The 57,671-nt window shown below is 72.6% G+C and carries 38 protein-coding genes (1 of these 38 running past the window's edge); 22 read left to right on the top strand and 16 right to left on the bottom strand.

Annotated elements, in window-relative coordinates:
* A protein-coding gene (locus tag ACIA6B_RS29900) for a hypothetical protein (protein WP_396778463.1) crosses the window boundary here: on the bottom strand, nucleotides 1–515 show its 5' portion. The gene continues 334 nt to the left of window position 1, outside the view; the window shows 515 of its 849 coding nt (coding positions 1–515); the start codon lies at nucleotides 513–515; its stop codon lies beyond the left edge, outside the window.
* Nucleotides 516–679: 164 nt separating this feature from the next.
* Here ACIA6B_RS29900 and ACIA6B_RS29895 point away from each other — a divergent pair, with 164 nt between their 5' ends.
* The gene (locus ACIA6B_RS29895; protein ID WP_396778461.1) at nucleotides 680–1,129 is read left to right on the top strand and encodes an OsmC family protein; all 450 of its coding nucleotides are present in this window, start codon (nucleotides 680–682) and stop codon (nucleotides 1,127–1,129) included.
* Between the two features lie 123 nt (nucleotides 1,130–1,252).
* On the opposite strand, the gene ACIA6B_RS29890 is transcribed toward ACIA6B_RS29895, so the two are convergent.
* The 3 genes from ACIA6B_RS29890 to ACIA6B_RS29880 form a co-directional block, all read right to left on the bottom strand.
* Nucleotides 1,253–2,140 (bottom strand): hypothetical protein, encoded by an 888-nt coding sequence (locus ACIA6B_RS29890; RefSeq protein WP_396778459.1) that lies wholly within the window; start codon nucleotides 2,138–2,140, stop codon nucleotides 1,253–1,255.
* 13 nt (nucleotides 2,141–2,153) lie between these two features.
* Nucleotides 2,154–3,713, bottom strand: coding sequence for a SulP family inorganic anion transporter (locus tag ACIA6B_RS29885; protein ID WP_396778457.1), 1,560 nt, complete (start codon nucleotides 3,711–3,713; stop codon nucleotides 2,154–2,156).
* Between the two features lie 469 nt (nucleotides 3,714–4,182).
* Complete coding sequence (locus ACIA6B_RS29880; RefSeq protein WP_396778455.1) at nucleotides 4,183–6,138, bottom strand: GTP-binding protein; 1,956 nt, start codon at nucleotides 6,136–6,138, stop codon at nucleotides 4,183–4,185.
* A 324-nt stretch (nucleotides 6,139–6,462) separates the two neighbouring features.
* Here ACIA6B_RS29880 and ACIA6B_RS29875 point away from each other — a divergent pair, with 324 nt between their 5' ends.
* Nucleotides 6,463–6,777 carry a hypothetical protein gene (locus tag ACIA6B_RS29875; RefSeq protein ID WP_396778454.1) on the top strand — a complete coding sequence of 105 codons (315 nt, stop codon included), beginning with the start codon at nucleotides 6,463–6,465 and terminating at the stop codon, nucleotides 6,775–6,777.
* Nucleotides 6,778–6,861: 84 nt separating this feature from the next.
* On the opposite strand, the gene ACIA6B_RS29870 is transcribed toward ACIA6B_RS29875, so the two are convergent.
* From ACIA6B_RS29870 to ACIA6B_RS29855, 4 genes are all read right to left on the bottom strand, one after another.
* A complete protein-coding gene (locus ACIA6B_RS29870) occupies nucleotides 6,862–7,635 on the bottom strand; it encodes a hypothetical protein (RefSeq protein ID WP_396778452.1) in 774 nt (257 codons plus the stop codon).
* Nucleotides 7,636–7,658: 23 nt separating this feature from the next.
* Nucleotides 7,659–9,122 carry an endo-1,4-beta-xylanase gene (locus ACIA6B_RS29865; protein ID WP_396778450.1) on the bottom strand — a complete coding sequence of 488 codons (1,464 nt, stop codon included), beginning with the start codon at nucleotides 9,120–9,122 and terminating at the stop codon, nucleotides 7,659–7,661.
* A gap of 295 nt (nucleotides 9,123–9,417) precedes the next feature.
* On the bottom strand, nucleotides 9,418–14,430 hold the full coding sequence (locus ACIA6B_RS29860; RefSeq protein WP_396778448.1) for a type IV secretory system conjugative DNA transfer family protein: 5,013 nt from the start codon (nucleotides 14,428–14,430) through the stop codon (nucleotides 9,418–9,420).
* Nucleotides 14,427–15,020, bottom strand: coding sequence for a hypothetical protein (locus tag ACIA6B_RS29855; RefSeq protein WP_396778446.1), 594 nt, complete (start codon nucleotides 15,018–15,020; stop codon nucleotides 14,427–14,429). The genes ACIA6B_RS29860 and ACIA6B_RS29855 overlap by 4 nt, the downstream gene beginning before the upstream one ends.
* Nucleotides 15,021–15,310: 290 nt before the next feature.
* On the opposite strand from ACIA6B_RS29855, the gene ACIA6B_RS29850 reads away from it, so the two are divergent.
* The 11 genes from ACIA6B_RS29850 to ACIA6B_RS29800 all read left to right on the top strand — a co-directional run bounded on the left by ACIA6B_RS29850 (nucleotide 15,311) and on the right by ACIA6B_RS29800 (nucleotide 26,463).
* A complete protein-coding gene (locus ACIA6B_RS29850) occupies nucleotides 15,311–16,981 on the top strand; it encodes a hypothetical protein (protein WP_396778444.1) in 1,671 nt (556 codons plus the stop codon).
* A 27-nt stretch (nucleotides 16,982–17,008) separates the two neighbouring features.
* Nucleotides 17,009–17,353 carry a trypco2 family protein gene (locus ACIA6B_RS29845; protein ID WP_396778442.1) on the top strand — a complete coding sequence of 115 codons (345 nt, stop codon included), beginning with the start codon at nucleotides 17,009–17,011 and terminating at the stop codon, nucleotides 17,351–17,353.
* A gap of 142 nt (nucleotides 17,354–17,495) precedes the next feature.
* Entirely contained in the window at nucleotides 17,496–18,107 is a 612-nt protein-coding gene (locus ACIA6B_RS29840) for a DedA family protein (RefSeq protein WP_396778441.1), read from the top strand.
* Nucleotides 18,108–18,317: 210 nt separating this feature from the next.
* A complete protein-coding gene (locus ACIA6B_RS29835) occupies nucleotides 18,318–18,596 on the top strand; it encodes an HAD family hydrolase (protein ID WP_396778505.1) in 279 nt (92 codons plus the stop codon).
* 100 nt (nucleotides 18,597–18,696) lie between these two features.
* Complete coding sequence (locus ACIA6B_RS29830) at nucleotides 18,697–18,852, top strand: LacI family DNA-binding transcriptional regulator (protein WP_396778439.1); 156 nt, start codon at nucleotides 18,697–18,699, stop codon at nucleotides 18,850–18,852.
* Nucleotides 18,831–19,520 carry a substrate-binding domain-containing protein gene (locus ACIA6B_RS29825; protein ID WP_396778437.1) on the top strand — a complete coding sequence of 230 codons (690 nt, stop codon included), beginning with the start codon at nucleotides 18,831–18,833 and terminating at the stop codon, nucleotides 19,518–19,520. Before ACIA6B_RS29830 ends, ACIA6B_RS29825 begins: the two co-directional genes overlap by 22 nt.
* Before the next feature lie 85 nt (nucleotides 19,521–19,605).
* Entirely contained in the window at nucleotides 19,606–20,910 is a 1,305-nt protein-coding gene (locus ACIA6B_RS29820; RefSeq protein ID WP_396778435.1) for an ABC transporter substrate-binding protein, read from the top strand.
* A 67-nt stretch (nucleotides 20,911–20,977) separates the two neighbouring features.
* Nucleotides 20,978–21,949, top strand: a complete 972-nt coding sequence (locus ACIA6B_RS29815) for a carbohydrate ABC transporter permease (protein WP_396778433.1) — start codon at nucleotides 20,978–20,980, stop codon at nucleotides 21,947–21,949.
* A 1-nt stretch (nucleotide 21,950) separates the two neighbouring features.
* On the top strand, nucleotides 21,951–22,826 hold the full coding sequence (locus ACIA6B_RS29810) for a carbohydrate ABC transporter permease (protein ID WP_396778431.1): 876 nt from the start codon (nucleotides 21,951–21,953) through the stop codon (nucleotides 22,824–22,826).
* Nucleotides 22,823–25,066, top strand: a complete 2,244-nt coding sequence (yicI, locus tag ACIA6B_RS29805) for an alpha-xylosidase (RefSeq protein ID WP_396778429.1) — start codon at nucleotides 22,823–22,825, stop codon at nucleotides 25,064–25,066. The genes ACIA6B_RS29810 and yicI overlap by 4 nt, the downstream gene beginning before the upstream one ends.
* Nucleotides 25,063–26,463, top strand: coding sequence for a GH1 family beta-glucosidase (locus ACIA6B_RS29800; RefSeq protein ID WP_396778427.1), 1,401 nt, complete (start codon nucleotides 25,063–25,065; stop codon nucleotides 26,461–26,463). The genes yicI and ACIA6B_RS29800 overlap by 4 nt, the downstream gene beginning before the upstream one ends.
* A 12-nt stretch (nucleotides 26,464–26,475) precedes the next feature.
* Here the strand turns inward: ACIA6B_RS29800 and ACIA6B_RS29795 are convergent, their stop codons facing one another.
* Nucleotides 26,476–27,315: an SAM-dependent methyltransferase gene (locus tag ACIA6B_RS29795; protein WP_396778425.1), complete on the bottom strand. Its 840-nt coding sequence runs from the start codon at nucleotides 27,313–27,315 to the stop codon at nucleotides 26,476–26,478.
* 329 nt (nucleotides 27,316–27,644) lie between these two features.
* Here ACIA6B_RS29795 and ACIA6B_RS29790 point away from each other — a divergent pair, with 329 nt between their 5' ends.
* The 4 genes from ACIA6B_RS29790 to ACIA6B_RS29775 all read left to right on the top strand — a co-directional run bounded on the left by ACIA6B_RS29790 (nucleotide 27,645) and on the right by ACIA6B_RS29775 (nucleotide 34,000).
* Nucleotides 27,645–29,051 (top strand): protein kinase, encoded by a 1,407-nt coding sequence (locus ACIA6B_RS29790; RefSeq protein ID WP_396778423.1) that lies wholly within the window; start codon nucleotides 27,645–27,647, stop codon nucleotides 29,049–29,051.
* An 85-nt stretch (nucleotides 29,052–29,136) separates the two neighbouring features.
* Nucleotides 29,137–30,927, top strand: coding sequence for an extracellular solute-binding protein (locus ACIA6B_RS29785; RefSeq protein WP_396778421.1), 1,791 nt, complete (start codon nucleotides 29,137–29,139; stop codon nucleotides 30,925–30,927).
* A 240-nt stretch (nucleotides 30,928–31,167) separates the two neighbouring features.
* A complete protein-coding gene (locus ACIA6B_RS29780) occupies nucleotides 31,168–31,560 on the top strand; it encodes a hypothetical protein (protein WP_281940212.1) in 393 nt (130 codons plus the stop codon).
* On the top strand, nucleotides 31,553–34,000 hold the full coding sequence (locus ACIA6B_RS29775) for a DUF4132 domain-containing protein (RefSeq protein WP_396778419.1): 2,448 nt from the start codon (nucleotides 31,553–31,555) through the stop codon (nucleotides 33,998–34,000). Before ACIA6B_RS29780 ends, ACIA6B_RS29775 begins: the two co-directional genes overlap by 8 nt.
* 78 nt (nucleotides 34,001–34,078) lie before the next feature.
* Here the strand turns inward: ACIA6B_RS29775 and ACIA6B_RS29770 are convergent, their stop codons facing one another.
* Nucleotides 34,079–36,688, bottom strand: a complete 2,610-nt coding sequence (locus ACIA6B_RS29770; RefSeq protein ID WP_396778417.1) for a CHAT domain-containing protein — start codon at nucleotides 36,686–36,688, stop codon at nucleotides 34,079–34,081.
* Nucleotides 36,689–36,867: 179 nt separating this feature from the next.
* On the opposite strand from ACIA6B_RS29770, the gene ACIA6B_RS29765 reads away from it, so the two are divergent.
* From ACIA6B_RS29765 to ACIA6B_RS29755, 3 genes are all read left to right on the top strand, one after another.
* The gene (locus ACIA6B_RS29765; protein WP_396778415.1) at nucleotides 36,868–38,178 is read left to right on the top strand and encodes a S8 family serine peptidase; all 1,311 of its coding nucleotides are present in this window, start codon (nucleotides 36,868–36,870) and stop codon (nucleotides 38,176–38,178) included.
* Nucleotides 38,179–38,308: 130 nt separating this feature from the next.
* Nucleotides 38,309–38,944: an RNA polymerase sigma factor gene (locus ACIA6B_RS29760; RefSeq protein WP_396778414.1), complete on the top strand. Its 636-nt coding sequence runs from the start codon at nucleotides 38,309–38,311 to the stop codon at nucleotides 38,942–38,944.
* Complete coding sequence (locus ACIA6B_RS29755; RefSeq protein WP_396778412.1) at nucleotides 38,919–39,380, top strand: hypothetical protein; 462 nt, start codon at nucleotides 38,919–38,921, stop codon at nucleotides 39,378–39,380. Before ACIA6B_RS29760 ends, ACIA6B_RS29755 begins: the two co-directional genes overlap by 26 nt.
* 158 nt (nucleotides 39,381–39,538) lie before the next feature.
* Here ACIA6B_RS29755 and ACIA6B_RS29750 read toward each other — a convergent pair whose 3' ends face one another.
* On the bottom strand, nucleotides 39,539–40,567 hold the full coding sequence (locus tag ACIA6B_RS29750; protein ID WP_396778410.1) for a hypothetical protein: 1,029 nt from the start codon (nucleotides 40,565–40,567) through the stop codon (nucleotides 39,539–39,541).
* A 438-nt stretch (nucleotides 40,568–41,005) separates the two neighbouring features.
* Here ACIA6B_RS29750 and ACIA6B_RS29745 point away from each other — a divergent pair, with 438 nt between their 5' ends.
* Both ACIA6B_RS29745 and ACIA6B_RS29740 read left to right on the top strand, forming a co-directional pair.
* Nucleotides 41,006–41,395, top strand: coding sequence for a peptidase inhibitor family I36 protein (locus ACIA6B_RS29745; protein ID WP_396778409.1), 390 nt, complete (start codon nucleotides 41,006–41,008; stop codon nucleotides 41,393–41,395).
* Between the two features lie 30 nt (nucleotides 41,396–41,425).
* Entirely contained in the window at nucleotides 41,426–42,382 is a 957-nt protein-coding gene (locus ACIA6B_RS29740; RefSeq protein ID WP_396778407.1) for a hypothetical protein, read from the top strand.
* Between the two features lie 41 nt (nucleotides 42,383–42,423).
* On the opposite strand, the gene ACIA6B_RS29735 is transcribed toward ACIA6B_RS29740, so the two are convergent.
* The 5 genes from ACIA6B_RS29735 to ACIA6B_RS29715 all read right to left on the bottom strand — a co-directional run bounded on the left by ACIA6B_RS29735 (nucleotide 42,424) and on the right by ACIA6B_RS29715 (nucleotide 57,530).
* Nucleotides 42,424–45,309 (bottom strand): AfsR/SARP family transcriptional regulator, encoded by a 2,886-nt coding sequence (locus ACIA6B_RS29735; RefSeq protein ID WP_396778405.1) that lies wholly within the window; start codon nucleotides 45,307–45,309, stop codon nucleotides 42,424–42,426.
* An 89-nt stretch (nucleotides 45,310–45,398) separates the two neighbouring features.
* A complete protein-coding gene (locus ACIA6B_RS29730; protein WP_396778403.1) occupies nucleotides 45,399–46,139 on the bottom strand; it encodes a DUF899 domain-containing protein in 741 nt (246 codons plus the stop codon).
* Nucleotides 46,140–46,684: 545 nt separating this feature from the next.
* Nucleotides 46,685–47,950 carry a hypothetical protein gene (locus ACIA6B_RS29725; RefSeq protein WP_396778401.1) on the bottom strand — a complete coding sequence of 422 codons (1,266 nt, stop codon included), beginning with the start codon at nucleotides 47,948–47,950 and terminating at the stop codon, nucleotides 46,685–46,687.
* A 335-nt stretch (nucleotides 47,951–48,285) separates the two neighbouring features.
* Nucleotides 48,286–49,563 (bottom strand): LysR family transcriptional regulator, encoded by a 1,278-nt coding sequence (locus tag ACIA6B_RS29720; protein WP_396778399.1) that lies wholly within the window; start codon nucleotides 49,561–49,563, stop codon nucleotides 48,286–48,288.
* Nucleotides 49,564–49,670: 107 nt separating this feature from the next.
* Nucleotides 49,671–57,530 carry an SDR family NAD(P)-dependent oxidoreductase gene (locus ACIA6B_RS29715; RefSeq protein WP_396778397.1) on the bottom strand — a complete coding sequence of 2,620 codons (7,860 nt, stop codon included), beginning with the start codon at nucleotides 57,528–57,530 and terminating at the stop codon, nucleotides 49,671–49,673.
* Between the last annotated feature and the right edge of the window lie 141 nt (nucleotides 57,531–57,671).

The following is a 57,671-nucleotide window of genomic DNA, read 5'->3' as shown; positions in this document are numbered from 1 at the left end:
CGGCGAGGACTGGTGGTCTCCTCGCCGACGACGGTCCGTACCGGCGTGGGACCGGCGTGCGCCACCGGCAGCCGCGTCCGCGCCCACGCCGACAGTCGCGGGTCGTTGGTGGCCGCCTGGAGGAGCCGCGCCGACACCGCGGCGGTGCCGGTGCCGTCGGCCACCCCGAACGGGTCCCCCGCGGACTGCTCCCACAGCACTTCCGTGCTGGTGAGCGGCGGGTCACCGGAACTGTCGACCGTGTACACCATGGTGTGGAACCACACCGCCTCGACGCCGGACAGCGGCGCGACCACCAGCCCGGCGGGTCCCGGCGCGGTCTCGCCGTAGACGGCCATCCGCCCGGGCAGTCGGGTCCCCGGGCGCAGCGCGGCACACGGGGAGACCGGATGCCGGCGGACCCAACGGTGCTGGCGACCCTCCGACACCGCCAGGGCCAGCAACACCGGCGCCAGAACCAGCATGGCGTATCCGAGGACTCCCAGGATGGCGACGACAACCGTCAGGAAGGTCACGCGGCCAGGGTAGACATCGACCGCCACCGCCGTGTCGCGCCGGGGGTGGGGGCCAACCCCCGGTCCGACAACGGGTGCCAACGTCCTCGTCCCGGCCCTCCGCCGGGTTTCCGGACGTCACGTTCGTGCGCTGACGGCGCCGGCCGCCGGGTAGGTTCGCGGGCATGAGTGACGACACCTTCCGCTCGGTGGAGATCGAGCGCACCGCCCTCGGCACCTACACCGTGCGCAACCCCCGTGGTGGATCGATCTCCATCGGCTCCGGCCAGAACGACACGTTCACGCCGGTGGAACTGCTGCTGGCCGCCATCGGCGGGTGCACCGCCGTCGACGTCGACCACATCACCAGCCGCCGCGCCGAGCCGGACCGGTTCACCGTCGAGGTCACCGGCGAGAAGATCCGCGACGAGGCCGGCGGCAACCGGATGCGCGACCTGCGGGTGGAGTTCACCGTGACCTTCCCGGAGGGCGCGGACGGCGACCGGGCGCGCGAGGCGCTGCCCCGGTCACTGCGTCAGTCGCACGACCGGCTCTGCACCGTCTCCCGTACCGTCCAGCTCGGCACGCCCGTCACGATCGTCGATGTCGCCGGGACGGGCGCGGCCGGGGAGTGACCGGGCCGGCCCCGGTCGTCATCGGGTGTCACGGCGGCGACCCGGCTCGCGACGCGCCCCCGCCGGTCGAGGCCATCGGTCACCGCGAGTGACGTGGCCGGACCGACCGTCCGGTTACCGGCCTCAGCGCCGCGCGCCACCCGGTCGGCCCCGGCCGGCCCCGGAGGACCGGGGACCGCCGCGCGCGGCGCGCACCACCGGGGCCGCGCCCGCGCCGGGGCGGAAGTCCCGCGCGACGCCGGCCACCATCTCGTCGGGATCGCGACCGAGCGCCCGACGGATGTCTGCCGGGATCAGCTCCGACCTCGCCATCGCCATCCGCACCTGCACGGCGCGATCGTCGAGCAGGGGTCGCAGGTCCGCCTCGTCCAACTCCACGGCGAGCACCAGCGCGGCGCGGACGTCCGCCACCGGGTCCTGCGCGAGCGCGCGGCGCTGGGTCGCGGTGGTCCGCGGGTTCCGGGCCAGCCCCTTGCGCACGCGTGCGGTGCGGTCGGCCATCAGGGCCGTGATCGTGTCGGGGTCGTGGGTGTGGGTGGCGAGTCGTTCCCGTACCTCGGGTGAGACGTCGTCGACCAGCCGCGCGGCCAGCTCGGGCTCCAGCTCGCGGCGCTCCGCGAGGAGACCGCGCAGCTCCTTGTCGGGGGCGTCCGCCATCGCCCGGCGGACCGACTCGTCGCAGGCCGGATTGCCGGCGACCGCCCAGCGGACCCAACGGTCGGTGTCCTTCACGAGTCGCAGGAGGTTGCCCACCGAGGTCGAGGGGTTCCGTGCCACCGCCTCCCGGACGTGCCGGTCGTGGTCGCGGGCCAGCGGTCGCAGGGCCTGGGCCGGCGCGTCGGGGCGGGTCGCGACCGCCTTGCGGACGGCGGCGGACGGGTCGGACGCCAGGTCGATGAGGGTCATCTGGGAGGTGGCCGGGTCCTGCGCGAGGGCGAGCCGTGCGTCGACACCCGCCCCGGTCGCGTCCTTGACGCCGTGGTGTCCGCCTACGTCCCGCTGCTCGCTCATGGGCGTCATCATGTCACGGCCCGGTTTCCGCTCCGCGCGCCCTGACCAGCGCCTCGACGACGCCGGCGCCGGTGGAGTCCCGGTGGTCGGGCGGGCCGTCCGGGGTCCCGTCCGCGGCGGCGACCCGCACCAGGACGCCCGCGCTACGGTTGTGCGTCTCGATCCAGGTGGTCAGCGCCGCCCGGCAGGCGAGGTCGACGTGCCGCAGACCGCCCAGGTCGAGGTGTACGGGCCGGCTGGTCGGCAGGGCGTTGAGCGCGGTGAGGATCGTGGGCAGTCGCAGGAAGGTGGCGTTGCCGGTGAGCGTGACGTCGATCGGGCCGGTCCCCCCGTCGGCCACCGCCACCCGTACGTGGGAGGTCTCCCAGGCGGTCTTGACGATGGCCAGGCCGAGGCCGACGAGCACCCCGACGAACAGGTCGGTCAGGAGGATGACGAGTGCGGTCGCGAGCAGCACCAGCGCCTCCCCCCGGTGCCCGCGCCACAGCTCCGGCATCGACCGCACCGGCAGCAGTTTCGTCCCGGCGTGGATGAGCACGGCGGCCAGGGCGGGCAACGGGATCAGCTCGATCAGGCCGGGTGCGGCGGCGGCGAACAGCAGCAGCCACACCCCGTGCAGGACACGGGACGCCTTGGTTCGCGCGCCGGCCCGTACGTTGGCGGAGCTACGCACGATGACCGCGGTCATCGGCAGCGCGCCGAGCATCCCGCAGACCGCGTTGCCGGCGCCCTGCGCCACCAGCTCCTTGTCGAAGTCGGTACGCGGTCCGTGGTGGAGCCGGTCCACCGCCGCGGCGCTGAACAGGCTCTCCGCCGACGCGATCAGGGTGAACGTGGCGACGCTGGCCAGCACGCTCAGCTCCGTCAGCATGGTCCAGTGCCCGAGCGACGGCTGCACGGCCGGGAGCAGCCCCTCCACCGTGATCGTCGCCACCGGCAGACGCAGGACGCCGGCCGTCGCGGCGGCCACCATGACCGCGACAAGCGCGCCGGGCACCTTTCGCAGCCGGTCCGGCAGCCGGTCCCAGGAGAGCATGACCAGGAGCGTGACCACGCCGACGGCCAGTGACGTCCGCACCGTGGCGGAACCGAGGATGTCGCTCCACAGCGCGGGCAGGCCGGTGAACTTCCCGACCCCGGACCGGGGCGCCTCCCGGCCGGACAGCACGTAGAGCTGGCCGACGACGAGCAGCAGGCCGATGCCGGCGAGCATGCCCTGCACCACGGCCACGGAGATGGCTCGGAACCAGCGGCCGAGTCGGAGGAACCCCAGGATCACCTGGATCAGGCCGGCGACCAGGACGACCGTGCCGAGGCCACCGAGACCGTGCCGGCTCACCGCGTCGGCGACCAGCACGGTCAGGCCGGCGGCGGGGCCGCTGACCTGCATGCTGCTGCCGGGCAGGCAGCCGACGACGAGCCCGCCGACGATGCCGGTGACCAGGCCCAGTTCGGCGGGTACGCCGGAGGCGACGGCGATGCCCACGCAGAGCGGGAGCGCGACGAGGAAGACGACGACGGAGGCGGACAGGTCGGCGCCCATGGTGCGCCAGGACAGGATCGGAGACGGCATCGTTCACATCCGGAGAGAGTGGACGGGCAACTGGTGGTCCCCGGGACGCAGGGCGGCGGAACGGCGTCACCGGCGGGTACGGACCGCCGTTCGGCCGCCCCCGCAGAAACAACGTTGCGCCGATGACGAATACGCCGGAGGCGGCGCGACAGCGCGCCAAAAAAGAAATTCACTCGCCTCCGTCGGGCGGGGTCGGGCGGGCCATCAACCCGGGTCGACGATTCATGGGTCCATGCGGCTCGTTCTCCTCCCGTCGTCGCGTCGGCGCTGGTGAGGGCCGGTGCCGGCGCGACGACAGAACGATCAGAAAACCGCCTTCGGCCTTTCCACGACGCCCCCTCCGGCAACCCCGGACAATATATCGAGATAAATATTATTCGCACAGCACGCAGCCGCTCGAATCACCATTCAGGACCCGACCCGAGCGCGTCGGACCCGAGGGGAACGCGGCACGTCACCTGCCCGGGGGCTACCGGGGCACGGCACGGAACCACTCGTCCCGGACGGCCGGGTCGGGTCCACGCCGGGGCAACCCCGGTGGCTCCGTACCGGTGACCGGCGCGTAGTGGTCGAAGGTGGTGGTCGGCACCGCCTCGCCACCGGTGAGGTCGGGAAGGGCCGCCACGACCTGCGGCACCCGCGCCGTCGGCAGGGTGCCGCTCACCTCGAGGTACCCGCCGGTGACGGCGGTGTCGTGGACGATCGCGCCGAGCCGACCGAGCAGCGCCAGCACCGTCTCCACCGCCTGCTGCGGAAGGTTGACGTCGAAGCGCTCGATCGGCTGGCACACCCGGGTGCCGGCCCGGCGCAGCGCCGCGGCGACCACCACCGGGGCGAGGTTGCGGAAGTCCGCCGCCACCGTCGAGATGGACTTGTCGAACTTCTGGTGCGGCCGGCTCTGCCGCGGCCAGTACCGGGACGCCGTCATGGTGACCGTGCAGTCGGTGACCGGCCAGCCGTGCCGACCCTGCCGCAGCCCGGCCCGCACGCCCTCCTCCGTGGCGGCGACGAACGCCGGTGGAAGCCGGCCGGGCTCGACGCCGGGGCGGAACTCGACGCCGTGCCCCACCGGCGCGGCGTCGATGCGCAACCCCAACCCGGCCAGGTACGGGTTGCCACGCTCCCGCACCCGCTCCTCGGCGGCGCCGGTGCCGACGACCCGTTCGATGCAGGCCGTCAGCGTGCCGGAGAACCGCACCCGGACGCCGTACCGGTCCGCCATGAGCGCGGCCAGCACCTCCTTCTGGACCTCGCCGTGCAGGCGGATCACCGCCTCCGCCTGCTGCTCGTCGAGGCGCAGGTCCACCAACGGGTCCTCGTCGGCCAGCTCGGCCAGGCCGGCGAACATCGCCAGGCGCTGGGCCTGGTCGACCGGCTCGACGACCGCCTGCCGGGTCGGTGGCGGGAACCGGTAGGCGTGCCGCCGCGGCGGGTCCCCGATGTGCTGGCCGATCCGGGCCGACAGGCCGCGCACCGCGGCGATCTGCCCGGCGGACACCGAGGGGCGCACCAGGACACCGTCGGGCTCGGTGACGGCGATCTGGGTGACCGTCTGCGGTGACGCCCCGGCGAGCCGCACCCGGTCCCGGACCCGGAGCTGCCCGGACCACAACCGCAGCCAGGTCCGCCGGCCCTGACCGTCCCGGTCGACGGCGAAGACCGTGCCCGCCGGCGGGCCGTCCCGCTGCTCGTCGCGCGGCAGCAGGTCGGCCACCAGGCGGCACAACTGCCGTACCCCGGCTCCGGTGATCGCCGAGCCGCACGTCAACGGGCTGAGCCCGCCCCGGCGCACCGCGTTCCGGATCGCGCGCCGGACGTCGCGGACGCGTACCGGCTCGTCCGTCAGCCAGCGCGCCGCCACCGCGTCGTCGACCTCCGCCACGGCCGCCACCACCGGTTCGGCGTCGAGGCCCACGGCCCGCACCCGGGCGTCGCGCGTGCCCTGGTCGGCGACAGCGGTGAGCGTGACCGGGCACGCGCCGAGCCGCTGGCGCACCTGGGCCGTCACCCGGTCGACGTCGGCGCCGCGACGGTCCACCTTGTTGAGGAAGAACACCGTCGGCACGCCGATACGCCGCAGCGCCCGCCAGATGGCGACGGTCTGCGGCTGGACCCCCTCCACGCTCGACACCACGAGCACGGCGGCGTCCAGGACGGCGAGCGAGCGCTCGACCTCCGCGATGAAGTCGGGGTGACCGGGGGTGTCCACCAGGTTGACGCTCAGATCGCCGATCGCGATCGAGGTGACCGCCGCCCGGATGGTGATGCCGCGTCGGCGCTCCAACTCCATCGAGTCGGTCCGCGTCGTGCCGGCGTCGACACTGCCCGGGCGGGAGACCGCACCGGCCTCGTAGAGCAGGCGTTCGGTCAGGCTGGTCTTTCCGGCGTCAACATGGGCGACGATTCCGAGGTTCAACAAGGCCACGGCAGAACTCCACGGTAGGACGGTCCAGGGTCCGGAGCGTGGAATCTGCTCGCATCGTCACTCCTCGTCGTCGTGGTGGCCGGTGCCCGCCGGGTGCGGTGGGGGCCGTCACCAGGTTCGCAGGCCCGAGACGACCGCCACAACCGAATTCGCCGGCAGGCCGGCCCAGCTCGCGATCACCGGCCGGCGACGGACCGCCGTCCGGCCGGCCCGGTTGTCGACGATGTCGTCTCACCGGCGGGGATCGGCGCCGGCCAATATAATTCGGCGGGTGGGTGTCCCCGGGAGGCACATCCTGTGCACCACGATCGAGTGGAGGAACTGATGACCGTTCGACGACTGCTGTCGCGCACCATGGCGGCCTGCCTCGTGGCGTCGACGCTGACGGCCCTGGCGCCGGCCGGGACGGCGCAGGCGGCGTGCACGACGAGCAGCTTCACCGTCGTCTGGGACTACGCGGGCATGTACACCGAGCCCAACGAGTCCACGTTGTACGGCACCCGCCGCTACGGCCAGGTCGTCACCGGCCCGACCGGCAACACCGCCAACGGCTGGACGCTCACCTACGACTACTGGAACGGCCTGGCGCTGTGGGCGTACATGAAGGACGCCGCGTTGCAGTACCGCGGCTGCGCCTGAGCGGCGTCCGGCCGCGTCCCCGACCGCGGTGAGCGGAACGCCTGGCCGGTGGGCACCGGCCAGGCGTCCGCCAGCGGGGTCCGGTCAGCAGCCGAGCCGCTTGCCGGACAGGGCGACGTCGTCGATCCAGAGGTCGAACTCGCCCGGCGTGGTGCCGCCCTGGTAGAGCTGCCAGCCGATCTTCACGGTGTCGACCGTCGGCAGGACGAAGGGCACGTCGTTGCCGCCGTGTTCGGTGGTGGACGCGGTCAGCTCCGGGTTTGCCACGCCGTCGATCCACACCGCGACCCGGTTGTCCGTCGCGTCCAGCCGCCACTCGACGCACTGCCAGGTGTCCTCGGTGACCGGGGCGGACTCCCGCCAGTTGGTCCAGTCGCCGGTCGGGCCGCCGTCCGCACCGATCCCCCAGAAGGTGCCGGGGACCGTGGGCGCGTACTGGCCGCCGACCGGGCGGACGACCTCCGCGCTGCCGGTGCCGGTCACCTCCACCAACGTGAAGTGCGCCCAGTCCGGGGCGGTGGGGAACGCGTCGACGCGCAGCCGCATCCGACCGTAGAGGCGGTCACCCGGCGCGGCGACGTCGTCCACACGCAGGAAGGCGCGCCCGTTGTCGACCGTGTGGACGTGCAGCACCTGGTTGCCCCGGCGGGCCCGCTCGACGGTGAGCGTGCCGTGGCGGGTGTCGACGCCCCACTTCAGCGTGCTGGGCCCGCCCGGGGGCAGCCGCTCGAAGTCCTCGCAGAAGAGCAGGCCGCGGGGGCAGGAACGCGGGGCGGCGGTCGACGCGCCGGCCAGCCCGCTGCCGGCGACGGTGCCGAGCGTCAGGGCGGCGGCGAACACCGCGAGGAGCCTACGCATGATCATCCTCCTCGTGTCGTCGGTCAGGGGCTGGTGCAGGAGAGGCCACCGGGGGCGGCGTTGCTGCTGCCGTTGACCAGGAATCCGAAGGTGGTCGAGGCGTTCGCGCCGAGGGAGCCGTTGTAGTCGGCGTTGCGGACGCCGACCGTGCCGCTGGTGCCGGTGTTGACGCCGTTCCAGACGTTGGCGATCGTCTGCCCGCCGGCCAGCGTCAGCCGCACGGTCCAGCCGGTGAGCGTGGTGGAGCCGTTGTTGGTCACGGTGACCTCGCCCTGGAAGCCGCCGCTCCAGCTGTTGACCATGCGGTACGTCGCGGTGCACGCGCCGGGCTGCCCGGTGGCGGGCGGCGTGGTCGGCGGGGTGGTGGTCGGTGGCACGGTGGTCGGCGGGGTCGTGGTCGGCGGCGCGGTGGTCGGCGGCGCGGTCGTGCCCGGCACCGTGGTGGAGGCGGCGTTGAGAGCGTCGCGCACGGCGCCGTACGCCGCCTTGGGGTTGCTGTTGCGGTCGAACAGCAGCGGGTTCTCGCTGCCACGCCAGGAGTCGCTGTCCCGGATGCCCCACGTCGTGATGCCGACGCAGCGGGGCACGTTCATGCAGGCCTGGGTGAGGCCCTGGTACTGGCTGGTCGAGGCGTTGGTGACGTCGGCCTCGGTCAGCGCCACGTCGACGCCGAGCGCGGCGAAGCTCGACAGCGTGGTCTGGAAGTTGGACGGCAGCGAACTGCCCCCGGTGAAGTGGGTCTGTAGACCGACGCAGTCGACCGGGACGCCCCGGGCCCGGAAGTCCTTGATCATGTTGTAGACGCCCTGCGTCTTGGCGTACGTCCAGTTCTCGATGTTGTAGTCGTTGTAGCAGAGCTTGACGCCCGGGTCGGCGGCGCGCGCGGTCCGGAACGCCACCTCGATCCAGTCGTTGCCGGTGGACTGCAGGTTCGACGACCGGCGGCTGCCGTTCTCGGCGAACGCCTCGTTCACCACGTCCCAGTAGGCCAGCTTGCCCCGGTAGTGGGCCATCACGCCGTTGATGTGGTCGATCATCGCCTGCCGCAGCGCGCTGCCGCTGAGACTTCCCCAGAACCTCGGCTGCTGGGCGTGCCAGGCCAACGTGTGCCCACGGACCCGCATGCCGTGCTGGGTGGCCCAGTTGTAGATCGCGTCACCGGCCCGGAAGTCGAACTGGCCCGGGTTGGGCTCGGTCGCGTCGGGCTTCATCTCGTTGACGGCCGTCATCATGTCGAACTCGCGGTTCGCGATGGTCAGGAAGCCCGAGTCGGAGAGCCGGTCACCGCCCATCGCGGCGCCGAAGTACCGGCCGCTGCGCTCGGCCGCGGCCTTCAGGGTGGTTCCGGGCGGCCCGCTGAGATCGGCGCGGGCGAAGGTGGCCCCGGCCATCGAGGACACCGTGACCGCCAGGGCGCAGGCGCCGCCCAGGAGCAGCCGGACGGCGCTCCTGCTCCGGCGTCGCGGTCGATCGGGTACGTCGTTCATCTGTGCCTACTCCTCGGTGTGCGGTCTGGTCCGGTGCCGCGCACGGCACGGGGTCCGGCCGGTCGACGGTCGGCGTGCCGCGCTCGCGGCGGGACCAGCACGCGGCAGGTGACGCCGTCGTGGCGTCCACCCGGCCGCGTTCGAGTCGGTGACCACCGGCCGGCTACCCGGTCCGCCCGGTGGATGGCGAACACTCCGCGTCGTACGCCCGGTCGGAGTGACGCTGCCCTGCCGCGATGCTATATCGAATCAATTCGATGCGCGACGACTGCACCGAGCCTTCCGGGCGGAATTCTCAGGACGCGCCCCGACCGAACGTGAGCACGTCGCGGAACGCCGGATCGTCCTCGACGGGGTCGCCAGCGATCCGGCGTAGATCGGCGTCGTGGTCCGACGACCGCAGCACGATCGTGTCGGCCGTGAGGTTCTCGTACACGCACAGCGCGGTGCCGGCGGCCATCCGACGCAACGAGCGTTGCCCCGCCGTCGACCGGTCATCGAGCATGATGTCCCGCACGAGCCGGGTGGTCTGCGGATCCCGGTTGTTCGGCAGCAACAGCATCGCCGAGTGGTTGTTGACGATGCTGCGCGCCCGCGACTCCCCGTAGACCCCCTCGATCTGGGAGATGTCGTGGAAGACGGTCACCAGTTGGATCCGGGTGCCGGCCGCGGTGGTGGCCAACCCGTCGAGGCTCTCGATGGTGGCGATGTTGCCCGCCTCGTCCAGGAGCAGCAGCAGCGGCAGGACGGTCTCGCCGACAGCCTGCCGACGGTACGCCTCCGCGATGACCCGCCGGATGAGCGCCGTGAAGATGGGGGCCAGCAACTCCTGGTCCTCCGGTGGGGCGCACAGGTAGAGCGTGTTGGCGCGCCCGTCGAAGAAGTCCGCGACGACGAAGTCCGTCTCGGAGTTTCGCTGCACGGCCACCGAGTCGTACGCCGACAGCAACGTCGCCGCCACGCCGTAGACGCTGGCCATCGTCACGTCGGCCAGCGACTGGATGCCGGTGAACGCGGCCAGCGGCTCGACCGGCTCCGGGGCGACGTGCAGCCGCGCCGTGACCTCGGCCCGCTCCATGGACCGCACCCACCGGACGACGTCCGCCATGCCCTTGCCGGTGGCCGCCGCGGCGTACATGAGGGACTGCAACAACTGGGTGGCCGAGGTGTACCAGTACTGGCCGTCCCGCACACCGCTACGCCCACTCACCCGACTGGACTCGGTCAGCGACCGAGCCGCGACGATCGCGCCCTCCCAGGTGCGGCAGTCGTCCAGCGGATTCCACTTCTTCACCGCGCTGCCGCGCACCAACCGTTCGGCGGGCTCGAACACCGACACCTCACCCATCGCGCGACGCTTGCGGATGGTGGCGCTGAGCACGTCGGTGCGGACGGACGTCACCAGCGCGGGCCCGTCCCACTCCAGCAGGGTCGGGGTGACCAGGCTGGTCGTCTTGCGGCTGCGCTGCGGCCCCAGCACCAGCACCGGGCGGTAGCGACCGGCGGCAACCGGTACGCCTCGGTAGGTGCCGAGGACCACCCGGTGCCGCCACGGCAGCGGGTCGGCGTCGGTGGGCTCACCGACCACCAGCGCGGAGAGGCTGTCGTCGCCGGTGTCGGGCGCGGCCACCGGTGGCGGCGTCGTGCCGTCGTCGAGGGCGGCGGCGCAGTCCCGCATCCGACCGTCGAGGAAGACCAGGTCGTCGTGGTCACCCGGGAGTGGCGTGACCACATTGAGCTGGTGGTAGGCGGCCCGGTAGTCCTTGACCGCCTCCGCGTACCGGTCGCTGTCGTGGTGCAGATCGCCCCGCAGCGCCAGCACCAGCGCGTACTGGCGGCGGCCGAGGTCGACGTGGGTCTCGTCGGCCACCTGGCGGGCCAGCTCCACCGCCTCGTCACCGGCCGCCAGGGCCTGCTCGGGCCGGTCCGCGCCGACCGCGGCCAGCATGGCGAGGATCAGGCAGGAGATCAGCAGACCCCGATGCTCCTCCGCCCCGGGACGACCGACCAGTCCACGGACGATCCGGACGGCGTCGGTGGCGGCGGCGAGCGCGCCGGCCGGATCGTCGAGGTGTTCCAGCAGCAGCAGCGCCTGGGCCACGAGGAGCGTCGCCTGGAGCTGCGGCCGGCCGGGCAGGTCGAGCCGGCCCAACCTGGTGAGGGTGTCGGTCAGGGCGGCGCCCGCCTCGGCGGCACGATCGGCCGCGGTCAGGGTGGTCGCCCGGGCCATGGCCGCCGGAGCCAGCAGCCCGTAGACGACCTGCGGGTGACGTTCGTACAGCTCCTCCACCGTGGCGTACGCCAGGGCCGCCTCCCGGACGCCGCGGTCCGCGTGGCCGAGCGTCGCCAGGAGTTCGGCGTGGCTCAGCCAACTCACCGCGAACATCGCGCCGTACAGGGTGGGTGCCTCCTCGTACAGCGACCGCAGCAGGTCGCGCGCCTCGCCGGTCAGGCGTAGCGCCTCCGCGTCGTCGTGGTCCGCGAAGACGGCTGCGGCGGTGAGCCGGATCTGGGCGCGGGTGGCCCGGGCGAGCTGGCTGAGCGGATCGGGCAACCGGTCGGCGGCGGCCACGGACTCGGCGGCCAGAAGCAGAGCCTCCTCCAGTTCGCCGTTCGCCTCGCGCAGCCCGGCCAGGGTGCCGGTGAGCATGACGTGGGAGGGGCTGTCCAGGCTGACCAGATCGCGAGCCTGGCTCAGGGCGAGCATCGCGCTCTCGACCTCTCCGGCGTGCATCAACGACGTGCTGTACTGCGCGAGGATCGTCATGGCGAGCTGCGGCGGAAGGCCCTCGACGTCCCGCGACGCCTGCTCCGCGACCGCACGCGCCTGGGCCAGTTCCATCGCGGCGACGTGGACGGTCCAGAGGCCGGCACGGGCCTCGGCGAGCTGCGCGCCGTACCGACCCGGCTCCGCCGCCTCGGCCCGCTCGGCGATCTCGACGGCCTCGCGGGCGGCATCGACCGCTGCGGCCGGGTTGCCGGTCCCGGCGCGTACCAGCGAATGGGAGGTCAGCACCTTGCCGAGCCTGCTGTTCTGGCTGAGCCCCGGAAACCGGGAGACGTAGGCCAGCGCCTCGGTCGACCAGGGCAGCGCCGCGTCGGCCTGACCGGCGTTGAGATACGCCTGGACGGTCCGCTGCCGCAACTCGATCGACCGTTCCAGGTCGCCGGCGCCCTGCCAGTGGGCGACCGCCTGCCCGTAGATGACCGCCGAGAGGTGCTGGAGCCGGGAGTCGGGCGGAAACGTGCGCTCCGCCACCTGGGCAGCCGTTTCGGGACGGTCGACCAGGCCGAGAGCCGCGGCCAGCCGTTCGGGCAGCGCCCCCGCCACCGGGTCGTCCGTCTCGTCCACGATCTGGATCGCCTGGTCCACCAGCTCCGGCAGCCGCCGGCTGATGACCGTGCGCAGCGTCTCCAGCGCGCCCGAGGCCGTCTCCGGGTACGGCGACGCGCACATGCGCAACAGAATCTCCAGCATCCCCGAGCGCTGCTCCGCCGCGGTGGCCAGGTCGAACAGCCGCTCGACCCGGTCGGTGCCGAACAGCAGGTGGGTGATCAGGTGCTCGCCGAGCAGGTCGGGCTGCACCGCCGGCAGATGGCCGTCGCCGTTCAGCTCGGGCAACCGGGCCGCCACGTCGGCGCCGCGCCCGGGCGCGGCGCCGAGACCGTCGACGACGGTGAGCAGCTTCCCGGCCTCGTCCGTCGACGGGGCGTCGACCAAGCTGGCCACCGCCATGACCTGTCGGCGCGCCGGGGAACCCGCCACCACGTCGGCGAGGGCGGGCTCCCAGAACAGGGCGTCCTCCCGGTCCACCAGGGTGGCGAGCAGTGTCGGGACGGACGCGTCGGCCGGCCCCGGGACGTCCGCGCTGCCCTCCCGGGCGTCGAGCAGGGCGCGGGCGTGCACCAGCAGGGGGGTGGACAGGTTCGTGAGCCGGTCGGTCAGCTCGGCGGCGGCGGGTGCCGGGCCCGGCTCCCGGTCGTGCAGGCGACTGAACGCCGCGTGCGCGGCCCGGTAGTGGGCGATCCGCTCGTCGGTGGCGAACGACTCCCGCGTCAGGCGCAGGTCGACCGCGGGTGGTTGGTGGTCCAGGCCGACGACCGCCCCCAACCGGCGCAGGAACTGTTCGGCGACCCGCACGACGAGGACCACCCGTACCTGGTCGTCACCGGTGTTGCGGAGGTGGCTCAGCAACTTCCCCGCCTGGTCGGCCCGGCCGTCCATGTAGTCGAGCACCAGCAGAACCGGCCGGCGTACGTCGGCCCGGGCGGGACGGGTGTCCGTGGTGACGATCTCGGCCGGTCCGGCGACCCACCCGGCCTCGACCGCCCAGCGGCACAGCTCACGGGCCAGGCGGCTCTTGCCGCTGCCACCGATGCCGGAGATCACCGCATAGTTGGCCGTCGGCTCGGGCGCCCGGAGCCAGTCGGTCAGCTCGTTCAGTGCGGACTGCCGGCCGGTGAAGTCGACCACCTGGTGGGCGGCGCGCAGCGGGGCCAGCCAGGACTGCCGCAGGAGCGTCCGGACCACCTCGTCGGGCGGGGGCTGCGGCGAGGTGATCCGCACCCGGAGCCCGGACCCCATGGCGAGGGTGAGTTCGTTGCTCAGCCGGCGGCGACCGGTCCCCTCCCACCGCTCGGGCAGGTGCCTACGCAGCTTCGGGTCGGCGGCGAGGCGGGCAGCGGGCACCGCTTCGAGCCGCCGGCCGCCGAACTCGCCGTGGTCGTCCGTGACCATCCCGAGCAGCAGACCACCGACCGTGAACACGGCCGCCCCCGACAGGCCCGACCAGCCGGAGCGGACGGCCTGCGGCGCGGCGGAGGCTCCGGCCTGCCCGGCTCCGGTCGTCCGGTCGGGTTCCGGCTGCGGCGCGGCGGACTCGACGTGCAGCGAGATCACCGTGGGTGGGCCGGAGAACTGCTCGGTCACCCCGCGGGCGGACTCCGGGTGCCGTCGTTTTCCCTGCCGCTGCACGCGGGGAAAGCCGGTGGCGTGGAACGGCAACGCCTGGTCGACGTCGACGACCGCGAGATCCGGGGGTTCGTCGGTGGCGTCGGCGGCCGGACCGAACAGCAACACCATGGCGTCGAGGGCGTCGTCGGCGGCCGGCACGATCTCGGAGACGTCGAGCCAGTCGGGGTCGGTGGCACGCCGGATCCGCACCGGCGTCGGCCCGCCGGGCCGGTCGGCGACGACATGCCGGGCAGTCAGCACGACGCCCGGCGCGACGACGTACCCGGAGCCCTGGCCCCGCAGCCGCTCGCTCTCCCACGCGATCTCGACCACCTGGTGCGGGTGGGCGGTCACGTCGTCTCCTGCGGCGGCACGGCCCCGATCCACCGGGGATCGGCGGACGGGGCGCCGGCGAACCGGCGCCAGGTCCTGCCCCTGCTGTCGGTGTAGATCATGGACACCTCCTCGTCCCACACGCGGGCGGACACCAGCCGGAACGACAGATCGACGGAACTCTGCGGGGCGAGCTGCGAAACCAGCCTGACCTGCCGCTCGGCCGGATCGTCCGGCTCGTAGACGACCCTCACCGCGTACAGGAAGTCGGGGCTGGTGTTGAACACCTGCACCACCACCGCACCCGGCAGTCCCTCCGCCGGCGCGCCCGCGTACGCCTGGCCGACGTGGAGCGCCACCCGCCGGCTCTGCGCCTCCTGCCGCTCGACGGTCGCGTCCTCGACGTACCGCGCGACCGAGCGCGCCAGCAGGGGCAGCGACCGCAGCGCCTCGCTCGCCTCACGCCGCGCGACCCGGCTCTCCTCGAGCGCCGCCGAGGTGGCCCGGGTCAGCCGGGTCAGCAGGACGCAGGCCCAGGCCAGTGCGCCGGTCACCACCACGACGCAGGACAGCACCACGGCGGCGACCAGGTCGTCCGGGAGCAGACCCACGCAGCGACCTCCAGACTCCGCACCGCGATGGAACAGGCACCGATGGTAAGCGGCGACGTCGACGGTGATCGTCCCCCGAACACCCGGTCCGTCGTGACCGATGACCCGCGTTCCGCTACGGTCGCCTCGCCGGAACGGACCGTCCGTCATGGACGCCAGCCGTCGCGCCGGTGTCCGGGAGCCGTCCCGTGGAGGAAAATCGGGCCGTGACGGTCACTGACGTCCTACCCCCCGGGCCGGGACCCCTGCCGGACTGGGCGCTCGCCAGACTCGCGCGCCGGTGGCGGCCGATGTCGGCGACACGGTGGCTGCGGACGGTCGCGATGGTGCTCGCCCGCCGGGGGCGGCGGCACTTCCGGTGGTGGCAGTTCGCCGGTACGCCCGACGCCGTCCCCTACGGCCCGCCGGAGGCCGCGCCGCTGGCCTGGCGACGGGTCGGACCCGCGAGCCGGGCCAGGGAGGCGGTGGGCGCCTGGATGGGCATGGTGCTGGCCCTCGCGACCGTCTGGTTCGCCGGCCCACGAGTGTGGCGGTGGTGGCTCGGGGTGCTGCCGGTCGAGGCACGGCAGCCGTCGGCCCGTTTCGGACACCAGGCCGCCCTCCTGGTGGACGTGCCGATCCACGCGCTCGGTGGGCCGGTCGTCGGGCTCCCGGTGCTGGCCCTGGTGCCGGCGCTGCTCATCTTCGCCGTGACGCTTGTCGAACGGCGGCCGGTGCCGTCGGACCCGGACGGACCGCCGGCCACGGCCCGGCGGTCGCACCGGCGGGCCGCCCTGCAACACGTCGGCGGCTACCTCGGCGGCTACGCAGCGCTCGTCATGGCCTGGCAGCTCGCCGGCGCGGGCGACGGACGGAACTGGGTGGTGGCGGAGCCGATCGAACCGCGGCCCTGGCAGATCGTCGTCTCCGTGCTGCTCTGCGCCGCCCTGCTGGGGTACGTCGTCCGGGCGGTCGCCCACCAGCCGTGGCTGCGCTTCCAGGTGGTCCGCGCGGCGTACGCGACTGTCGGCCGGCTGCCGTGGCGTACCCACCGGTTCCTCGACGACGCCGTCGCCGCGGGCGTTCTCGTCGTCGACGCGGGCGGGTACCGCTTCCGTGACCCGCGTGTCGCCGAGGCGCTGTGGCCGCCGGATCGGCGGGCGCCGAGGAGCACCGGCCACACACCGGGCGCCTGGCAGACGGCGATGGGCACGACTCTCGCCGCCTCCGGACGCGGCGCCGCCGCCGTCCGGTGCTGGCGCGAGGCGGCGAGTCTCGGTGACCCGGACGCCGCCGTGCGGGTCGCCCTGCATTACGTCGAGCGGATCCGCGACGTCCGGGCCCGACAGGTGGTCCGGAGTTTGCGAACCTGGCAGGCGGCGCTCTACGACGCGGCCGACCGGACGGCCGTGACCGACCGGCTCCGGGAGCTGCTGAGCCGGTGGCAGGAGGAGGAGGGCCGGCGGGGCAGAGCCGGCGAGGTTTTCATCCAGCAGGCCGCGCTGCTGCTGCCCCGGACGGATGCCGTGGCACAGCCCCGGCTACCCGACCTGGGAGAGTTCGACGACAACGCCCGCGCCGCCCTGCGCGCCGCCCTCGACGAGCCGACCGGGACCGCGGTCACCACCGGCCGGGTGCTGAGTTCGCTCATCCAGGCGGACCCGTACGGCGAGTGGCAGCGGATCTGGCCCTTCGACCCGCGGTCCCGTCGGCTGCTCGACGCCCCCGAGGACGTGCCTGCGGCGGGAGCGAGGCTCACCGGGAGCCTTTGGCACGCCCTGGTGTGGGTGGACGACTTCACCCGCACCTTCCGGATGCGGCCGATACCCGCGGCGGCACTGGCCCTGGCGCTGCTGCGCCACCCCGACAGCGGCGCCGCCCGGGTGGTCATGCGGCTGAACGGGATCGACCACGACGAACTGCTCGCCCGGGTGCACCAGGACCTACTGCGGTCCGCCGTCCCCGGGGTGCAGGAGCGCTGATCGCCCCGACGACAACCGAGGAGCCCGATGCCATCCTTCTCCGCCCGTGACGGCCTCACCATTCCCGAGGCCCTGCACGATCTACGCACGCAACTGCTGGCCGCCGTGGAATGGGCCGACGACGAGCAGCTCACCTTCGCCATCGACGCCGTCGAGGTGGAACTACAGATGACCGTCTCCCTGGTCACCAAGGGCGACGCCAAGGTGAGCCTGTGGACGGTCGTCACCGCCGGGGGCGGCGCGGACCACACCGACAGCCAGGTGCATCGGGTGAAGTTGACGTTGCAGCCCGGCATGCGCTCCGACAACGGAAACACGTCGCCGGTCGACGATCCGCGGCTGCGTGTCACGGACGTCGAGCGACGACCCTGAGCGCGGCGGTGGGCACCCTCGCCGTGGTCGTCGAGGTCCGCGCCGTCCCCCCGAGGGGGTGAGCCGGCCGCCGGCACCACCGGCCGACGCTCGCGCCGGCTAGGCTCGTCGACGTGGTGGGCCGCCTTCCCGGGACCGGCCGGTGAGCCCGTTCCGGCTGCTCACCGACCTGGTGAGCCACTACGGCTACCCGGGGCTCGCCCTGCTCGTCGGCGTGGAGGGCTTCGGGGTCCCGGCGCCGGGCCAGACCGCGATCGTCCTGGCCGCCGGGTACGCGTCCCACGGCCGGCTGAGCGTCGTCGCCGTGGCGGCCACCGCGTTCCTGGCCGCGGTGGCCGGGGACAGCATCGGCTACCTGATCGGCCGCCACGGTGGCCGCCGGCTCGTCCTGCGTCACGGCCGCCGCCTGCGTCTGGACCCGGACCGGTTCGCCCGGCTGGAGGCGGTGATGAGCCGCCACGGCCCGAAGCTCGTCGCCGCCGCCCGTTTCGTCGACGGTCTGCGGCAGTTCAACGGGGTGGTCGCCGGCACCACCGGCATGCCGTGGCGGCGCTTCGTGACCTACAACGCGCTCGGCGCCGCCGCCTGGGTGGGGCTGTGGACGACGGCCGGCTACCTGACCGGCGACCACCTGCGGGCCGTCCTCGTGGACCTGCACCGGTTCGGGTGGTACCTGATCGCCGGCGCGGTCGTTCTCACGCTCGCCTACGTCGGCTGGCGACTGGCCCGCCGCCGGGGCGGCGACGTCTCGTAGGTCATCCGCCCCGGCGCCCGGGGCGACGACCAGCACGACGAGGTTCCGGGGGCCGGGTACCCCCTCGACCCGGTTCGGTTCGATGTCGCTCGTGGCGGACGGGCCACTGATCCACGTCAACGGACGCGCGCCGTCCAGCCGGGCGACGGCCTCGGACACGGTGCCGATGTCCTGCCACGGTGAGAGCAGCGCCCGCGCGATGGTGACGAACTGCTTCTCGTCCGCGCTGAGAACCGGCCCCTGGTCGTCCCACGTCCGATCGTCGAGGAGTACCTGCACCAGGTCGGCCTGCTCGACGCCTTCGATGCCGTGGTCGGGTGCGACGACGTGCCGGCGCCGAAGCCCGCACCGGAGATGTACCTCGCCGCCTGCGCGCGGCTGGCGGGACCTCGGGCTGCCGCTCGCCCACCCGACGGCGCGACGGGAGCCCGACCCGGCTTCGTGAGGCGGCCTCGCGGCCACGGGACGTGTTTCGACATCGGCTATTGACGTCGCCGTAACAGCGGCCTAGCGTCTGTCGAACCGCTTCGTCGAAGCGCTTCGACGATCATTCGCACGCGGTGCCCCGCCCGTCCGGAGGAGGTGCGCGATGGCCACCATGCACGACGTCGCCCGCCTGGCCCAGGTCTCGGTCAGCACCGTGTCCTACGTGCTCACCGGCACCCGTCGCCCGTCGGGGGTGGCGGCGACCTCGACGACCTGCGCCGGCTGGCCAGCCAGCGGATGTTCGACGGCGTCGTGCTGATGGAGGTGAAGCTCGCCGACGAGCGGGTCGCCGCGCTCCAGGAGGCCGGTGTGCCGCTGGTGCTGATCGGGCGCACCGGGGACACCGACGGGCTCTCCTACGTCGACATCGACTTCGGGCAGACCGTGCGGGAGGCGGTGGCGCACCTGGTCGGGCTGGGGCACCGGCAAATCGTCTACGTCAACCACTCGGCGCAGACCCTGGCCCGCGGTTACGGCCCGGCGCTGCGTACCCGGGACGCCTTTGTCACGGCCATGACCGGCCACGGCCTGGAACCGGTCATGATCCCGGCGGAGGACAGCGCCGCCGGCGGCCGGGCGGCGCTGGCCGCCGCCCTCGCGCGGGCGCCGGGCCTGACGGCCGTGCTGGCCATGAACGAGACGGCAATCTTCGGCATCCTCGGCGAACTGACCGCGCGAGGGCTGTCCGTGCCCGGCGATGTCTCGGTCGTCTCGATGGTCACCTCGCCGCAGGTCGCCGAGTTGGCCACCCCGGCGCTGACCGCGATGACGTCGCCCGGATCGGCGATGGGCCGGATCGCGATCGAGGCGCTGGCGCGTCACCTGGACGGGGTCGGCGACGAGCGCCACCAGCAACTGCTGCCGTGCGCGTTGGAGATCCGGGGCTCGACCGCAGCCCCAGGAAGCCGCCAACGCATGGGGGGTTGACCAGGAGAAACGGCCCGTCGCCGCGCGGCAACGCGACGACGGACCCAGTGAAGTACCGGCTCGATACTCAACGAGGAGGATAGCAATGCAGCGATTCCGCCGGATCGTCGCGGCGCTCGCCCTGGCGGCGACCGCGACGACCACCGTGGCCGCGTGCGGGGGCGACGACAGCGGTGACGACAGCGGGGCCAAGACCCTCAAGCTCTGGCACTACGAGGGCGAGAACAGCGCGATGGGGGTCGGCTGGGACCGGGCCATCGAGATCTTCAAGACCGAACATCCGGGCGTGGAGGTGCGCTTCGAGCGCAAGGCGTTCGAGCAGATCCAGCAGAACGCCGGCATGATCATCAACTCGACCGAGGGCCCGGACATCATGGAGTACAACAAGGGCAACGCGACGGCCGGCCTGCTGTCCTCCCAGGGCCTGCTCACCGACCTCAGCGACGAGGCGGAGAAGCGCGGCTGGGCCGGCAAGCTCAGCCCCAGCCTCCAGACCACCGCCCGCTACACGGACAAGGGCGTGATGGGGTCGGGCAACTGGTTCGGCGTGCCGAACTACGGCGAGTACGTCACGGTCTACTACAACAAGGACCTGTTCGACCGCAACGGCGTCGCGGTGCCCACCACCCTGGCCGAGATGACCGCCGCGATGGACACCTTCGTCAGCAGGAAGATCACCCCACTGGGCATGGCCGGCGCCGAGTACCCGGCCGGGCAGCTCTTCTACCAGCTGGCCCTGTCGAAGGCCGACCGGACGTTCGTCGACGACTACCAGCTCTACAAGAACCCGGTCGACTTCACGGCCGACCCGCTGAAGTACGGCGCGGACACCTTCGCCGACTGGGTGCGGAAGGGCTACGTGGCCAAGAACTCGGCGAGCCTCAAGGCCGAGGACATGGGCACCGCGTTCATCGCCGGCAAGACGCCGATGATCGTCTCGGGGAGCTGGTGGTACGGCCGGTTCAAGGCCGAGATGAAGGCCAACTGGGACACGTTCCTGTTCCCGGGCAACAGGCTCAACGCCGGCTCGTCCGGCAACCTCTGGGTCGTCCCGACGAACAGCAGGGCCAAGAGCCTGGCGTACGACTTCATCGACATCACCCTGCGTCCGGAGATCCAGGACCTGATCGGCAACAACGGTGGCGTCCCGGTGGCCGGTGACCCCGCCAGGATCACCGACCCGAAGGACCGCAAGCTCATCGAGGACTTCAACACGGTCAGCAAGCAGGACGGTCTGGCCTTCTACCCGGACTGGCCGGTGCCCGGCTACTACGACGTGCTGGTCGGCGGGTTCCAGGCCCTGATCAACGGGTCCAGGTCCCCCGACCAGGTGCTCGACACGATCGCCAAGCCGTACGCCGACGGCGTCAAGGAGATCACCGGCAAGTGACACGGCGAGCGGCGGGCGCGACCGGCACGACCGGTGCGCCCGGCCGCCCCGCCGGGAAGGATCCGCCATGGCAGTCTCCGACACCGTCGCCGCCGCGCCGTCCGCGGCGACCCCCGCCCCCGCTCCCCCGTCCCGCCGCCGAAAGCGGGGCCGCGACGCGGCGTACTGGCTCTACCTGCTCCCCGGAGCGGCGCTGTTCGTCCTGGTCATCGGCGCGCCGCTGGTCGGCACCGGCTACCTGTCGCTGACCCGGTGGTCGGGGGTCGGTGACCCCACGTTCGTCGGGTTGGACAACTACCGGCGGTTGCTGGACGACGAGGTGTTCTGGGCGTCGTTCCGCAACACCGTGGCGATGATCGTCGCGATGGTGGTGGTGCCGACAGTGCTCGGGCTGCTGCTCGCCTCGGTGCTCTTCGACGTCGTCGGGCGTCGGTTCAGGCCGCGGACGGCGGCGGCGTTGCGGGCCGCGTTCTACCTGCCGCAGGTGCTGCCCGTGGTGGTCGCCGGCATCGTCTGGGGCTGGATCCTGCGCCCCGACGGCGCGTTCAACAGCCTGCTCGACGCGGTCGGTCTCGGGGCGCTGCGCCACGACTGGCTGGGCGACCCGGACACCGCGCTGCCGGTGGTGATGGCGGTGATGATCTGGGTGCAGATCGGCTACCCGGTGGTCGTGTTCATGGCGGCGTTGCAGCGGGTCGATCCGGAGCTGTACGAGGCGGCCGAGGTCGACGGGGCGAACTGGCTGCGCCGGTTCCGGGCGATCACGCTGCCGCAGATCCGGCCGGAGACGTTCGTGGTGGCGCTGACCTGCACCATCGCCGCGTTGAAGGTGTTCGGGCCGATCTTCGCGCTGACCCGGGGCGGCCCGGAGAACGCCACCAACGTGCCGTCGTACTTCGCGTACTACACGTTCTTCAAAAAGCTCCAGGTCGGGTACGGCTCGGCGATCTCCACCGTGCTCACGGTGGTCATCGTGGTGGTGGCCGTGGTCTTCATCGTGGTGCAGGCCCGCAGCGAGCGCCGGGACCGGGGGATCTGACATGGCCATCACGATCACCGAGGCCCCGGTACGCCGGCCGGTGCGCGACCGGCACCACCGGGGCGTCAGCCGGTGGGTGGTGCTCGCCGGCGTCACCATCGGCGCGCTCGTCATGCTGGTGCCGCTCGCGTTCATGCTGCTCAACGCGTTCAAGTCGCCCGGTGACTACTCGTCGGCCGGTCCGCTGAGCTGGCCGACCGAGTTCTACACCAAGGGTCTGCGGACGTACTGGTCCGCTGTGAACTTCCCGCTGAAGCTGGGGAACTCGGCGCTGATCGCCGGGTCCGTGGCGGTGCTCGGCGTGGTCGTGTCGCTGCTCAACGCGTACGCCCTGGGGATCGGCCGAGTCCGCGGCCGGCTCTGGATCGTCGGGGTGTTCCTGCTGGCCAACATGCTGCCGCAGGAGGCGCTGATCTACCCGTTGTACTACGTGGCGAAGGAGATCGGCCTCTACAACACCCGACTGTCGGTGATCATCATCTTCACCGTCATCCAGAGCGCGTTCGGCACCTACCTGCTCGCCTCGGTGCTGGGCACGTTCCCGCGCTCACTGCTGGAGGCCGCGGCGCTGGACGGCGCCGGCAAGTGGACGGTGCTGTGGCGGGTGGTCTTCCCCAACCTGCGGCCGACCCTCGCCGTCCTGCTCATCTTCTTCTTCATCTGGACCTGGAACGAGTTCCTCATCCCGCTGGTCATGCTGATCGACAACCAGACGCAGACCATCCCGGTCGCGCTCGCGTCGTTGCAGGGCGACCGCCTGATGGACGCCCCGACGACGAACGCCGGCGCGTTGCTCAGCCTGGTGCCGGCCATCCTCTTCTTCCTCATCTTCCAGCGCACTCTGGCGCGTGGCATCACGGCAGGAGCCGAGAAGTGAAGTTCACCGACGGGTACTGGCAACTGCGCCCGGGAGTCAGCGTGCTGCGCCCCGGCACGGTGGAGTCGGTCGAGATGGACGAGCGTGGCTTCACCGTCTTCGCGCCGGCCGGTCAGATCAACGGCCGGGGCGACACGCTCAACCGGCCGGTCGTCACGGTCCGGTTCTTCTCCCCCGCGCCCGGCGTGGTCGGGGTCACCATCGGCCACCACAGCGGCGGGCTGCCGCGCGAACCCCACTTCGGGTTGCGCACCGACGACACCCACCCGGTCACCGTCGACATCACCGGGATCAGCGCGTCGCTGACCACCGGCGAGCTGACCGTCCGGGTCGCGCTGGTCGACGGGTGGCGGGTCGAGTTCCGGCACGGCGACCGGCTGGTCACGGCGTCCACCGGGCGCAGCGTCGGGATCGTCACCGACGGCGAGGGCCGCCGGTACGTGCACGAGCGGCTCGCGCTCGGCGTCGGCGAGACGGTGTACGGGCTGGGCGAACGGTTCGGCCCGTTCGTGAAGAACGGCCAGACGGTCGACGTGTGGAACGCCGACGGCGGCACCGCCAGCGAGCAGGCGTACAAGAACGTGCCGTGCTATCTCAGCAGCGCCGGGTACGGGGTGTTCGTGGACCACCCGGAGCACGTGTCGTTCGAGGTCGGCTCCGAGGTCGTCGCGCAGACCCAGTTCAGCGTCGAGGGCCAGTCGCTGACCTACCACGTCGTCGACGGGCCCACCCCGAAGGACGTGCTGCGCCGCTACACCGCGCTGACCGGCCGACCGGCCCGGGTGCCCGCCTGGTCGTACGGGCTGTGGCTGTCCACGTCGTTCACCACGTCGTACGACGAGAAGACGGTGACCGAGTTCGTCGACGGGATGGCCGAGCGGAACCTGCCGCTGTCGGTGTTCCACTTCGACTGCTTCTGGATGCGCCAGTTCCACTGGGTCGACTTCGTCTGGGACCCGGCGACCTTCCCCGACCCGGAGGGCATGCTGCGCCGGCTGCACGAGCGCGGGCTGAAGGTGTGCGTGTGGATCAACCCGTACATCGCGCAGCGCTCGTACCTGTTCGAGGAGGGTCGTCGGGCCGGCTACCTGGTGCGCAACCCGGACGGGTCGGTGTGGCAGTGGGACAAGTGGCAGGCCGGGATGGCGCTCGTCGACTTCACCGACCCGGACGCGGTGGCCTGGTTCACCGGCAAGCTCAAGGCGCTGCTGGACATGGGCGTCGACTGCTTCAAGACCGACTTCGGCGAGCGCATCCCGACCGACGTGGTGTGGCACGACGGGTCGGACCCGCAGCGCATGCACAACTACTACTCGTACCTCTACAACAAGGCGGTCTTCGAGCTGCTGGAGACCGAGCGGGGCGAGGGGGAGGCGGTGGTGTTCGCCCGTTCGGCCACCGCCGGCGGCCAGCAGTTCCCGGTGCACTGGGGCGGCGACTGCGAGTCGACGTTCGTCGCAATGGCCGAGTCGCTGCGCGGCGGGCTGTCCCTGGCGTCGTCCGGCTTCGGCTACTGGAGCCACGACATCGGCGGCTTCGAGGGCACCCCCGATCCGGCGGTGTTCAAGCGGTGGATCGCGTTCGGCCTGCTCTCCTCGCACTCGCGGCTGCACGGCTCCGGCTCGTACCGGGTGCCGTGGGCGTACGACGAGGAGGCCGTGGACGTGCTGCGGCACTTCACCCGGCTCAAGCTCCGGCTCATGCCGTACCTGGCGGCCACCGCCGAGGAGGCGCACCGCGAGGGCATCCCGATGATGCGTCCGATGATCGTGGAGTTCCCGGACGATCCGGCCGTGGCGCACCTCGACCGGCAGTACATGCTCGGCGCCGACATCCTGGTCGCGCCGGTGCTCAGCGCCGACGGGCAGGTCACCTTCTACGTGCCCGCCGGCACCTGGACCCACCTGGTCACCGGCACGCAGCTCACCGGGCCGGCCTGGGTGACCGAGAAGCACGGGTACGACAGCCTGCCGGTGCTCGTCCGGCCCGGCGCGGTCATCGGGTTCGGGGCGCGCTCCGACCGGCCCGACTACGACTGGGCCGACGGGGTGGAGCTGCGGCTCTACGCCCCGGCGGAGGGGCAACGGCAGCGGGTACGCATCCCGGCGCCCGGCGCGGGACCGGGCACGGAGTTCGAGGTGGTCTTCCGCGACGGCGTGGCGACCGCCGAGCTGGTGGCGGGCGAGTCGTCGGCGTACCACTGCGTGGTGGTGGCCGGCAGAGAGAGGACGGAACGATGACGGCACGAGACTTCCCGGAGAGCTTCGTCTGGGGTTCGGCCACGGCGGCGTACCAGGTCGAGGGCGCGGCCACCGAGGACGGCCGCGGCCCGTCCATCTGGGACACCTACAGCCACACCCCCGGGCGTACGCTCGGCGGCGACACCGGGGACGTGGCCGCCGACCACTACCACCGGTGGCCGCAGGACCTCGACCACATCGCCGGGCTGGGGCTCGGCGCGTACCGTTTCTCGATCTCCTGGCCCCGGGTGCAGCCCGGCGGTTCCGGCCGGTTCAACGCCGCCGGCCTGGACTTCTACGCCCGGCTGGTCGACGGCCTGCTGGAGCGCGGCGTCCGACCGGTCGCGACCATGTACCACTGGGACCTGCCGCAGGAGCTGGAGGACGCCGGCGGGTGGCCGGCGCGGGAGACCGCGCTGCGCTTCCAGGAGTACGCGTCGGGGATCGTCTCGGCGCTCGGCGACCGGGTGCACACCTGGACCACGCTCAACGAGCCCTGGTGCTCGGCATACCTGGGATACGCCTCCGGCGTGCACGCGCCCGGCCGCACCGAACCGGCGGCGGCGCTGGCGGCGGTGCACCACCTGAACCTGGCGCACGGCCTGGCCGGACGGGTGGTCCGGGAGCTGGCGCCGAGCGCCGAGCTGTCGGTGACGCTGAACCTGCACGTCGTGCGCGGCGCGTCCGGCTCGGCCGCCGACTCCGAGGCGGTCCGGCGCATCGACGCCCTCGCGAACCGGGCGTTCCTCGGCCCGATGCTGGACGGGGCGTACCCGGCCGACCTGCTGGCCGACACCGCCTCCATCACCGACTGGTCGTTCGTGCGCCCGGGTGACGAGAAGCTGATCGCGGTGCCGCTGGACGTGCTCGGGGTCAACTACTACGCCAGCACCCTGGTCCGGGCCGGGGACGGCCACACGCCCCGCTCCGACGCCGACGGCCACGGCGCCTCGGCCCACACCCCGTGGGTGGGCGCCGACGACGTCGACTTCCTGCCGCAGCCCGGCCCGCACACGGCGATGGGGTGGAACATCGACCCGCCGGCCCTGACCGAGTTGCTGCTGCGGCTACGGGACGCGTACCCGGGCCAGCCGTTGATGATCACCGAGAACGGCGCGGCGTTCGACGACGTGGTCTCGCCCGACGGACGGGTCCACGACGAGCGGCGGGTCGACTACCTGCGCCGGCACATCGGCGCGATGGCCGACGCCCGCGCGCGGGGCGCGGACGTCCGGGGCTACTTCGTCTGGTCGCTGCTGGACAACTTCGAGTGGGGTTACGGCTACGACCGCCGCTTCGGCATCATCCGCGTCGACTACGACACCCAGCAGCGCACCTGGAAGGACAGCGCCCACTGGTACCGCCACCTGGTCACCACCGGCCACCTCGACGGGTGACGCCGAGACTGCCTAGGGCTTGCGGGCGAGCAGCCCGACGAAGGTGTGGTAGGTGTCGGTCTGCTTCGGCGCGGGCGTGCCCGGATCCGGACGCCACTCGGCCAGCGGCACCAGCCCCGGCTCCAGCACCGTCAGCCCGTCGGCGAAGGAGAGGATCTCCTCGTCGGTACGCCACCGGCCGGTGCCCAACGACTCGTTGAAGACCCGCTCGACCTCGCGGGCCTTGCGGGAGCCCTCCGGGTCCCGCTCGCCCGGATCACGGAAGTGCGAGATCGCCACGTAACTGCCCGACGGCAGCGCGTCGATCAGCTCCGCCGACACCGCACGCGGCTCCTCGTCGTCGCCGAGGTGGTGCAGGATCGCGAAGAGCAACAACCCGACCGGCCGGTCGAAGTCGAGGAACCGGCGGACGTCCGGATCGTCGAGGATCTCCTGCGGTCGCCGGATGTCGGCCTGGATCACCGTCGCGGTGCCCTCCGCGGCGAGCAGGGCCCGCCCGTGCGTCAGGACGATCGGGTCGTTGTCCACGTACACCACCCGGGCGTTCGGGTTGTGCTCGGTGGCGACCTCGTGCACGTTGCCCTGGGTGGGGAGCCCCGACCCGAGGTCGAGGAACTGGTCGATGCCGGCCTCGGTGACCAGGAACCGGATCACCCGGCGCAGGAAGGCCCGGTTCGCCTGGCCGGCGGCCGGCCCGTCCGGAGTGATCCGCAGGGCGTGCTCGGCGACCTTCCGATCGACCTCGAAGTTGTCCTTACCGCCCAGGAAGTAGTCGTAGACCCGGGCCACGCTGGGTACGGTGCGGTCGATTCCGCGGGGTGCGGCCTTGTCGCGGGTCACTGGCGTCTCCATCCGATCCTGGTCGGCGCACCGGGTGCCGGGTGCGGTTCCGGACTCTGTCGGGGAGTGTAGCGACCGGAGGATGTGGATCGTCGCCCCCGTTGGTATCGCTCCCAGCGGATCGGGCCCCGCGACCAGGAAGCACACCGGCAGACGCGGCCCGGCGTGTCGGGGGCCGGACGGAACGACTGTCCCGAACCCGTGGCGCACCCCCGGACCGCGCCCCGCCGCCAGCGCTGATCTCCAACCGTGGTCGGACGTCTCCGGCCACCGGCGGCGGCATGGCACGATGACCGTGTCCTGCGCCGCCGGTGGCCGGGCACGACACTGATGGAGTCGGGATGTCAGAACCGGCCGGCCCGCCGGTGCCAGGATTGGCCAAACTGTGGACGCACGACCCGGTCACCGCCGGCCGCTACCGGCTGGTCGGCCGGCTCGGCGCGGGTGGGCAGGGCGTCGTCTACCTCGGTGAGGACGACGCCGGCGAGCGGGTCGCGGTCAAGATGGTCAACGTCGATCTCAGTGATCCACGGGCGCGGTCGCAGTTCGTGAAGGAGATCGCCGCCGCGCGCCGGGTCGCTCCGTTCTGCACCGCGCAGGTGCTCTTCGCCGAGGTGGACGGCGAGCAGCCCTACGTGGTCAGTGAGTTCATCGAGGGCCCGACGCTCCACCGGCACGTGCGCGAGAACGGTCCGCTGGCCGGCAACGCCCTGCACCGGCTCGCGGTCGGCACGGTCACCGCGCTCGCCGCGATCCACAGCGCCGGCGTGGTGCACTGCGACCTGAAGCCGGACAATGTGGTGCTGGGCCGGGACGGTCCTCGGGTGATCGACTTCGGCATCGCCCGCGCGTTGGGCGTCACCGAGACGGCGTCCAGCCGGGTCATGGGGACCACCGCGTACATGGCGCCCGAGCGGTTCCGCAACGACGCGGTCGGTCCGCCCTGCGACGTCTTCGCCTGGGCGGCCACGATCGCCTTCGCCGCCGGCGGTCGGCCGCCGTTCGGCAACGACTCGCTCTTCGCCGTGATGCACCGGGTGCTGCACGATCCACCCGAGCTGCCGCCGTTGCCGCCCGTGCTGGACGAGCTGATCCGGGAGTGCCTGGCCAAGGATCCGGCGGACCGGCCGGACGCCGAGCGCGTGCTGGTGCGGCTGCTCCGGCAGGACGCCTCGGTCACCGCGCCGCTGCGTCGGGAGAGCCTGCTCGAGGCCGGCAACGAGACCGCGGGCGCGCCGACGCCGAACCACCCGCTCCCCCCGATCCCGCCGACGACGCCGCAGCCGCGCCCGACACCATCGACTCCGGCACCGCCGCCGACGCCGACCACACCGTTCCGGGCCGGACCGACCCAGCCGGCGCACCCGCCGGTGACGACCCAACCGGCGCACCCGCCGGTGACGACCCAACCGGCGCACCCGCCGGTGACGACCCAACCGGCGCACCCGCCGGTGGTGACCCAACCGGCGCACCCGCCGGTGGTGACCCGACCGGCGCACCCGCCGGTGGCGGAGCCCGGCGTCGGCGCGCGCCCGGACGGCGCGTCGCGGCGACTGCGTCGTGAGGCCCTCGACGCCTGGGGCATCTCGACCGCGCTCTTCCTCGGTGCGGCCGGCGCCGCCGCCGGCTACGTCGCGTCGAGCGCGATCGGACCGGCCGCCGCGGTCGGGGCCGTCGCCTTCGTCGTGGTCTACCTGGTCCGGCTGCTGGTCGCGACCGCGCTCGGGGGACGAAGCGACCACGGGTGAGCCGGTGCGGTGGGGCCCGGGGCGCGGGCTGGCGCCGCATCGATAGGTTGGCTGCCACCAGCCGCCCGCCGAGGAGGACGTCCCGATGACCCCATCCGCTCCGCGTACGCGGCAGTGGTTGCCCTACACCGCCGCCGTCACCGCCGGGCTCGTGGTCATCGCCGGGGCGGTCGTGTTCGTCCGGCAGCGCGACGCGGGCAGCGCGGGGGCCCGCGCCGACTGCGCCACCACGCTTGAGGTCAACTCCTCGACGGAGAAGGCGGACCTGCTTGTCGACCTGGCCGAGCGCTACAACCGCGGCAACCGGTCGATCAAGGGTGGTGGGTGCGCCCGGGTGCACGTCAGCGCGTTGAACTCGGGCCAGGCCACCGAGGCGCTGGCCACCGACTGGGCCCGCACCGGCCTGCCGCAACCGCAGGTCTGGCTGCCGACGTCGAGCCTGTGGACCGGCCAGCTCCGGCTGCTCGACGAGGCCGCCGGGCGGGCGCCGCAGACCCCGGACCGCTACCCGTCGATCGCCAACAGCCCACTGGTGATCGCGATGCCGCAGCCCAAGGCCGAGCTGGTACGCGGGCGCGGGCCGCTGGGCTGGGGGGAGATCCTGGGTCTGTCCGGGCGGGACGGGTGGGCCGGCTTCGGCAAGCCGGAGTGGGGTCGCTTCACCTTCGGCAAGGACAACCCCAACCTGTCCACCTCCGGGCTGGCCGCGACCATCGCCACCTACTACGCGGCGGTGCGACGGTCCAGCGACCTGACCCGCGCCGACCTGGCCGACCCCGCGGTAACCCAGTTCGTCCGCCGGATCGAGGCCAACGTGTCGCACTACAGCGACGACTCGGTGGACCTGCTGCGCAACCTCGCCGAGGCGGACCTGGCCGGCGGCGCGGGCAGCACCGACGACATGAGCGCCATCGTCCTGCAGGAGGAGCTGGTCGACCTCTACAACACGGGGGCGCTGAGTCCTCGGCAGGACGGGCAGGAGCGGGGCCGCCGGCCGAACGTCCCGCTGGTCGCCGTCCATCCCAAGGAGGGCACGTTCAACCTGGACCACCCGTTCGTGGTGCTGCCCTCCGCCAACGACCGGCAGCGCGCGGCGGCGGCCGACTTCCAGGCGTTCCTGACCGAGGACGCGCAGCAGGAGAGCTTCGCCCGCCTCGGCTTCCGGGACCACGAGCGCCGGGCGTCGGCGGAACTGCTCGCCAGCGTCGGCGCCGAGCCCACCGGCGGACTGACCTACTTCGAGCCCCCGGACCCGCAGGTGGTCGGCGCGATGCTGGACGGCTGGCGCACGCTCCGCAAGAAGGCCAACATCCTGATCGCGCTGGACACGTCCGGATCGATGCAGGCGATGGTGGGTAACCGGACCCGGTTCCAGGTCGCCTCGGCGGCGGCGGGCAAGGGCCTCGCGCTGCTCAACTCCGAGGACCGGGTGGGGCTCTTGTCGTTCTCCTCGGAGACCAAGCAGCGGCCGAAGAGCCCGTACCGGACGGAGGTCCCGCTCGGCGGGTTCGACCAGAAGCGGATCACCAGCAAGATCGCCGGCCTGCACGTCGAGGGCGGCACCGCGCTCTACGCGACGGTCCGGGCCGCGCACCGCGAGCTGCTCGACCGGTACGACCCGCAGCGGATCAACGCGATCGTCGTGCTGACCGACGGCAAGAACGAGTACAGCCGGGACAACGACCTGGCCCGTCTGCTCGCCGAGGTCGCCCTGGACCCGCAGCGTCCGGTCAAGGTGTTCTGCATCGCCTTCGACCGGGAGTCGGACTTCACCACCCTGGACCGGATCGCCAAGGCGTCGTCCGGCAAGGCCTTCGACGCCACCGATCCGGCGACGATCGACGAGGCGTTCGTGAAGCTGGTCAGCAGCTTCTGACGCTGCCCATGCCCCGGACCGGACCGGAGCTTCGACTACGTGCGCCGCGCCATCGTCGACCACACCCGTCTCGCCTACGCGTACACCGCTCAGGGATCGGCATTCCGCCACCGGCTTCGGATGGTCTGCCAAGGTCGATCGGTGGAGGGTTCCACGCGCGCTCGGCCCCTCGCTGCGGAGCCGTTCCGTCGGACTGTCGTGCCATGATGCCGCTCACCTCAAGGCAAGGAGAACGGCGCGATGGCCACGGTGACGGTTCGGGACGAGACAGCGACGGGCAGGGCGATCGATCAGTGGCCGTTGACCGGCCTGCCCGAGCGCATCCGCGCGCGGGAGCTGGTCCGGTTGCGGGTCCGCGAGGAGGTGGCGCGGTTCAACGCCGACCAGGCCGACCTCTTCCGGGGCCTGGTGCGGCCGACCGACGCGGAGGCGACGTTGAACGGCTACCGGGTCGGCCGGGGCCGGCGGCTGGACTGGGAGCGTCAGGCGGATGCGGCGTGCGCCGCCTTCGCCCGCAACGGCTTCGTGTTGCTGGTGGGTGACCACCAGGTCGAGGATCTGGACGAGGAGATCGACCTGCTCGCGGATCCCGAGGTGGCCTTCGTGCGGCTCGTTCCCCTGGTGGGTGGCTGACGTGCGCGGCTGGGCGCGGCTGCTTCCCACGCTGGGCGCGGCGGACCGCCGGAAGGTGGAGACCGGTCTGGTCGACGCGGACGCCGGGATCCGGGCGGTGATCGGGAGAACGACCACCTACCACCGGAGCGCGTCGGTGACCCGCACGCCGGAGTGGGCCGTCACCGAGTCGTGGTCGGCCGAGCGTCGTCGCCGCGCCGCACTGGCCATGCACCTGGAGGTGGCGACCAGTTCGATTCCGACCGCGCTGAACGACGTCGTGCGGAATCTCGCGGACGGCGGGCACGACTGGACCCGGGCGGATCTGCTGTGGTGCCTGGAGGTGGCCGGGCGCGGGCACGGCTACGACGACGGCGCCCAGCTGGAGTTGCCGGCGACGATCGCCGGGCACCTGCCTCCCGCCGACCTGGCCGATCTGGCGCCGGCGCTGTCGGCCCTGTTCGCCGAACTCACCGCGCGCCACGTTCCGGCGGCCGGCCCCCGGCGCCGGGTCGTCACGCTGATCGGGGAGGCGCTGGACCGCGCCACGGGTTGCCGCGTGCCGTCCTGGTTGCTGCACCACGGGGACGAGTTCGGTCCGCTCGTCCGCGCCAACCTGGGTGACGTCCTGGCCGCCCCGGGCGTGGCCGAGTTGCTGACGCACTGCGCCTCGCTCGACAAGCCGGCGGCGCCGGCGCGGTGGCTGCGCGTCCTCGACGGGCACCTCACGAGCGTCGCCGACGGGCGCGAGGCGGTCCGCGCGGTCCTGGCGGCGTTCGTCGCCCACCGGCGGTCCGTGCACGACGACACGGATCGTCTCCTGCGTGGCCTGACGTGGGCGCTGTCGCGGGAGTCGGACGAGGCGGCGACCGACCTGCTGGCCGGGGTCACCGCCGTCGCCTCGGCCGCGCCCCGCCAGGCGTCCGGTTTCCCGCACGCCCAGCGCACCGCGATCGCGGCCGTGCGACTACTCGCGGAGCGCGACGGCGAGGCGCCGGTGCGGACCCTGGCGCGGCTCGCGGTGACGGTGAAGAACAAGGCGGTACGCGGTCGGGTGCAGACCGCGTTGGCGCGCGTCGGCGCCCTGCGCGGGTGGTCGCTCAGCGAGGTGATGGAACTCGCCGTCGACGACCACGGGCTCGACCCCACCGGCAGCCGGCGGACTCCGGTCGGCCCGTACGAGGCGACGGTGCGGGTCGAGGGCGAGAAGGCGCGACTGACGTTCGCGCGGGGCGGAACCGCGCTCAGGGGTGTCCCGGCGGCGGTCAAGGAGGCGCACGCCGACGAGCTGAGGCAGCTCCGTGGCCTGGTGAAGAGCGTCAACGCGACGCTGACCGCCGAGCGCCAGCGGGTGGAGGCGCTGCTGTCCGAGGAACGCGTGTGGGCGTACCCGGACTGGGTGTCGCGCTTCCTGGACCACCCGATCACCGGAACGTACGGGCGGCGGCTGCTCTGGGAGACCAGCACCGACGGGCGGCGCTGGTCGGCGGGCCTGCCCCGGGGCGACGGCGACGGCGACGGGTGGACGATCGTCGGTCTCGACGGGCGACCGGCACCCGGCGATCGGATCCGGCTGTGGCATCCCGTCCGCGCTCGGGTGGACGAGACCCTCGCCTGGCGGGAGCGGGTGCTCGCCGCCGGCCTGACGCAACCATTCAAGCAGGCGTTCCGTGAGGTCTACCTGCTCACGCCGGCCGAGGAGCGGACCGGTTCCTACTCCAACCGGTTCGCCGCGCACATCCTGCGCTACCGGCAGGCGAACGCGCTCATGCGCGCCCGCGGCTGGCAGGCCGGCTACCTGGGCACGTGGGACGGCGGTTACGACAGCGAAGCCACGAAACTCTTCGGCGGTGGCGCCTGGCGGGCGTCCTTCCACCACCAACTCGTCGACACCGACGACCCGGGCGACCACGACGTCCACCACTGCGCCACCGACCAGGTGCGCTTCGCCCGATCCGACGGCGCGACCTGGCGACCCGCACCGCTCACGGACGTGCCGCCGCTGGTGTTCACCGAGGCGATGCGGGACGTGGACCTGTTCGTCGGTGTCACCTCGATCGCCACCGACCCGCAGTGGGCCGACCGTGGCGAGGACCGGTTCCGGGACTACTGGCACCGCACCGCGGTCGGGCCGCTGGCCCCGTCGGCGCAGGTACGCCGCGACGCGCTGGCCCGGCTGCTCCCCCGCATGGCCATCGCCGACCGGGTCACCCTCACGGATCGGTACCTGCACGTACGCGGGAACGTGCGCGGCTACCGGATCCACCTCGGCTCGGGCAACATCATGATGGAGCCGAACGACGCCTACCTGTGCATCGTCGCGGCACGCGGCGGCGCCGGGCGGCTGCACCTGCCGTTCGAGGACGACCCGATGCTCTCGACGATCCTGTCGAAAGCGATCATGCTCGCCGCCGACGACAGGATCACCGACCCCACCGTGCTCCGGCAGCTCGTCTCGTGACCGGCCGGAGCCGCTTCGCTGGCTCGCCGAGGGCTGACCACGCCCCGACGGCCCGCGGTGCGACCGTTCCCGCTCCGGTCAGCCGGCGCCGAGGCAGACGAACGCCGCCGCGGTGGCCCGGGCGGGACCGTCGCCCGCCGCGCCGAACGCCCGCTGCGCGTCGGCGAGGGCTCGTGCCGGGCCGGCGCCCGCCCGCATCCGCGCGTGCAGGTCCAGCATCAGTGCCGTGGTGGGCTCGGCCGGCACCGGCAGCACGGTCGCGATCAGGCACCGGGTGCCGAGCGCCAGCAGCACCGCGGTGAATCCCATGACCTCGTCGCCGGGGCGCAGCCCGGTCAGGCCGGAGTCGCAGGCGGAGAGCACCACGCAGCCGGGCGGCCGGGCGACCGCCTCCCACTCGTGGGCGAACAGCGGCCCGTCGGCCAGTTCCAGCGTGGAGAACTGCGGGTTGTCCGCGCGGAACGTGCCGTGGGCGGCGATGTGCACCAGCCCCGCCCCGTCCAGCGCGGCGGTCAACGCCGCGGCGGTGGCGTCGGACCCGGTGAGCCGCCGCGCCCCGGGCAGGACCTGGGCGAGCCGGCGTACCTCGAGGTGCCCGTCCGGCAGGCGTGGGCCGGCGGCCAGGACCGGCGGCCCGGTCGGCAGCTCCCGCCGGTCCGCCCCGAGCCAGGCGGTGGCCGAGGGGGCGACGGTCACCGGACGCCCCGCACAGGTGGGCAGCGCCGACCAGGGCACCGCGTGCAGCGCCCCGACCGGGACGATCACCAGGGGCCGGTCGGCCAGCCGCGACCGCAGCGGGGCGAACAGCAGCCGGTCCAGGGCGGTCGCGGCGTGGCCGGCCCCCGCCCGCGCGGCGGCCTCGTCGCCGGTGGTGACCAGCCGACGCAGGGCGAACCGGTGCCGGCGGGCCAGGTCCACCGTGGCGGCGAGCGGGCCCAGGTCGTGCAGGCTGGCCCGGCCGTCGCGGAGCAGCACCGCCCGGATCCGGTCGCCGTGGGCCACCAGCTCGACCAGCACCCGGGAGCCGAGCCGCGCGGCCAGCGCGCCCACCCCCGGCGGGGCCAGCACGACGCCCCCACCGGGCACCCGCCGGGCCAGGTCCCGGATGCGCTGCTCCAGCCGGGCCTGCCGGCCGCGCAGGGCGGTTGCCGGGCGGCCGGCCAGCACCTCGTCTTCGAGCAGGCCGCTGACCAGTCGGAGTTCAGCGAGCGCCGCCACCAGGTCGGGGTCGGCCGGGGGCCGGGCCGGGCGGGCCCGCAGCGCGTTGGCCCGCCACCGCTCCGCCCATGCCAGGACCCGCGCCGGCGCGCCCGCCCGGACCGCGATGTCGAGGCCCTCGGCCGCCAGTTCCTGACCGTACGCTCCGCTGTGGGCACGCAGCTCCGTGGCGCCGAGCGACACCCGGTGCCGGTCGAGCACGGCCAGCCCCCGGCGCAGCGCTCGGGCGGCCCCGGGCTCGTCCCCACCGAGGCGGCGCGACAGGGCCAGGGCGTACCAGCCCTGTGCCCGCCGGTCGGCGGTGCCGCGACGGCGGGCCCGGGCGGCCACCGCCAGCAGGGTCCGGGCCCGGCCCGGTCGCCCCAGCGCGGCGGCCACCAGGCCGGCCTCGATCCGGGTGGTCAGCGCCGGCCCCGGCCATCCGGTGGCGTCGAGCTGGTCGGCGGTACGCGCCATGGCGGTGAGCAGGCGCGCCGAGCGGGTGCCGCGACGGTACTCGGCGCGTAGCTCGACGTGCCGGGCGAAGGCGGCCCAGGTGGGCCGCCCCTGGCGACGGAACCGGGTCCGGGCCGCGGCGGCGGCCTCGGTCGCGGTGTCCAGGTCCGCGGCGAGCAGCGCCGCACGGGCCCGGGCCAGCAGCGCCTCGGCCAGGTCGGAGGCCATGCCCCGGCGTCCCAGTTCCCGGACGGCCGCTGTCGCGACCACCACCGCCTCGTCGACCAGCGGCACCGACAGCAGCAGCTCGACGCGGTCCAGCAGCAACGCCGGCCGGGGTACCGCGAGCCGCCGGTACTCCTCGTCGACGGCGGCGAAGCAGCGCAGCGCGCCGGCGATGTCGCCGCGCTGGCCGGCCGCGATGCCGCGGTTCCACCGGGCGTCGGCCGCCGCGAGGTCCAGGCCCAGCCGTTGGAAGGCGGCTGCCGCGCGGGACAGGTCGTCGTCGGTGCCGCCGGCGGTGCCCCGGTGCGCGTTGAGCAGCCCTCGGTTGTTGCGCGCCCGCGCCTCCAGCAACAGGTCGCCCTCGCGCAGGGCGATGTCGACGGCCAGGCCGTAGTCGCGTACCGCCTCGTCGTAGCGACCCCGGTAGTGCAGCACCACACCCCGCTGCATCCGGGCCCGTCCCGCGTCGGCGCCGACGAGCTGCGGCAGCGCGGCGGTCACCGCGCGCAGCGCCGCGGCGGTGTGACCGGCGTTGGCCAACACGTAACCCAGGCTCATCCGGGCCAGCGCCCGGGCCCGGGGCGTGCCGGCGGCCCGGACCGCGCGGCGCAGGTGGCGCAGCGCGCCGGGCAGGTCGTTGAGCTCCCGCAGGGCCAGACCGACGGCCCGCTCGGCGGTGGAGCGCTCGTCGGCCGCGGGCCCGGCGGCGAGCACCCGCTGGGCGATCGCGATCGCCTCGCGCGGGTAGCGCTGGACGGCGTCGAGCGCCGCCTGGGCCGTGCCGGCACCGGAACCGGTGCTGTCGGGCATGCCCAAAGAGTCCCCGAACCGATGCCCGGCCGTCAATGTCTACGCGGACCTGTCGGGAATCCGCACCAGCGCTTAACGCCATTGACATCCGACTATGCTTTGCAAGAATCGACGGCACCCGGGAAACGTGGCTCACGCCGGCCATTGGCGGACGCTTCTGCCGACCGCATGGAGGACCCGTGTCGCCTGACCATCCCGCCGCGCCGCGTCCGGCCGGCCACCTGTCCCGACGGCGGCTGCTGGCCGCGTCCGCGCTGGCCGCCGCGGCGTCGTTCGCCGCCGGGTCCCGTGCCGCCCCGGTCCGCGCCGACGGCGCGGACGACGCCGCCTACCAGCGCGCCTTCGACGAGGCGCTGGCCGCCGACAAGAACGTCCGCCGGCACACCACGCCGGGCCGGGAGTTCCTCTACCGGCCACGGCAGCTGCTCGCCGCCGACGCCGACGCCCAGCGGGTCACCGCCCGGCTGCGTGCCCTCGGCCACGTGGTGGTCGTGGGCGACGGCTTCGCCGGCGTCACCCGGCTGCTCTTCGACCGGGAGACCGACGTTCCCACGCTCGTGACCAAACTGCGCGACCCCCAGCAGTGGCCGGGTCAGCCGGCGCCGAAGGTGCAGCCGCACCACGTGCTGCTGGGTCTCGGCAACATCATGGGCAACCCGGGTGGCCCGCCCACGACGGTCGCCGCGCTCTCGCCGCCGGACCCGGCCCGGCTGGGTGAGGGCGCCGGCGTGACCGTCGGGATCTGCGACACCGGCATCTGGCGGCAGGCCGGCGGCTACCACCCGCAGTGGCTCGGCGGGGCGTACCTGCCGGAGGTCGACGACGAGGACCCGCTCTACGTGCACACCGACGTGCTCGCCCCCCAGGGCGGGCACGGCACCTTCGTCGCCGGGGTGGTGCGGCAGGCCGCGCCGGGGGTCCGGGTCGACCCGGAGCAGGCGCTGACCGCCACCGGCGTCGGCGACGAGGCGTCGGTGGTGGCCGCGACGGCCCGGCTCGCGCCGGCGGTGTCCGTGGTCAACCTCTCCCTGGGCGGGTTCACCCAGGACGACCAGCCGTCGCTGCCCCTGGCCAACGCGGTGGCCGCGCTACCCGCGGCAAGCGCCGTGGTCGCGGCGGCGGGCAACGCCGGCACCAGCCGGCCGATCTGGCCCGCCGCGCTGGGCCGGGTCGTCGCGGTGGCGGCGGTCAGCCCGGGCGCCGGTGGCGTGGTGCCGGCCGCCTACAGCGGATACGGGCCGTGGGTCGACGTCTGCGCGGTCGGCGAGCGCCACAGCACGTACGTCGAGGGGCAGTTGCCGCTACCGGGCCGGCCGACCCGGGTGTTCCACGGCTTCGCGGCCTGGGCGGGCACCTCGTTCGCCACGGCGCACGTCTCCGGTCGGCTCGCCGCGCTGATGACCGCCGGCGGACTGAGCGCCGACGCGGCCCGGCTGACGTTGCTCGCCGCGCCGCGCTGGCACCCCGACTACGGCGTGCTCGTCGGATGAACGCGCGGGTCGCGAACGAACCGGCAGCACCGTGCGGTGGTCCCGGCCGGCGGCGGGCGCAGCGCGGCGGCGGGAACGAGCGGTCGCGAGCGGCGGAGCAGTGCCGCACCGGCCGACGGACGGCGTCGCCGTGACCGACCCGAGCACGACCGCCCTGGTGACCGCCGCGGCGGGCGGCGACGAGTCGGCGTGGGTGGAGCTGGTCCACCGGTACACCCCGCTCGTCTACTCGGTGATCCGGTCGTACGACCTGAGCCGCGCCGACGCCGCCGACGTCAACCAGACCGTCTGGCTGCGTCTCGTCGAGCAGCTGGGCCGGGTACGCGATCCGCAGGCCCTCGCCTCCTGGTTGGCCACCACGGCCCGGCGCGAGTGCTACCGGCTGTCCCGCCTCGGCCGGCGCACCCAACTCCTCGACCCGTACGACGACGCGCTGGACGCGTACCACGGCTTCTCCCGCACGACGGACGTGGCGGCCCCCGACGAGGAACTGCTCCGCGCGGAGCGGCGGCAGGCGCTGCGGGAGGGCTTCGCGCAACTGTCGCCGCGCTGCCAGAAGCTGCTGGCCCTGTTGACCGCCGACCCGCCGGCCAGCTACCGGGAGGTCGCCGAGCGACTGAGCGTGCCGGTCGGCAGCATCGGGCCGACCCAGGCCCGATGCCTGCGGCGGCTACGCGACTGCCCGGCGCTCGCCCCGTTCCTCGGCACGACCGCGACCCGCACGAACGGAGGTGAACGCGATGGAGCCGTTGCCGCCGGCCGATGACGCGGCCCTGACCGCCGAGCTGGGTGCGGCGCTGCGGGAGCCCGGGTCGGTCCCGGAGGAGTTCCTGACCGCCGCGCGGGCGGCGTTCACCTGGCGAAACGTCGACCAGGAGGTGGCGCTCGCCGAGCTGACGTTCGACTCGGCGTGCGACACGGCCCCGGCGCTGACCCGGTCGGCCGGGTCGACGCGCACGCTGTCGTTCCGCAGTGCCGTGGTGGCGCTGGAGATCGAGGTGTCCGACGCCGGCATCGTCGGTCAACTCTCCCCGCCCGGAGGTGGGCGGGTGTCCGCGCAGACCGCCTCGGGCACGTACGCGGAGGCGCCGGTCGACGCGGTCGGCTTCTTCTCGCTGGGCGCTCCCCCGCCCGGCCCGGTCCGGCTGCGCGCCCACACCGACGGCTACGTGGTGGCCACCACCTGGGTCTCGCTGCGCTGACCCACCGCCAACACCGCCGCCGACACCGGCGACGGCTCCACGACCGACCTGTCTCCCGGGCCCCCGGGGTGGCGGTGCCCGCCGGGACGCCGGACCGTCCCGGCGGGCGCGCGGGGGCCGCGGGCTGCCCAGGCCCACGACCCCCGCCGGTGGCCGGGCTACTGCCGCCCGACGCCGATCAGGTACTCCACCCCACCGAGGTCGGTCCGTTCCGCCCCGCTCGTGTCCGGGCCGAACTGGGTCACGTCGAGCGCGAACTCCTTGTCCGAGGCGACCGCGGCCGCGAAGGTGAGGGAGAACTCGACCCGCTCACCCGGTTCCAGCAGCAGGTTGCCGAGGCTGGCCTTCGCCGGTTCGACGACCTCCAGTTGGTTCCTGCCGACCTCGCGTACGCCGGTGCCGACCTTGCCGCCGGCCTGCCACCGCTCGAACAGGGTCGGCCCGAGGTCGACGACGACCCGGCCGCCCACGTCCTGGATCGGCTCCCCCGGCTGCGTGAAGACCAGGTCGTTCCTGGTCGCCACCCGCAGCGAGTTGCCGATGGCGAACGGCCGCACCACCGGCGTCCCGCCCGCGACGAGTCGCACCGAGTCGACGTTGCGCCAGGCGATGTTGTTGTTGTGACGGGTGTTGGTGCTGATGTCCGGCCCCTCGAAGGTCATCGGATCGGTGGCGGACACCCACCTGGCCAGCAGGCAGAAGTGGCCCGGTCCGGGCACTCCGGTCCACGGGATCGTCACGGTCGTGGTGCCGGCGAAGGCGGTCACGCTCATCGCGCCGATCTGGGTCCAGTGCGTCGGCCAGACGGCGCCGCCACCCGGCGTCGTCCGGTAGACCCGCAGCACGCCGCTGCTGGTGCCGGTGCCGTACGGGCCGGGGTTACGCAGCTTGATGAAGAGGTAGTTGGTGACGCCGACGATCGGGTTCTGGCTGACGGCACACTCGACGGCGGTCGGGCAGACCTTGATGTCAGGGCTGGCCCACAGCGGGTTGTACGAGTGGGGCTGGACGCCGACGTCGGCGGCGACGTCCCGGATGTAGACGTCGGTGCGGGCCGCTGCCGCCCTGTCCTGCCGCGCCTCGACCGGCGCGGCGGCGGCCGTGGTGACCGCCAGCAGGGCGGCCAGCGCCGTGCCGGTGAGCACGGCCAGCGCCGAGCGGCGGACACGTCTTCCTACGTTGCCCATGACAGGCCTCTCCCATCGTCGAGGGACCGCCGACCCGGCGTTGTCGCCTACCCGGCCGACGCGGTGACGTTGTTCAGGAGCGCGGGACGGCGCGATTGATACATCCGGCGGGACCGGTCACCGTCAGATGGAGCGAGGACGGACGGATCAGACGAATGTCGAACGCCGCGGACACCGACGTCGAGGGCGGTCTGGGCGGCCGGCCGGCCCGCACAGCGCCGTGGGTGGGCTGTCGCGAGTGGGATCAGGGCCGGTGTGGACGGCGCCCGAGGGTGGTCGGAGGCCGCCGGGCAGCGGCCTGGCACAGCCGGTGACCCGGGCATTTGAGCGCTCTGAAGGAATCGGTTGACTCCGGTCGTCGACGCTGGTGTCCGCCGGCGGTGCGGGACCGCAGCCGCAGCCGGCGGACGGACGAACCGCATCGATCGGAGGAGAGCCATGAGGAAGAGCGTGCGACGGGTGGCGGTCATGGTGGGCGTCGTCGCGGCGGCGGCGACCACGTTCGCCGCGCCGGCCCAGGCGGACGGCCGCGGAGACTGCCCGGACGAGCATGTCTGCCTGTGGTGGGACCGGAACTTCACCGGCCTGCGCTGGCAGGGGAAGTACGACAACAGCAGCATCGGCACCGCGAACGACAAGGCGTCCTCGGCGTTCAACAACGGCAGGACCTGCTGGGTCTACCTCTGGACGGATCCCGGTTACGCGGGCACCTACCTGCCCATGGCGCTCGGGGCCTACCGGGCCTACATGAACACCGATCCCGGCCCGAGCCCGGTCGGCTCCTGGGAGGACATCGTCTCCTCGGTCCACTGGTGCTCGCCGCGCTGACCGCACGCTGAAGAGGAAGGCTGGCTGGTGATGCGCGAGGCACGCCGAACGCGGCTCCTGGCATTGTCGGCCCTGCTGGTGGGGGTGCTCTCCGGCTGCGCGGGGCAGCCGGAGACCATCCCCACCGCCGCGGCCGTGACCGAACCTCCGGAGGTGGGACCCGAACTGACGACCGCCGCGATCGACCTGGCCACCAACTCCGGCGCCTACCCCGACCGGAACTACGTCGTCGAACTGGCCGACGAGCGGGCGACCCGGCGCTGCGTACGCGCTGCCGGGCTCACCTGGTCCGGCTTCGTGTACCGACCGCCACCGGGCTCGGACGAGGATCGCGCGCTGAACCTGGAAGCTCGACGGCGTGACGGGTACGGGTTGGCCGGTGCGGGCCGCGGCGCCGCCGGAGAGCCGCCCCGCGCCTCCGGCGGCGCCCGCCTGGACGAGGCGTTGTTCGGCCGGTCGCACAAGGTGGCCCAGTTGCGGGTCCCGGGGGCCGGAGAGGTGGGGTATCCCGTGGAGGGCTGCACCGCCCGGGCGCACGCTGCCGTGTTCGGGGATGTCACCACCTGGGCCCGGGTGACCTTTCTGCCGTCGGGGATCAACATGACGCTCGCCAGGACAGTGGCCGCCGATCCGCGGCTACAGGCGCCCCTGCGGGAGTGGAGCCGGTGCATGGCTCGGCATGGCCTTCGGTACGAGAACCCGAAGGAACTGCGGAAACATCTGGTGTCGCAGAAGGTGGACCGGGAACGAGAGATCGCCGTCGCGGTTCAGGACGCCGACTGCAACCGGGCCGCGGGGCTCGCGCGGACCGAGCTCGCCCTGCGGCGGGCTGCCGCGCGGGCGTTGCCCGCGGACCAGCGCGCCGAACTGGCCGGCTTGGCGAGCGCCCTGGACGAGGGGGTGCGGCGGGCGCGGGCTGTGCTCGGTGATCCGCCTGTCGACGCCGCGCTTTCGCCTGCCGACGACGGCACACGCCCACCTGCCTGATCAACGGCGGGTGGGCGCGCGCCGCCCGCGTGACCGGGCTGTCATCCCTGCCGGCACGCGTACGGCGGTTCGGCCGTCTCGTCCCGGGGTGGCCCGGAGAGTGCCCGGCCGTCCGCCAGCAGGCGCCGGACGGTTCGCGCCTCCGGGCTGCCCAGCCCCTCCAGGATCACCAACGCCTCCTGCCACGACCGGACAGCATCGGGACGCCTCGCCCGCGCCATCTCGTTGACACCGCTGTTGACCAGAGCCTGCGCCTGCAGGTAGCGGTCGCCGAGTGACTGGAACAGCCGTACCGCCTGGCGGAAGCAGTGGGCCGCCAGGCCGTGGCTGCCGAGCCGGGCGTGAATGTGGCCCAGGCTGTCCCAGGCGCATGCCTGACCGTGGGTGTCGCCGAGCCGACCGAGCCAGACCCGAGCCTGCTCGCAGGAGGAGAGGGCATGCCGGTGCCGTCCGAGCAGGGTCTGCTGCCAGCCGATGTCGTTGAGCGTGGAGGCGGCGCCGCTGAGGTGGCCGGCGGCGAGGAACAGGGCCAGACCCTCGCCGTTGCGGCGAAGCGCGTCGGCGTAGCGGCGGCGGCGCTGCGCCACGAGCGCCAGCCCGTTCAGGGCCCGGGCCTGCCCCAGGGGGTCACCGAGGCGCTGGTCCAGGCGCAGGGAACGACGCAGATGCACCTCGGCTTCGGCGTAGCGGTGCAGGCGGATCAACGCGCGTGCCGTGCCCCGGTGCGCGAGCGCACGCGCCGTACCGTCACCGAGGCACACCGCCGCGCGCAGCGCGATGCGCGCGACGGTGGCCTGGTCGTGCCAGTGCCCGTGCCGCTGCAGGTAGGTGGCCAGAGCGGCGGCGATCAGCCCGGCCGCCGGGTAGGCACCGGTCGCGTGGGCCTCCCGCACGGCGTTCACCAGTGCGGCCCGGTTGGTGTCCAGCCACTGCCGGGCCGTACCGACGTCGCCCAGGACGACCGGATACACGTCCGGCCCGGCGGGCGGCACCGGCGGCATCTCGCGGTGCGGTTCGAGCAGACGTGCGGCGGCGACGGCAGTGCCGGCGTAGTGCGCCAGCAGCCGGTCACGCGCGGCGCTCCGCTCGGCGGCGGTCTCGCTCGCGTGCAGCAGTTCGGTGGCGTACCGGTGGAGAACGTCGTGCTGCCGGAATCGTCCAGGCGCTGACTCGTCGATCAGGTGCAGCCGGACGAGTGTGGCCAGCGCCCGCTCCGCCTGCGAAGGGGACATCCCGGCGACGCTGGCGGCGGCCGGCACCGTGATCTCCTGCCGGGGCTGGACCGCGAGCAACCGGAACAGACGTGCGGGTCGATCCGGCAGCGTCCGGTAGGACCAGGAAAGGACGGTGCGGACGTCGGTGTAGGCGTCGCCGCCGTCGAGGGCGTCGAGTGTTCCGGCGGCGAGCAGGTCCGCGGCCAACTGCGACACCGACAGCAGGGGGCGGGTGGCCAGGCGCGCGCCCGCGATCGTCAGAGCGAGCGGAAGACCGCCGCACGCGGCGACGATGTCGCCGAGCGCCTCCGTCGTGCCGCCACGGTTCCCGAGCCGCGAGCGCAGCAGAGCGCGCGCGGCCGGTGGTGGAAGCGGGCCGAGAGCGAGCGGCTGAGCCGCCGCGCCCGCCACCAGGCCGGTGAGACAGTCGCGGCTCGTCACCAGCACCACGCTCCTGGAGGCGGCGGGCAGCAGGGGGCGGACCTGGTCGCTGGTACGGGCGTTGTCCAACACGATCACCATGCGCCGGGTGACGAGCAGGCTCCGGTACAGGCCCGCCAGCGCCGCCACCCCGATCGGCATCTGCGGGGACGGCACCCCGAGCGCCTGGAGGAAGTCGCCCAGCGCCACCTCGGGCGGGACCGGCAGCTCGGCGGGACCGAAACCACCGAAGTCGCAGTAGAGCTGCCCGTCCGGGAACTCGCGCGCGGCCCGGTGGGCCCAGTGCACCACCAGGGCCGTCTTGCCCACACCTGCCATGCCCGAGACGACCACCACCGCCGGGCCGACCGCCATCTGGTCAAGCGCCGCCAGCTCGGCGTCCCGGCCGACGAGGCGAGGCGCCGCGTGCGGCAACTGTGCCGGCCGGGCAAGTCCGTCGAAGGCCCGGTCGACCGCACCGCCGCCGAGATCCTCCGGCTCGGCTTGTCGCGGGCGGCTCGGCGCCGGCCCGGACGACACCGGCACGAGGTCGCCGCGCAGCAGCTTCCCGTGCAGGGCCTGAAGCTCCCGTCCCGGCTCGGTGCCCAGTTGCTCCGCCAGCACCTGCCGGGTCGCCGCGTAGTGCCGCAGTGCCTCCGCGCCCCGGCCGGCTGCGGCGTACGCCCGCATCAACGCCGCCACCAGGGTCTCCACCAGCGGATGTTCGGCACTGGCCGTGAGGAGTTCGGGAAGCGCCAGTTCCGGGGTGTCGAGTTCCACCGCCGCGGTCGCCCAGGAGGTGAGCGCGATGATGCGCTTCTGCTGCCACTGCTCCCGCACCTGCTCGACCCACTCGCCGGAGAGGTCGGCCAACGGACGATCACACCACAGGTCGAGCGCGGCCCTCAGCAACTCCGCCCGCTCCCGCACCGGATGGCGGTCGGGCAGAGCGCGGTCGAGCAGGGATTGGAAGCGGTGCGCGTCGACAGCGTCCGGGTCCACCTCCAGTACGTAACCACCCGATCGATGGGTCAGGGTGGCGGGACAACCGCTGAGGTCGCTGGCCGCGGCGAGCACCTTGCGGATCCGCGCCACGTAGACGTGCAGGGTGTGGCGTGCCCGTAGCGGTAGGGCCTGCCCCCAGACCCGATCGATCAGCGCCTCCGGTTGCAACGGCCTTCCCGCATCGATCGCGAGCGCCGCGAGAACCATCCGTTGCCGAAGCGGCCCCGCGTCCACTCGAACACCGGCGGCCTGCACCTGCATCGGACCGAGAAGCCGCAACGTCAGCATGCATCGACGCTTGCACATGCCCGCACGGAACGCACTCTCCTCGGGAGGCGGCGGGACCAGCCCGCCCGAACCGTTCGGGAGCGCGCCGGTCAGTGGCAGCTGGGCCCGTCCGCCGCCGACTCGTACCGGTCATGGTGCTTGAAGAACATGATGCCGGTGCCGACCTCCTGCCGTCCCAGCGGTGTGAAGTCGAGGTAGTTGTACGTGCCGAGCACGATGTCCGGCCCTCGCCCGTACGTCGAATAGGTGTGGAAGACGTTCGAGTCGTCGTCCCGGAAGAAGACGCTCAGCCCGTGCTGCTCACCGCTCATGTGGTGGGTCAGGCCCTCGCGCTCCAGCGTCGCCTTGTCTTTGTAGTTGTACTCGACCGGGGCGACGGACTCGTCCACGGTGACCTTGAAGTCGTAGTTGAAGTCGGTTCCGAAGGAGGACACCCACGGGATCGTCCAGCCCATTCGCGCCTTGAACTTCTCGATCTTCTCCATCGGCGCCCGGGAGACGGCCGCGAACGACGTGTCGCGGGAATGCAGATGCCCGAGGTGCGCCACGTTGTCGACGAGGAACGAACAGCTCACGCAGCCCTCGTCCCAGCTCGGATCGAACATGAAATGGTACGTGATGAGCTGCCGGCGCCCTTCGAACAGGTCGAGCAGGCTCTTCTCACCCGACGCGGACCGAAACCGGTAGTCCTTCTCGACCGGCGTCATCGGCAGGGCCCGCCGCGCTGCCGAGACTTCGTCCCGCGCGTCGGTGAGCGCCTTCTCCTTGGCGAGCAACTCGATGCGCGCACGCAGCCAGTCCTCCCGGGACACGATCCGCGGACCACTCATCCGGTCTTCTCCTCCCATGCGGGGTCGGCGACCCGGCCGAACCGGCTCTCTGCCCGGATCGCGTCGCCGCGAACGCGGGCGCCACGGCCGGGAGCGCGATCCGGGTACGACGCAGGCACGATCACCAACGACTGGCCGAGGGCGTTCAGGCTCGCCCTTCTGACCTGGCACGCCGACCCCTCGGGCCCACCACGGGACACGGCCCGCGACCAGGCGTCGTTTCATGCTGATCAATGCTTACCGGGGAAAGATAGTACGCGCCGGTACCCTCATCTTCTTCCGCATTGCTCAATCCGACCTGCGCCGAACGGGGGCGCGCGGACGTGGGCTCCCGTTTCCGCAGATCAGCCAGGAATGCCGTCAGGTACCGGACGACAGCCGCCGACTGTTCGTCAACGACGGAGTGGCCGGCGCCGGCGATCTGTGCTCCCACGCCCGCGGTGGACGTGTGGTCGGGTCTGCACCGGCGGCACGACCGGCCGGGGAAACCGGGGCGACGGGGTGGGTGCCGACCGTACGGCCGGCACCCACCCGAGACCGGTCGGTCAGGCGGTCATCACCAGATAGTTCTCCAGTACCCCGATGCTCGGCCCGCCGAGCACCTGGGACACCGAGAACGTCGCCGAGCCGAAGGCCGGCACCGTGATCACGCACTCCTTCGTCTTCGCCGGCGCGCCCGCCGGCATGTCCACGCTGGTCCAGGCCGCAGCCGCGCCGTTGACGCTGCACCGGTGCGCGAACCGCACGTTGCCTCCGGTGTCGCCCTGGCGCAGCACGTAGCGCACGGTGTGCGACACACCGGTGTTGTTGGTGATCCGCCCGGTGTTGGTCTCCACCACACCCCAGTTGGCCAGGTTGCCGGTGGTGCCGTCACTGTTGCGCGGGTCCAGCTCGAACGGGTTGATCTCGGTGAGGGTGAAGCTGCTCGACGACAGCGGCATCCAGACCGAGAGCATGTCGTTGCCGATGGCGGCCGGCTTACGGGACGGGGTGGCGTTGGTGGTCCACCGGTCGCGGGTGACCCCGCCGTAGCTGACCGGGAAGTTCTGGTTCAGCGCGGTCGTGGCGTCGATGGTGTAGTTGAGGTTCTGCGCGACCACCTCGTTGGCATGCCGGTTGACGCCGTACGGCACGGTCACCCGGCCGTCGTACACCTTGCGGTCGTTGTGCAGGCCGTCGCCGTTGTCGGCGCCGCGATACGGCAGCGCGGCGGCAGCCGACGCGGTCGGCAGGGCGCTGAAGACACCGACCTTGACGAAGACCGCGCCGCCGACGCAGGAGCTCACCACCCGGGTGGTGTTCAGGTCGATCGCGCCGGTGAAGAAGGCGTTCGCCGGGGCGGTCGCGGTGAACAGCCACGCGCTGGTGTTGCGCGGCAGCGACTTCGCCGTCTCCGCGCCGTTGCCGTTGAGCATGGTGGCCAGCGGTGCGGCGGCGCCCACGCCAGCGCCCGGGTAGGTGCCGTAGCCCTTGCGGTCGACCTTGACGGTCAGGTCGCAGCCGGAGGTGTTCTGCACCAGGATGCCGTAGACGAACGGGGTCCCGCTGTAGTTGCCGTGCTCGAAGAAGACCCGGTGGGCGCCGGGGTCGAGCGAACCCCGATAGATCAGGTCCCGGTCGGTGTCCTCGCCGTAGAGCAGCCGTTCCGGGGCGTTGAGGAAGGTCAGGGTGCGTACGCCCTCGACGGCGGTGTAGCCGACCGCTGCGGGCGCGGGCGCCGCCATCGCCGGCGTGGCGATGCTCGCCAGCCCTGCCGCCAGCGCGCCGGCGGCGGCGAGCAGGCCGACGCACACGCGGTTGCGCAGAAACATGGAGGTCCTCTCGGATCGTGCGTCCGTATCCGTTGCGGTACGACACGGACGCGGTCGGTCGGCCGGGCCGCCCCCGGGACGGGGTGGGTTCCGGGCGACGATCAGCCGCCGTCAGCCTCGCCCGCGCCGGTAGGGGCTGCCAGAGCCGTTCTCGGCACGCCCCGCGCTCGTGCAACGATCGCCTTACGGCGCCGATCGACGATCGGGCCGGCCAAGATGTACCGGACCAGACCGGTGTCCACATCGAAAGCGCAGGTCACCGACGTGATCAACGCCCTTGCCGGACGGAGGCCCGGCCATTCCGGCGCGCTGCGACCCGGCCGGTACAGCTCGGTTCACGCTCCACCGGCGGACCGGCCGAGCCGACGGCGAAGGTCCGACGTGGCGTGCCGGCGCAGCCACTCGATCAGGGCCGGCTCACGCTCGCGCCACAGCCGCAGGTTCAGGTCGAGCATGAGCTCTCCCAGCCAGCCGGCGTCGGCGTCGGTCAGCACCCGGGCGTTCCACATGAGGACCAGCCGCCCGAGGGGCGCGTCCGACGGACGCACCACCACGTAGTCGTCGCCGGGCATCAGCCCGCCGACCACCCAACTGATCGCCTGTCCCGCGCTCACCAGGGCCCGAATGGCCGCCGAATCCCCCGCGACGTGCACGGTCTCCGGCACGAAGCCGTAGCGGCGGCACAGCCCCAACTCGTACGCGCGGATGACCGGATCCGGGTCCACCACCCACTCCTCGCCGGCCAGATCGGTCACCCGCAGCCCGGCCCGGCCAGCCGCCCAGTGCCCGGCGCCCGCGGCCACCGCGTACGGCGCAGCCAGCAGCGACCGCATCCGGACCGGCCCCCGGCCGCGCGGCATCGCCAACCCCATCGACCAGCCGTAGAAGAGGTCCAGGTCGTCGGCGCGCATCCGGTGCACCGCCGTCGGTAGCGGCACCTGTTCCAACTGCCAGGCGGTGGCGGGTACCGACGCACGCAGCCGGGCGACCACCTGCTGCGGGGAGATCAGCCCGAAGGCCACTCTCAGCCGTTCGGGCAGGCGGGCCTGCGGCGATGGCGCTCTGGTGGGTCGCCGCGGCGAGACCGCCTGGGCCAGGGCGGCATCGATTCGGTCGGCGCCCTTGAGCAGGACGTGTCCGGCGGGGGTGAGAGTCGCACGTCGGGCGCCGGACACCAGCAACGCGACGCCGACCACCCGGTGCAGCCGGGCGATCCGCCGGGAGACCGCGGGCCGGGCCAGTCGCAGCTCTCGGCCGGCAGCCGCGACGCCGCCGTACTCGTGGACCGCGCGCAGCACCGCCAGGTCCGACCAGGTCACCGAGTCCGGGGTGGGCGGCGGGGCCGCCGTGCCGCCGGCGACATCCCGGGCCTGTCCGACGGCGGCGGTCCAGGAGGCAGCGGCCCGGGCGGCGGCGTCCACCAAGAGCCGGCCGGCGTCGGTCGGCACGCAGCTCCGCGGGGTCCGCACCAGCAGCGGTGTGCCGAGCTGTCGCTCCAGGCGGGCGATCCGTCGGGACAGGGCGGGCCGGGTCCGACCGAGCGCCGCTGCCGCCGCGGTGATCGACCCGTGCTGCACCGCCGCCCGCAGCGCGCGCAGATCCTGCCAGTCCATGAAAAAGAGTTAACACCTTCGATGTACGCGACGCCCGGACGACCGGCGGCGTCGTGCGCGTGCGCACGGTCCAGGTCCGCGAGCCCCCGAGCTCAGGATGGTCCCCTCTACTTCGATCCCCGGTAGTCCACGAACGCTGGGCGCTCCTCGGGCGAGCGGGAGAGCCAGTCATTGACGACCAACGCACTCACCGAAGCGTATTCGTCGGTTATTTGCAGATGGTTCCCTGGCACATCTGCCAACGTGACTGTGGCGGCGTAGTCCCAGGTGAACATCCAGTCGTCGTTGTCTGCCGGTCCGCTGATCCGTTCGGACGCCCGGATCTGGAGCGTCGGTATCTCGATGTGCTCCGCGGGCCACCACGGGAAGGAGAGGTAGTGGACCATCGCGAAGACCCAGCTGTCATCGCCGTCATCACCGGTCCGCCTGATTCTTTCGAAGATCTGCTTCTGCCACAGCGGCCCGTCCTCCGACACCGTCTGATGGTCCTCCTGCGACGGTGCGTCGAGCAGAATGACGCCAGCCGGCGGCATGCCCATCCGCGCCAGTTCGGCAGCGACCCGGTGGGCGATCAGCCCACCGCTGGAGGTGCCGCCCAGGGCGAACTCTTCGCCGTTCGCGTTGTCTCGGATAATCGTCTCGGCGTACGCGAACGTCATCGCCTCGATGTTCTCCGGCAGTTTCTCACCGGCGTGGAAGCCGGGCGAGTGCAACACCGACACGTCGCGGGTGCCGTGGAAGGCCGACGCCAGCCGCGCATACGGGAAATTGACCGGGGCCACGTACGGGTTGAAGAGGTACAACTTGGGCCTGCCGCCGCCGGTGGCGATCCGGGTGGGAGGCCGGACCCCCTCGTCGGCCGTGTCCACACCGAACGTCGGGCGCAGCTTCGCCAACCGGCCGACCACGTCGGAGAACTCGTCGTGTCTGCCGTCGACCTCGGCCTGCATGTACATCTCCGCGAGGTTCGACACCCGTACAGGTCCCGGGCCGGCCGAGTCGGCTCCGGCGCTGGGCTGGCTGCCGGCACTCACGGCGGAAGCCAGTTCGCTCAGCAGATGATCGGCCAAGGCTCCGGTGCTGGAATGGTCGAAGACCAGCGTGGCCGGCAGCGACAGGCCGGTCGCGGTGGCCAGCCGGTTACGTAGCTCCACCGCGGTCAGCGAGTCGAAACCGAGGTCTCGGAACGCGCTGTCCGGGTTGATCGTCGTCTGGTCGGGATGGCCGAGCACGAGGGCGGCCTGTGTCCGTACCAGTTCCAGGACTGTCCGCCGGCGTTCCTCCACGCCCATCGCCGCCAACCTGGTGGTCAGGTCCACCGGCGTGTCGGCGGTGGACGCGGCCCGGCGGGCGGACCCGCCGGCCAGGGTCTGCCACAACGGCGGCAGGCCACCAGCGGCGGCGCGACGCAGCGCGGCAAGGTCCACCCGCATCGGTACGAGCTGCGGCCGATCGGTGCGCACTGCCGCCTCGAACAACGCCAGGCCCTGCTCGGAGGACAGGGGAAGGAAGCCGTTGCGTCGCATCCGGTCCAGATCGGCCTCGTCAAGATGCCCGGTCATCGCCGACTGCTGAGCCCACAGCCCCCACGCCAACGAATGACCAACCAGACCCTCCGCCTGCCGGCGCAGCGCCAAAGCGTCCAGGACCGCGTTGGCCGCGGCGTAGTTACCCTGCCCCGGGGACCCCAGCGTGGCCGCCGCCGACGAATACACCACGAACAAACCCAGATCCATGCCACGGGTCAGCTCGTGCAGCCACCACGCCGCATCCGCCTTCGCCCGCAACACCGTCTCCAGCCGCTGCGGCGTCAACGCCTCAATCACCCCGTCATCAAGCACACCCGCGGTGTGCACCACCCCCACCACCGGATGCTCGACCGGCACCCCCGCCAACACCGCCGCCAGCGCATCCCGGTCAGCGACATCACACGCCACCACCCGCACCCGGACGCCCAACCCGGTCAGCTCACCGACCAGCTCGGTCGCGCCCGCCGCGGCCGGACCCCGCCGGGACAACAACAACAGGTGCCTGACCCCGTGCGCGGTGACCAGATGCCGGGCCACCAACCCACCCAACACCCCCGTCCCACCAGTGATCACCACCGTGCCACCCGCATCCAAACCCGCCAACAACCCACCAGAGCCAGACAGCGACAATCCACCAGCACCAGCCCGGACCAACCGCCGCACATACCGGCCACCAGCGCGTACCGCGATCTCCGGCTCACCGCTGTCGACTACCGCTGCCAGGATCCTGCCCAGATCGGTGTCGTAGTGGGTGTTGTCGTCGAGGTCGAGCAGGACGAACCGGTGAGGATGCTCGGACTGCGCGGAACGGACCAAACCCCACACCGCCGCCGCAGCCAAGTCACTGCCATCAGTAGCACCCCGAGTAACCACCACCAACCGGGAACCCTCCGTGCCCGGATCAGCCAACCACTCCTGAACCCAACCCAACACCACCGTGCACGCCGCATGCGTAGCCTCAACAACACCCACCCCATCACCCGCAGCCGGCAACTCGGCGACCACTACCGCAGGCAGCTCACCATCAACCTGCCCGTGCCGTCCCCAGACCGGTTCGGCAGCCACCGGTTCCGCGTCCGGTAGCGGCACCCACTCCACCGCGAACAGCGACTGCGCCGCGTCCAGCATCCCGGCGCCGAGTTGGTCGGCGGTCACCGGTCGCATCACCAGCGAGTCCGCGGTCAGCACCGGCTGGCCGGCGGTGTCGAACACCGCCACCGCGATAGCCCCGCCGTCGTCGGCTGGTGTGAGCCGGACCCGCAGCGTGGTCGCCCCGGTCGCGTGCAACCGCACCCCGCTCCACGCGAACGGCAACACCGCCTCATCACCGAGAAGTCCGGTCAACCCGATCGCGTGCAACGCCGCGTCCAACACCGCCGGATGCAACCCGAACCCATCCGCTGCGGCGTGTTCGGGCAGCGCCACCTCGGCGTACACATCCCGGTCGGAACGCCACACCGCCCGCAAACCCTGGAACACCGGCCCGTACACATACCCGCCACCGGCCAACCGCTCATACAGACCGTCCACCACCACCGGCCGCGCCTCAGCCGGCGGCCACTGCCCCAACCCGGACGGCACCCGACCAGCCTGCGGGCTCAGCACACCCGTGGCATGCCGAATCCACGCACCCCCCACACCCTCCGCGCCTTCGGCCCGGGAGTACACGTTGACCGGTCGTCGACCGTCCTGGTCGGGGTCACCGACCCACACCTGCACCTGCACCCCGCCCTGTTGGGGCAGCAGCAACGGGGTCTGCAGCGTCAACTCCTGCACCACGCCACAGCCGATCTGGTCCCCGGCGTACATCACCAGTTCCACGTAAGCCGTGCCCGCCAGCAACACCGCACCCAACACCGCGTGATCGGCCAACCACGGCTGTTCCGACAACGACAACCGGCCGGTCAACACCACCGCGTCCCCATCAGCCAACGACACCGCCGCACGCAACAACGGATGATCAACCGAGCCCTGACCCAACCCCCGAACATCCCCCACACCAGCCACCGCCGACTGCGGCCAGAACCGCTGATGCTCAAACGGATACGTCGGCAGTTCCACAGCCCGCCGACCTGCGCTTGTGTCGAGCAGTGTCGGCCAGTCCACCGTCCCGCCGTGTACGTGGACCCCGGCGACCGCAGTCAGCAGTGTCTGCGGCTCGTCCCGGTCACCTCGCAGCGCGGGCAGCCACACCCCTGCGTCGGGGGTGTCGGTGTCGGCCATCGAGGTCAGGGTGCCGTCCGGGCCCAGTTCGAGGAACACGCCCACGCCCTGCTCACGCAGCGCGTTCACCGCGTCGTGGTACCGCACCGTCTGCCGGACATGCGCCAACCAGTATCCCGGCTCGATCACGTCCGCACCCGGGGTGCCGGACACCACCGGGATCGTCGGCTCACGCCACACCACCCCGCCCAACACGTCGGCGAAGTCGGCCAACATCGGCTCCATCAACGGCGAATGGAACGCGTGACTGACCCGCAACCGCCGCGCCTTGCCACCGGCGTCCCGCCACTGTTGTGCCAGGTCCAACACCACGGTCTGGTCACCGGAGATCACCGTCGAGCGGGGACCGTTGACCGCCGCGACGCCCACCAGGTCGGTGTGCCCGGCGATCAGGTCCTGCGCCTCGACGTCGCTGGCGGTCAACGCGACCATGGCGCCGCCAGTAGGTAGCGCCTGCATCAGGCGGCCTCGCGCGGCTACTACCGCCACCGCATCGGCGAGATCCCACACCCCGGCCACATGAGCCGCGCTCAACTCGCCGATCGAATGCCCCGCCAGACACTGCGGAACCATTCCCCAGGAGGTGATCAGCCGGTACAAGGCCACCTGCACCGCGAACAACCCCGCCTGGGTGTACACCGTCTGATCCAACAACTGCGCCTCGCCCGCGACCACGTCCCGCAACGACCGCTCCAAATGGCGGTCAAAGGACGCGCAAACCTCATCGAACACGTCAGCGAAAACCGGATACGCCTCATACAAACCCAGGCCCATTCCGAGGCGCTGACTCCCCTGCCCGGAAAACACCACCGCCAGCCGCCCGGAACCGGCAACCCCGCTCACCACCCCCGACGCCTGGCCACCCGCGGCCAGCACCCGCAACCCATCCACCAACACCTGCCGATCCTGGCCGAGCACCACACCCCGATGGGTGAACCCGGTCGCCCGGCTGTCCACCAACGCCCGCCCCACCGCAACCGGCGCGACCTCAGGCCGATCGGTCAGGAAACCGGCCAACCGCTGCGCCTGCGCCCGCAGGGCCACCTCGGACTTGGCCGACAACAACCACGGCACCACCCCGCCGGCCGGCAGCGGGGCCGGCTCATGGTCCAACGCCTTTTCCGGTGCGGGATCGGCTTCTTCGAGGATGAGGTGGGCGTTGGTGCCGCTGATCCCGAACGACGACACCCCGGCCCGCCGCGGCCGACCGTTGACCGGCCACGGCGTGGCCTCGGTCAGCAGTTGCACCACTCCGGCCGACCAGTCCACGTGTGTGGAAGGCTCGTCCACGTGTAGCGTCCTGGGCATCAGGCCGTGTCGCATCGCCAGGATCATCTTGATGATCCCGGCGACCCCTGCGGCGGCCTGAGTGTGGCCGATGTTCGACTTCACCGACCCCAACCGCAACGGCCGATCCGCCGGCCGGTCCCGGCCGTACGCGGCAATGAGCGCCTGCGCCTCGATCGGATCACCCAACGTCGTGCCTGTTCCGTGCGCCTCCACCACGTCCACCTCGCCCGGCGACAGCCGGGCGTTGGCCAGGGCCTGACGGATCACCCGCTGCTGCGACGGACCATTCGGGGCACTCAACCCATTCGACGCCCCGTCCTGGTTGACCGCGCTGCCCCGCAGCACCGCCAACACCTGATGCCCCCGCCGGCGGGCATCCGACAACCGCTCCAACACCAGGATTCCGATGCCTTCACCCCAGCCCGTGCCGTCGGCGGCGTCCGCGAACGATTTGCACCGCCCGTCGGCGGCCAGCCCGCCCTGCCGGGAGAACTCCACGAACGCGCCCGGCGTGGCCATCACCGTCACACCGCCGGCCAGGGCCATCGAGCACTCACCCGAGCGCAACGCCTGCGCCGCCAGATGCACCGCGACCAGGGACGACGAACAGGCCGTGTCCACCGACACCGCCGGGCCCTCCAAGCCCAGGGTGTACGCCACCCGCCCCGATGCCACACTTCCGCTGGTCCCGGTGCCATATCCCTCGGTCGCGGCCGGGCTCGCCGCCAACTGCATGGCGTAGTCGTGGTACATCAAGCCGACATACACGCCGGTGTCCGAGCCGCGCAGCCCCGACGGGTCGATCCCGGCCCGCTCCAACGCCTCCCAGGAAACCTCCAACAGCAGGCGCTGCTGCGGATCCATCGCCACAGCCTCCCGCGGACTGATCCCGAAGAACCCCGCGTCGAACAACGCCGCGTCAGTCAGGAACCCACCCTCGCGGACATAACTGCTCCCCGACCCCGCCGAACCCGGGTCATCTGACAACCCGACATCCCAACCCCGATCGGTGGGGAACCCACCCACCGCGTCGACACCCTCAACCAACAACCGCCAGAACCCGTCCGGGTCACCCACCCCACCCGGATACCGACACCCCATCCCCACAATCGCCACCGGCTCATCAACACCCGCACCCACCACCACCGGCGCCAGAACATCGGCCTGCTCACCAAGCAGCTCCGTCAACACATACCCGGCCAACACCACCGGCGTCGGATAGTCAAAAACCAGCGTGGCCGGCAACGACAACCCCGTCGCGGCAGCCAACCGGTTACGCAACTCCACAGCAGTCAACGAATCAAAACCAAGCTCGCGGAACGCCCGATCAGGTGCGACCGCCTGAGCACTGTCGTGACCAAGGGCTGTAGCCGCGTGGGTACGTACCAGTTCCAGGACTGTCCGCCGGCGTTCCTCCACGCCCATCGCCGCCAACCTGGTGGTCAGATCCACCGGCGTGTCGGCGGTGAACGCGGCCCGGCGGGCGGACCCGCCGGCCAGGGTCTGCCACAACGGCGGCAGGCCACCAGCGGCGGCGCGACGCAGCGCGGCAAGGTCCACCCGCATCGGCACGAGTTGCGGCCGGTCGGTGCGCACTGCCGTGTCGAACAACGCCAGGCCCTGCTCGGAGGACAGGGGAAGGAAGCCGTTGCGTCGCATCCGGTCCAGATCGGCCTCGCCGAGATGCCCGGTCATCGCCGACTGCTGAGCCCACAGCCCCCACGCCAACGACTGCCCAACCAGACCCTCGGACCGCCGGCGCAGCGCCAAAGCGTCCAGGACCGCATTCGCCGCGGCGTAGTTACCCTGCCCCGGGGACCCCAGCGTGGCCGCCGCCGACGAATACACCACGAACAACCCCAGATCCAAGTCCCGGGTCAGCTCATGCAGCCACCATGCCGCGTCCGCCTTCGCCCGCAGTACGGGCTCCAGCCGCTGCGGCGTCAACGCCTCGACCACCCCGTCATCAAGCACACCCGCGGTGTGCACCACCCCCACCACCGGATACTTGGCCGGCACCCCTGCGAACACCTCAGCCAGCGCATCCCGGTCAGCGACATCACACGCCACCACCTGAACCCGGGCGCCCAACCCGGTCAGCTCACCGACCAGCTCCGCCGCCCCCGCAGCGGCCGGACCCCGCCGGGACAACAACAACAGATGCCTGACCCCGTGCGCGGTGACCAGATGCCGGGCCACCAACCCACCCAACACCCCCGTCCCACCAGTGACCACCACCGTGCCACCCGCATCCAAACCCGCCAACAACCCACCAGAGCCAGACAACGACAAACCACCAGCACCAGCCCGGACCAACCGCCGCACATACCGGCCACCAGCGCGTACCGCGATCTCCGGCTCACCGCTGTCGACTACCGCTGCCAGGATCCTGCCCAGATCGGTGTCGTAGTGGGTGTTGTCGTCGAGGTCGAGCAGGACGAACCGGTGAGGATGCTCGGACTGCGCGGAACGGACCAAACCCCACACCGCAGCCGCAGCCAAATCACTGCCATCAGTAGCACCCCGAGTAACCACCACCAACCGGGAACTCTCCGTGCCCGGATCAGCCAACCACTCCTGAACCCAACCCAACACCACCGTGCACGCCGCATGCGTAGCCTCAACAACACCCACCCCATCACCCGCAGCCGGCAACTCAGCGACCACCACCGCAGGCAGCTCACCATCAAGCCCGGCTGGCGAGTGGGGCACCAGCAGAGGTTGCGGGCGCTGCCTGTGCCATGCCCAGCCCAGTTCGGTAGCTGCCGACGTGGTGTCGGATTCCGCGTCCGGTAGCGGTACCCACTCCACCGCGAGCAGCGACTGCGCCGCATCCGGTACCCCGACGCCCAACTGGTCGGTGGTCACCGGCCGCATCACCAGCGAGTCCGCGGTCAGCACCGGCTGGCCGGCGGTGTCGAACACCGCCACCGCGATAGCCCCGTCGTCGGCTGGTGTGAGCCGGACCCGTAGCGTGGTCGCCCCGGTCGCGTGCAACCGCACCCCGGTCCACGCGAACGGCAACACCGCCCCGCCATCGTCGCCGAGCAGCCCGGTCAACCCGAT

Origin of the sequence: Micromonospora sp. NPDC051141 (genome assembly GCF_044455765.1) — a bacterium.
Taxonomy (GTDB): domain Bacteria; phylum Actinomycetota; class Actinomycetes; order Mycobacteriales; family Micromonosporaceae; genus Micromonospora.
The sequence above is the reverse complement of the archived record's forward strand: the minus strand, read 5'-3'. Positions and strand labels throughout refer to the sequence as shown.

Bases quoted from the DNA above. Each gene is read 5' to 3' on its own strand.
- ACIA6B_RS29895 (WP_396778461.1), top strand. From the start codon at position 680: ATGAGTGACGACACCTTCCGCTCGGTGGAGATCGAGCGCACCGCCCTC.
- ACIA6B_RS29890 (WP_396778459.1), bottom strand. From the start codon at position 2,140: ATGAGCGAGCAGCGGGACGTAGGCGGACACCACGGCGTCAAGGACGCG.
- ACIA6B_RS29885 (WP_396778457.1), bottom strand. From the start codon at position 3,713: ATGCCGTCTCCGATCCTGTCCTGGCGCACCATGGGCGCCGACCTGTCC.
- ACIA6B_RS29875 (WP_396778454.1), top strand. From the start codon at position 6,463: ATGACCGTTCGACGACTGCTGTCGCGCACCATGGCGGCCTGCCTCGTG.
- ACIA6B_RS29870 (WP_396778452.1), bottom strand. From the start codon at position 7,635: ATGCGTAGGCTCCTCGCGGTGTTCGCCGCCGCCCTGACGCTCGGCACC.
- ACIA6B_RS29865 (WP_396778450.1), bottom strand. From the start codon at position 9,122: ATGAACGACGTACCCGATCGACCGCGACGCCGGAGCAGGAGCGCCGTC.
- ACIA6B_RS29850 (WP_396778444.1), top strand. From the start codon at position 15,311: ATGTCGGCGACACGGTGGCTGCGGACGGTCGCGATGGTGCTCGCCCGC.
- ACIA6B_RS29845 (WP_396778442.1), top strand. From the start codon at position 17,009: ATGCCATCCTTCTCCGCCCGTGACGGCCTCACCATTCCCGAGGCCCTG.
- ACIA6B_RS29830 (WP_396778439.1), top strand. From the start codon at position 18,697: ATGGCCACCATGCACGACGTCGCCCGCCTGGCCCAGGTCTCGGTCAGC.
- ACIA6B_RS29825 (WP_396778437.1), top strand. From the start codon at position 18,831: ATGTTCGACGGCGTCGTGCTGATGGAGGTGAAGCTCGCCGACGAGCGG.
- ACIA6B_RS29820 (WP_396778435.1), top strand. From the start codon at position 19,606: ATGCAGCGATTCCGCCGGATCGTCGCGGCGCTCGCCCTGGCGGCGACC.
- ACIA6B_RS29815 (WP_396778433.1), top strand. From the start codon at position 20,978: ATGGCAGTCTCCGACACCGTCGCCGCCGCGCCGTCCGCGGCGACCCCC.
- ACIA6B_RS29810 (WP_396778431.1), top strand. From the start codon at position 21,951: ATGGCCATCACGATCACCGAGGCCCCGGTACGCCGGCCGGTGCGCGAC.
- ACIA6B_RS29800 (WP_396778427.1), top strand. From the start codon at position 25,063: ATGACGGCACGAGACTTCCCGGAGAGCTTCGTCTGGGGTTCGGCCACG.
- ACIA6B_RS29795 (WP_396778425.1), bottom strand. From the start codon at position 27,315: ATGGAGACGCCAGTGACCCGCGACAAGGCCGCACCCCGCGGAATCGAC.
- ACIA6B_RS29790 (WP_396778423.1), top strand. From the start codon at position 27,645: ATGTCAGAACCGGCCGGCCCGCCGGTGCCAGGATTGGCCAAACTGTGG.
- ACIA6B_RS29785 (WP_396778421.1), top strand. From the start codon at position 29,137: ATGACCCCATCCGCTCCGCGTACGCGGCAGTGGTTGCCCTACACCGCC.
- ACIA6B_RS29780 (WP_281940212.1), top strand. From the start codon at position 31,168: ATGGCCACGGTGACGGTTCGGGACGAGACAGCGACGGGCAGGGCGATC.
- ACIA6B_RS29770 (WP_396778417.1), bottom strand. From the start codon at position 36,688: ATGCCCGACAGCACCGGTTCCGGTGCCGGCACGGCCCAGGCGGCGCTC.
- ACIA6B_RS29755 (WP_396778412.1), top strand. From the start codon at position 38,919: ATGGAGCCGTTGCCGCCGGCCGATGACGCGGCCCTGACCGCCGAGCTG.
- ACIA6B_RS29750 (WP_396778410.1), bottom strand. From the start codon at position 40,567: ATGGGCAACGTAGGAAGACGTGTCCGCCGCTCGGCGCTGGCCGTGCTC.
- ACIA6B_RS29745 (WP_396778409.1), top strand. From the start codon at position 41,006: ATGAGGAAGAGCGTGCGACGGGTGGCGGTCATGGTGGGCGTCGTCGCG.
- ACIA6B_RS29740 (WP_396778407.1), top strand. From the start codon at position 41,426: ATGCGCGAGGCACGCCGAACGCGGCTCCTGGCATTGTCGGCCCTGCTG.
- ACIA6B_RS29735 (WP_396778405.1), bottom strand. From the start codon at position 45,309: ATGCTGACGTTGCGGCTTCTCGGTCCGATGCAGGTGCAGGCCGCCGGT.
- ACIA6B_RS29730 (WP_396778403.1), bottom strand. From the start codon at position 46,139: ATGAGTGGTCCGCGGATCGTGTCCCGGGAGGACTGGCTGCGTGCGCGC.
- ACIA6B_RS29725 (WP_396778401.1), bottom strand. From the start codon at position 47,950: ATGTTTCTGCGCAACCGCGTGTGCGTCGGCCTGCTCGCCGCCGCCGGC.
- ACIA6B_RS29720 (WP_396778399.1), bottom strand. From the start codon at position 49,563: ATGGACTGGCAGGATCTGCGCGCGCTGCGGGCGGCGGTGCAGCACGGG.